This is a genomic window from Stenotrophomonas lactitubi (assembly GCF_002803515.1).
Classification (GTDB): Bacteria; Pseudomonadota; Gammaproteobacteria; order Xanthomonadales; family Xanthomonadaceae; genus Stenotrophomonas; species Stenotrophomonas lactitubi.
On the sequence record NZ_PHQX01000001.1, the window covers coordinates 226,783 to 283,632 of the forward strand.

Here is a 56,850-nt window from a genome sequence, read left to right on the forward strand (position 1 = left end):
GCATGCGAGTGCTGTCCGAAGGCTGGAACGCGCGCGGCAGGCGCAGCACACGTTCGCTGTAGTGCGGTTCCAGCGGGGGCGGCAGCGTGAAGTGGTCAGCGATCACGGCATCCAGCCACGGAGCACCGGAGGTGCCGGGGTAGGCCAGCCAGTTGAGCTGCAGCGGGGCAGGGCGCATCGCCAGTACTTCCGGTGTGCCACCGCCACCCCAGCCGCGCAGGTCGAACAGCAGGTCGATGCCCTGTGCACGGATGCGTGCGGCCGTATCGGCATGGCGCAACCCCGCCACGTCATGCAGCTGGGTAGCGGTCTGCAGGCGTTGGCGGATGCGGCTGCCATCCTCGGCGTTGAGCGCGAACAGATGCAGGTGCAGGGCCGGGTCCTGGCTCATGTGTTCCAGCAGTGCCACCGTCAGCAATCCGGTGGGATGAGCGCCGAAACCGTTGGACAGGAAGCCCACGCGAAGTGGACCTCGTTCGCGCAGCTTCACCGGGGGCAGTGGCCGCACCGACCCCGCCACGGCGGCCGCACGCGCACGCGCACAGGCTAACTGTTCGGCCGCGCTGGCGTCTTCGCTGAGGAACGCGAAGGGCTCAACCACGCCCTGGCCAGATGCAAGCGCGCCGCGCACCTGGGCGGCCAGCGCATCCACGTCCTGCCAATCGCACAGGCGACGCTGCCAGGCGAGGCGCTGTGCGGCGATATACGGCTCATCGGGCATCAGCGCATGCGCGCGGCGATAGGCTGCCGATGCACCTTCCGCATCGTTGGCATCTTCCAGCGCGTGCCCCAGCCACAACGCGATGCCCGGGTGCTCCGGTGCCAGCGCGGAGGCCTGGCCCAGCAGCGTGGCGGCATCGGCGTGCGCCCCTGCCATCCACGCTACCCGGCCCAGCCGGGCAAGTGCTTCAGGATGATTGGGCCGCAGCTGCAGCGCGCGTCGCGCGGCCTGCTCGCCGGCCGCAATGTCGCCGGCTTCCAGTTCCAGGTCGGCCAGCATCACCCAGGCAACGAAGTCGCCGGGCTGGCGCGCGATCGCCTGCTGCAGTTGCTGCCGCTGCTGCCAGGCCGACATGCGGGTCAGCCGGCCGAAAGCTGGGCCAGGGCATCGACCTGGTGCTCGTGGCTCAGTCGCTGCAGCAGCGGATCCAGGTCGCCGGCCAACACGTTGGGCAGGTCGTACAGGGTCAGCCCTTCCACGCGGTGGTCGGTGATGCGGCCCTGCGGGAAATTGTAGGTGCGGATGCGCTGGCTGCGGTCGCCGCTGCCGACCTGCAGGCGCCGAGATTCGGCCTGCGCCGCGTCATGGCGCTGGCGCTCGGCATCGAGCAGCTGTGCCTTCAGGCGTTTCATCGCCTTGTCCCGGTTGGCGTGCTGGCTGCGCTCGGTCTGGCATTCGACCACCACGCCGCTGGGCACGTGGGTGATGCGGATCGCCGATTCGGTCTTGTTGACGTGCTGGCCGCCGGCGCCGGAAGAACGGTAGGTGTCGACTCTCAGGTCAGCCGGGTTGATGACGATCTCATCGACTTCGTCGGCTTCCGGGATGATCGCCACGGTTGCCGCCGAGGTGTGGATGCGCCCCTGCGATTCGGTGGCCGGCACGCGCTGCACGCGGTGCGTGCCCGATTCGAATTTCAGGCGCGAGAACGCGCCACGGCCGACCACGCGTGCCACCACTTCCTTGTAGCCGCCATGTTCGCCGGGATTGTCCGATTCGATCTCGACCTTCCAGCCCTGTCGCTCGGCGTAGCGGGCATACATGCGGAACAGGTCGCCAGCGAAGATCGCCGCCTCGTCGCCACCGGTGCCAGCGCGTACTTCCAGGAACAGGTTGCCTTCATCGCGCGGGTCGCGCGGCACCAGCAGCAGCGCCAGTTCCTGCTCCAGTTCCTGCAGGCGGGCTTGCGCGGCGGCAATTTCCTCGTCGGCCAGCTCGCGCAGGTCCGGGTCCGCACGCATGCTTTCGGCCGCAGCCAGGTCGGCCTTGGCGCGTGCTTCATCGGCCAGTGCGGTGGCGATCGGTTCGAGCTGGGAAAACTCGCGCGACAGATCGCGGAAGCGCGCGTTGTTGGCGACCACCTCCGGTTCGGCGAGCAGACGTTCCAGTTCTTCGCGGCGCTCGGCCAGCGCTTCCAACTTACGGCGCAGGGTCGGCGTCATCGGTTCTCACAGGTGGGTGGCGGTAACCCGGCGTCGCCGGGAACAGGCGCTCGGCGGCGCGGGTCAGGTCGGCGTCGCCGCTGAGCGCGGCCGCACGCAGGGCGGCGGTCGGCGGGTGCAGCAGGCGGTTGGTCAATCCGTGGGCAAGCAGTTCCAGCACTTCGTCGGCCGGCTTGCCGTTGGCCAGCTGCTGGCGCGCGCGTTCCAGCAGTTCGGCACGGGTGGCCTCGCCGAAGGCGCGCAGCTGCCGCAGCGGTGCCTGGTGGGCACTGGCCTGCAGCGTTTCCACGAAGCGCGAGACCTGCAGGTCGATGATCGTCTCGGCCTCAGCGGCGGCCTCGCGGCGGCTGCGGCGGTTGTCTTCCACCGCGCGCTCGAGATCGTCCACGGTGTACAGGAACGCATCCTTGAGCGTGGCAACGTCGGCTTCGATGTCGCGCGGCACGGCCAGGTCGAACAGCAGCATCGGTTTGTGCCGGCGCGCACGCAGGGCGTTGGCCACTGCGGCACGGTGGATCACCGGCTCACGGGCGGCGGTGGCCGAGAACACCACGTCGGCCTCGGCCAGGTGGCGTTCCAGCTCGGTAAGCGGCAGCGCCACACCGCCATGGCGGCTGGCCAGTTCCTGCGCATGGGCGAGGGTGCGGTTGGCGATCAGCAGACGCCGCACCTTGCCTTCGCTGAGGTGGCGCGCGGCCAGTTCGATGGTCTCGCCGGCGCCGACCAGCAGCACGGTGGAATCATCGAGGCGGGCAAATGCGTTCTGTGCCAGGCGTACCGCTGCCGAGGCCACCGAGACCGGGTTGGCGCCGACCTGGGTATCGGTACGCGCGCGCTTGGCCACCGAGAACGTCTGCTGGAACAACCGGTCCAGGCGCTGGCCGAGCAGGCCGTGGTCGCGCGCGGTCGACCAGGCATCCTTCACCTGGCCGAGGATCTGCGGCTCGCCCAGCACCATCGAATCCAGCCCCGTCGCCACCCGGAACAGGTGGCGCACGGCATCGGCATCGGCGTGCTGGTACAGATAGCCCTGCAGGTCGCCGGCCTGGGCGTGCAGCCACTGGTCCAGTGCCTGCGCGGACTCGGCGACGGCATACAGCTCGGTGCGGTTGCAGGTGGACAGCAGTACCGCCTCGGCGATCTGCGGGGTATCGCGCAGCGAACCGAGCGCGCGCGGCAACGCGTCACCGGCGAAGGCTGCGCGTTCGCGCAGTTCCACCGGTGCGGTCTGGTGATTCAGTCCGAGCACCCACAGGGTCATTGTTCAGTTGCTTGCGATAAGCTGCTGGCCATTGGACGACATTTTAAGGCCCCGATGCCGACGATGCCCGCATTGATTCGCATCCCCAGTGTTCTGCTGCTGTCTCTGGCCTGTGCCCAGGCCCTGGCGGCGGTGCCCGCCAAGGCGCCCGCACGGCCCGCGGTGACTGAGGAACTGGCGCTGGAGCCGGTCTTGGCTGGTGAGTTCGCCCTGCAGGCGGGCAAGCTGGCCGAGGCCGCGCGCTGGTACCTGCAGGCCGCCCAGCAGACCGACGGCGACGCCGGCCTGGCCGAGCGGGCGACCCGCATCGCCATGCTGGCCAACGAAGATGATGCTGCGGCCAAGGGCCTGGCCCTGTGGCAGCAGCGTGCGCCACGCTCATTGGCGATGCGCAGCGCCGCCGGTGCGCTGGCGATGCGCCAGGGCGATGTGAAGACTGCGCGCGGCGAGCTTCAGGCCTTGTTGCAGGATCCGGGCGACGAGGGCTGGAAGTTTGCCCTGGGTGCCCTGATCGGCGGCGGCCGCGATCCGGCCGTGCCGGCGCAGGTGCTGGGCGAGCTGGTCGATGCCAACGCCATTCCCCAGAAGATCGAGGCCTGGCAGGAGTTTGGACGCCTGGCGTTGCGCATGGAGAAGCCCGAGCTGGCGCGGCGCATGATCGATGAGGTGGTCAAGCGCTTCCCCGAGGAGCCGCGCGTTGCCTTGCTGCGCGCCAGCCAGCTGCAGCAGGCCGGGCAGACCGACCAGGCGCTGTCGCTGCTGCGTGGGGTGGAACCGAAGACCCGTCAGGATCCGGAACTGCGCAATGCGGTGGCCATCGCCTATGACAGCCTCGGCCAGCCGGCAGCGGCCGAACGCGTGCTGGCGGTCGGTCCGCAGAATGTGCAGACGTGGGGCATGCGCGCTTCGCTGCTGGCCAAGCAGGGCGACAAGGCCGCGCTGTCCAATCTGTACAACGAACTGTCGCGGCAGGCGGCCAAGCCGGACCCGGCCCAGCGCCTGTTGCTGGGCAAGATCGCCGAGTACCTCAAGCGCTACCCGGAAGCGGTCAACTGGTACCACAGCGTGCCTGGCGGCAATGAACTGAATGAAGCGCGCCTGCGCGCGGCCAATGCACAGGGTCTGGCGGGCCGGCAGTCGCTGGCGCTGGATGAAGTGCATGCGATCCAGTCCGATGCCGGGGTGGATGACGATGTGCGGCGCGATGCGTATCTGCTGGAAGCCGAGCTGCGCCAGCGCGCCGACGACCTTCCCGGCGAGATCGATGCACTGGCCCGTGGCCTGGCGGCGTATCCGGACGAGAACGGCCTGTTGTATGCCCGTGCGCTGGCCTGGGAGCGTCGCGATGACATCGCCCGCGCCGAGGCCGATCTGCGCAAGATCCTGGTGACCGAGCCGGAGAACGTGCCGGCTCTGAACGCACTGGGATACACCCTGGCCGACCGTACCGGCCGCTACCAGGAAGCGCTCGAACTGATCGACCGCGCGCGCGTGGCCGAGCCGGACAACGCGGCCATCGTCGACAGCTATGGCTGGGTGCTGTATCGGCTGGGACGCAACGCCGACGCGCTGGTACAGCTGCGCCGCGCCTGGACGCTGGCCAAGGACCCGGAAATCGCCGCCCACGTGGGCGAGGTGCTGTGGGTACTGGGCAAGCACGATGAAGCCCGTCACTTCTTCGAGGAAGCGGCCCGGCTCGACCCTGAAAACCGCGCGCTGCTGCGCGCCCGCGAGAAATTCAATCCATGAGTGTTTGCACGATCCGGCCGTTGCTGCTGGTGGCCGTGACCCTGGCCCTGAGTGCCTGTACCACCGTTGGCCGGCAGAAGACGCCGGCACCGGCCGTGGTCAGCACCGTTTCCGCCGAAGCGGCCGCTACCGAGGTCGCGCGCGTGGAAGCGCTGCGATCGGCAGCGGACTGGAATTTCCAGGGCCGGGTGGCGGTCAGCAAGGGCAAGGACGGTGGCAGCGGCCGCATCGACTGGAAACAGGAAGGCCAGCGCTATGTCGTCGAACTGAGCGCGCCGGTGACCCGCCAGAGCTGGAAGTTGAGCGGTGATACCCACCATGAAGCCGGGCGCCTGGAGGGACTGGCCGGTGGTCCGCGGGAGGGTGAAGACGCGCAGGCGCTGCTGCTGGAGGCGACCGGCTGGGATATTCCGGTCAATCAGCTGCCGGACTGGGTACGCGGCCTGGTTGCCGGCGACAGCGCTGGGCCGGGAAAGATCGACCGTGATGCTGATGGCCGTCCGCGGCGCATGCAGCAGATGGGGTGGGTGATCCAGTATCTGGACTGGTACCCCGCCGAAGCCGGGCGTCCGGCCCTGCCGCGCAGGGTCGAAGCGGTCAATGGCGACGCCAAGGTGCGCCTGCTGGTCGACCAATGGGGCCAGGGCGCGCCATGAACGCGCGGGTGGATGACGCGGGCTGGTCCTGGTGGCCGGCCCCGGCCAAGCTGAACCTGTTCCTGCACATCACCGGCCGCCGTGCCGACGGCTACCACGAGCTGCAGACGGTGTTCCGCCTGCTCGACTGGGGCGACCGGATCGGCCTGCGCCTGCGTGAAGACGGTCAGGTGCGACGGCAGGGCGATGGCCTGGCCGGCGTCGCCGAAGCCGATGACCTGGCGGTTCGCGCAGCGCGGATGCTGAAAGAAGTGGCGAATGTCGAGAAAGGTGTCGACATCATCGTCGAAAAGCATGTTCCTGCGGGCGGCGGTTTCGGCGGCGGTTCGTCCGATGCGGCCACCGTACTGGTGGTTCTGAACCGGCTATGGGGCGCGGGGCTGGACGAAAATGCGCTGGCTGCGCTGGGGTTGCGCCTTGGCGCCGACGTGCCGGTGTTCGTGCGTGGCCACAACGCCTGGGCCGAAGGGGTGGGCGAGCGGCTGCAGCCGATCACCCTGCCGCAGGCCTGGTATGTGGTGGTCGAACCGGGCGTTCATGTGCCGACGCCCCTCCTGTTCGCTGATCCGGATTTGACGCGCGACAGTCCACAGGCGAAAATAGAGGACTTCGCTTCCGGCACGCTGGTCGGGAACGTGTTCGAACCGGTGCTGCGCCGCCGTGAGCCTGCCGTCGAGGTCGTGCTTGCTGCGTTGAGCGACATCGGCACGGCACGTCTGACCGGTTCGGGAAGTGGTTGTTTCGTCGAGTTCGATTCGCAGGCTGCCGCCGAGCAGGGACGAGCGAAGTTGTCGAAGGAGTTGCGGGCAAGGGTGGCTGCGGGCGTTGCACGTTCGCCACTGCTGGATGCACTCGAGCAACACTGATTCATCAATGCAGGGGCGTCGCCAAGAGGCCCAAGGCACCAGGTTTTGATCCTGGCATTCGGAGGTTCGAATCCTCCCGCCCCTGCCAATGCGGCTGCGTCCGCGCCTTCCAGCGCATCATCTGCGCGGGACGTGGGAACAGCCGCGGTGTTGTCAGCAGCAGGGGCCGCAGTGGTCCTTGCCGCTACCGGATCCCCGCCACTCGTCCCCGCCCGAGACAATCATGATGCAAGAGTCCCCGAACCTGCTGGTCTTTTCCGGCAACGCCAACAAACGTCTGGCGCAGAACATCTGCAAGGAACTGGGAGTCCGCCCGGGCAAGGCGCTGGTCTCGCACTTCTCCGATGGCGAAGTGCAGGTGGAAATCGAAGAGAACGTCCGCAAGCAGGACGTGTTCGTGATCCAGCCGACCTCGGCGCCGAGCGCGGAAAACCTGATGGAACTGCTGGTGCTGATCGACGCGCTCAAGCGCGCATCGGTGGCCAGCGTGACCGCGGTGGTGCCGTACTTCGGCTACTCGCGCCAGGATCGCCGCATGCGTTCCTCGCGCGTGCCGATCACCGCCAAGCTGGCGGCGAAGATGTTCAGCACCGCCGGCGCTGATCGTGTGCTGACCGTCGACCTGCACGCCGACCAGATCCAGGGTTTCTTCGATATTCCGGTCGACAACGTGTATGCCTCTCCGCTGCTGCTGGCCGACATCTGGCGCGCCTACGGCACCGAGAACCTGATCGTGGTGTCGCCGGACGTGGGCGGCGTGGTCCGTGCCCGCGCAGTGGCCAAGCGCCTGGATGACGCCGACCTGGCGATCATCGACAAGCGCCGTCCGCGCGCCAACGTCTCCACCGTGATGAACATCATCGGTGACGTCGAAGGCAAGACCTGCGTGATGGTCGATGACATCGTCGATACCGCCGGCACCCTGTGCGCCGCTGCCGCTGCCCTGAAGGCGCGCGGTGCGCTCAAGGTCGCCGCCTACTGCACCCACGCGGTGCTGTCGGGCCCGGCGGTGGACAACATCACCAATTCCCAGCTCGATGAGCTGGTGGTGACGGACACCATCCCGCTGAAGGACGCCGCGCGGGTGTGCAGCAAGATCCGCCAGCTGAGCGTGGCGGAAATGCTGGCCGAAACGATGCGCCGCATCGCCTTCGGCGAGTCGGTCAGCTCGCTGTACGTCGATTGATTTTTTCGTCCCCGCCGGCAACGGCAGGGACACACTGGGCACTTCTGGTCGCGGAAGTGCCTTCAACCGCCAAGCCGCAAGGCAAGGCAACAACCGAGTAGTCGAAAATGTCGAAGACCCATGAAATCAAGGTCACCAAGCGTGAACTGCAGCGTAAGGGTGCGAGCCGCCGCCTGCGTACCGCTGGTGTGATCCCGGCGATCGTGTACGGCGGCAACGCCGAACCGGTCGCCATCAGCCTGGACCACAACGAAATCTGGCTGGCCCAGCAGAACGAGTGGTTCTATGCCTCGATCCTGGACCTGAACCTGGACGGCCAGGTGCAGAAGGTGCTGCTGCGTGACATGCAGCGCCATCCGTTCAAGCAGCTGATCATGCACCTGGACTTCCTGCGCGTGAACGAGAACGAGAAGCTGACCGCTTCGGTTCCGCTGCACTTCATCAACGAAGACACCTCGCCGGCTGGTAAGGCTGCCGACGTCGTGGTCGCCCACGAACTGAAGGAAGTGGCCATCACCTGCCTGCCGAAGGACCTGCCGGAGTCGATCGAAGTCGACCTGGGCGAGCTGAAGGCTGGCGACGTTGTGTACCTGTCGGACATCAAGCTGCCGAAGGGCGTGGAAATCCCGGCGCTGGCGCTGGGCAAGGACCACGACGACGCGATCGTCACTGCCAAGCACGGCAAGCAGGATGCTGCCGACGCTGAAGAAGCAGCGGCCGAGTAATACCCCGCGGCGCCTGTCCCTCGGGGCAGGCGCCGTATCTGGATGGAACGATGGCAGGATTGCGACTGATCGTCGGTCTGGGCAACCCCGGATCGGAGCACGCCCGGACCCGGCACAATGCCGGGTTTCATTTCGTTGAGGCCCTGGCTGAAAAGGCCGGTGCGCGATGGAACGTGGACAGCAAGTTGTTTGGCGAGACCGCCAAGGTCGACATCGCTGGGCAGACGGTGTGGCTGCTCAAGCCCGCCACCTTCATGAACCTCAGCGGCAAGTCGGTCACCGCCGCGCAGCGGTTCTGGAAGATCGAGCCGGAGGAGACCCTGCTGGCCCATGACGAACTGGACCTGGCGCCCGGCGTGGCGCGGTTGAAGTTCGACGGTGGCCACGGCGGACAGAACGGCCTGCGTGACACCATCCGGTTGCTCGGCCATGGCAAGTTCCATCGCCTGCGCGTGGGCATCGGCCATCCCGGCCACAAGGACCGCGTGGTGGGCTGGGTGCTGGGACGCCCCTCCAAGGACGATGAAGTACTGATCTCGCGCGCCATCGACGATGCGATCGACGTGCTGCCGTTGGCAGTGCAGGGCGATTTCAGCGAAGCGATGAAGCGGCTGCACACCCCGAAGTAACCCGTTTTGGGTAGGTGCCAACCTTGGTTGGCACAGATGTTGATCGGCAACACCGAGATGGATTGGCCAAGCGGCGCGCGCGCTGTTTCACCAATCACTTTCACCCCAGAGAGCTGTCACCCATGGGTATCAAATGCGGCATCGTCGGCCTGCCCAACGTCGGCAAGTCGACCCTGTTCAACGCGCTGACCAAGGCGGGCATCGCCGCGGCGAACTTCCCGTTCTGCACCATCGAACCGAACGTCGGCATCGTGCCGGTGCCGGATCCGCGTCTGAACGAACTGGCAGCGATCATCAACCCGCAGAAGGTCATCCCGACTGCGGTCGAGTTCGTCGACATTGCCGGCCTGGTGGCCGGTGCCGCCAGCGGCGAAGGGCTGGGCAACAAGTTCCTCGCCCACATCCGCGAAGTGGATGCGATCACCCACGTGGTGCGCTGCTTCGAGAACGCTGACGTCATCCACGTCAACAACAAGGTCGACCCGATCTCGGACATCGACACCATCGATACCGAACTGGCCCTGGCCGACCTGGACAGCGTCGAGAAGGCACTGAACCGTGCCGAGCGTGCGGCCAAGGGCGGCGACAAGGATGCAGCGGCACGCAAGCCGGTGCTGGCCAAGCTGCAGGCCGCGCTGGCCGACGGCAAGGCCGGTCGTTCGGCAGGTCTGGACGAGGAAGAGAAGGCGCTGGTGCGCGATCTGTTCCTGCTGACCCTGAAGCCGGTGATGTACATCGCCAACGTGCTGGAAGACGGTTTCGAGAACAATCCGCACCTGGACGCCGTGCGCGCCCGTGCCGCCGAAGAAGGCGCACAGGTGGTGCCGGTGTCGGCGGCGATCGAAGAAGAGCTGTCGCAGCTGGACGACGAAGACCGCGATACGTTCCTGGCCGACCTCGGCCTGAGCGAGCCGGGCCTGAACCGCGTGATCAACGCGGCCTACAGCCTGCTCGGCCTGCAGACCTACTTCACCGCAGGCGTGAAGGAAGTCCGCGCGTGGACCGTGCGCAAGGGCGCCACCGCGCCGCAGGCTGCCGCAGTCATCCATACCGACTTCGAGAAGGGCTTCATCCGCGCCGAAACCATCGCGTATGACGACTTCATCAAGTACAAGGGTGAAGCTGGCGCCAAGGAAGCCGGTCGCCTGCGCCTGGAAGGCAAGGAATACCGCGTGCAGGAAGGTGACATCCTGCATTTCCGCTTCAACGTCTGATCGACGACGCAGCGCAGTGATTGCCAACAGGGCCCCGCAATGCGGGGTCTTGTTGTATCGGGCGCCTGTCGGAAGGCGCACACGCTGGCAGTGTCATTGCGCATCTGCGCTGCGGAAGCGCCAGCCCGGTGTTGCGGGTGGCGGTGGACATAAATTCACCACGCGTTGAAACGCTTGGCCTGCATGGCTCGCGGCGACTTGTCCACACCAAACCCCCACGGCTTTCCACGTGGCGTGTGGAAAACCAATGAGGCGCCTGGACAAAAAACAGCCACTCCTTGAAACGCTTGCGGCATAACGTTCAAGGTGGGTTGTCCACATCAAGTTCGCATCGCTTTCCACCTGCTGTGTGGAAAACACGCAGCTGCCTGCATCCTGGACGGCCTGGACAAAAAATCGCCAGCGTCGAAAACGCTTGTCGTGCGTGGCTTACGACCACTTGTCCACATCCAACCCCCATCGATTTCCACGCGCGGTGTGGAAAACAACGAGGGGTCCGACGAAGCATCGTCGGACCCCTCGATGGGCTCGCCAGCGGTGCGTCTTACCAGCGGTAGGAGACGCCCAGCTGACCGCTGGTATCGCGGAAGCCCATGCCGCCGGTCTGCCGGCTGATCTCGCCCCAGCCACGCCAGCCGCCCGACAGATTCACCTGCACGCCGGCCTTGGCTTCATAGATGTCACGCGGCAACTGCCGGCGCAGGCGTTCGCCGTCCACGGCGATGGCTGCGTCGTTGCCACCGGACCACCAGTTCACCGCGACGAACGGCTGTACCTGCCCCTGGCCCTGCGTCAGCGAACGCGTGTACAGGCGCAGGCCCACACGCGTGGTGGTGCTGTCCTTGTCGCGACCTTCGACCACCGTGCCATTGGTTTCGACCACGCGGTCGGCATCGTAGCGGCTGTGGATCACCTGCAGCTGTGGCTCCAGGTAGACACCGCGCTGCGCCGTGCGCCGCACCGGCAGCACATAGCCTGCCTCGGCCGAACCGGTCCAGCTGTGCGAGCGATAGTGCTCCTTCTGCAGCCCTTCGCCCTGCACGCTGTTGCGGAACCGCCCGTACTGCAGCCAGCCGTCCACATACGCACCGCTGTCCATCCGTGCGTCCTGCAACCAGGTGGCATACAGGCCCAGGCTGGTGCCCTTGACCACACCGTGCGCGCTGTAACCGGTCACCTGCGAACGGCTGTCGTTGCGTGCCCGACCCTGGCCAGCCATCACACCTGCCTGCAGCTGACCACCGGGATTGGCTTCGAAGCGGCGACCGACACCCAGCAGCACGCTGTTGAGCTGGCTGTCCACATCCACCTGGCGGCCGCGGCTGCCGGGCTGGCTGCTGCGCACCTGTGCCCATGCAATGGCGTCGCTGCCGCCGTCGGTTGCATCGGCAGGATCGCCACTGCGGTCGTACAGGCTGTGCCGGAACATGCCCAGCGCACTGCTCTGGTTGGCCATGTACACCGCCGGCTCCGGACGCTCCACACGCGGTGGGACCGGCGGCAGCGGCGGGTCGACCGGTGGGACCACCGGTGGATCGATCGGTGGATCGATCGGCGGAGCAGGCGGATCAATCGGCGGAGTCGGCGGATCAATCGGCGGCTCCGGCGGATCGGGCGGTTCCGGCGGATCGACCGGCGGTACGTATTCCGAGCGCAGGTACCAGTTGCCGTCGTCCGGGGTGGCGACGCCACCCTTGTACAGGAAGTAGTCGTAAGCGCCGGCCACCGCGCGTCCCTGCAGCGAGAACTGCGCATCGGACTGGCCAGCCACGCTGATCAGGCGGATGCCTTCGCTGGTCAGGGCGCCGGCGCCCCCCGCGTTGCGCACGCTGACAGAGGCCGTGCCACTGCTGTTGCCCTGGATCACCAGCTGATCACCCTGCGAGGCATCGTCGCCCAGCGCGCGGTTGAACAGCCAATGGCCATCGTTGCCGACATAGTCGCCGGTGACGGTCAGGGTCTTGAAGTCGTCGGTGGTGGGCGCGACGAAGGCGATGGTGCCGGCATGGTCCAGCGAGCCGACGCTGGAACTGCCACGTACGTTCCACTGGCTGCTGCCGTCCATCGCCAGCTGCGCGACCTGGTAGCCCGAGTCGTTGCGCAGCGCGCCGTTGAACACGGTGCCGTTGCGCAGCGTCATCTGCACGTTGGCGGTGGCGCTGTCGACCACCACATCGCCGGTCAGGCGGCTGTTGTCGGCAGTGAAAAGAATGTCCGCGGTGGCGACCGAGCTTCCATCGGTGAACACCGTGTCGCTCACCCGCAGCAGGCGGCCACCGTCGACGCTGCCCTGCTGGCGCGCGACGACGTCGGTGTTGTTGAGCGTCAGCTCATGGTTGCTGCCCTGCAGCCACAGCGCAGGACCGTCCTGGGTCTGCAGGCTGCTGTTGTTGAATACCAGACGGTCCCAGTACGGCCCGAACACCGTGATGTAGGAACGATAGGCACCCGAATTCGTCCCCTGTGCCTGGATGCCCAGGTTGTCGGCGGTGAGCTTGGCGGTGTTCATCTGCACGATGCCGAACGAGGAGGCACCCCGCGTGGTGATCGAGCCGCCGTCCAGCTGCGCATCGGCCGTGCTGCCGCCGAGGAAGACGCCGCCGCCACCGGTGCCGTAGGTGGTGATGTCCAGATCCTTGGCACGGATGCGCGAATAGGGCGTCGGTGGATTGCTGCCCGAGGCGCGCAGGCCGTAGACCCCATCGCCGTGGGTATCGATGCTGCCGCCGGTGATCGTGGCGGTACCGCCCCAGACGTCCACGCCATGACCGTAGCCGTTGTCGCCATAGGTGCTGATCGTGGTATCGGTGAGGTCGGCCAGCGAGTCCGCGCCGGACAGCCAGATGCCGGAATAACCATCACGCACGGTGAAGTGGGCGCCGTTCCTTGTGGTCAGCTTGGCCCAGCTGTTGACGTTGACGCCATAGCCGCCGATGGTCTCGAAACGGCCGCCGGTGATGTCGGCGGTGGAGTACACGCGGTTGCCACTGTTGCCGAGCAGATGGATGCTGCCGCCGTTGGTGCTGGCACTGCCTCCGACGATCTGCAGCGTGCCACCGTTGTTGATATCGAAGTAGCCGTTGACCACGTCCACGTCGCGCAGCGACAGCACGCTGCCGCTGCCGTTGGAGGAGACGCGCCCGCTGTAGCCACTGGTGGCTTCGGCGAAGGTCAGCGTCAGCGACTCCAGCGCCAACAGTGCGCCGCCCTCGGCGTACACCGCGCTGTTGGCGCCGTTGTTGATCTCCGTACCGGTCACGTGCAGTTCGCTGCCACGCCCATTGGAGTACAGAGCATGTCCGGCGCTGCTCACACTGCCGCCATTCAACCAGAGCTTGCCACCACCGGTGGCATTGACCGTGCCGTAGCCCGAACCGTTCCGGTAAGCATTGATGACCAGGTTGTTGGCCCGGATCACGCTACCCGCACCGCTGGCGTTCAGCGCATAGCCGACGGGGGTGCTGTCGCCGCCGACCTGCAGGATGCCGCCCTCGATCAGGACGCTGCCACCGGCGCTGGCAAGGATGCCGCTGCCGCCTCCGGTGCTCGCGATCCAGCTGCCATTGACGGTAATGGTGCTGCCGACACCATTGGCCTCCAGGGCGTAGCCGCCGGCACTGTGCGACAGCATGTCGTCGGCGCCCAACTGCAGGCTGCCGCCATCGGTAACCTTCAGCGGCCCCTGCAGTTCGGCCGCGTGCACGGGCAGGGCGGCCCACAGTGCGCTGGCCAGCAGGCTGGGAATCAAGGGGAGGCGCGAAGCGCGCGCGCAGGCAGACGCACGGCGGCGCCGTGGGGGAGAGGCGTTCATGCTGGTGTATTCCTGTGGCAGGGCGCAGCGCGGCTGCGCGATCTGGCGCGGCAGGGCCGCGTCGCTGTGGAAACCGGGTGTGATGGCCGCTGCAGGCGCCATCCGGTTTCGCTCCCGCCGGTAACGCGATGACGATGGGAGATCGTCACCATGGCGGGATGCATCCAGACTAGAAACCAGACCTGTCCGATGGAATCAGGCGTTTCCTAAAGCACTTCGTGCCCTGTGCATGGGCGGGGCACGGTTCAGCGATGTGGAGGCCTCAGCCGAACATCGACGACTGCAGGCAGTACTCGATCAGTGCCTGGTCGCTGTCCACGCCCAGTTTGCGCATCGCGTTGATTTTCTGCGTGCTGACCGTCTTCGCACTGCGCTGCAGCTGGCGGGCGATGTCGCCCACGCTCATGCCGCCGGTGAACAGACGGATGACTTCGAGTTCGCGCGGCGAGAGGCGCGCCAGCACCACCTCGGCATCGGCAGGTTCCGCGGCGGCGACCGGCAGCAGACCGGGAGGGCGGTAGACGCGGTCGGCCAGCACCGTGCGCAGCGCCTGCACCAGGCTGCCCAGGCCGTGGCTCTTGAGCACCACGCCGCTGGCACCGGCTGCATACATGGCCGCCACCAGCGAGGGGTTGGAGACCATCGTCAACACCAGCAGACGCACATCAGGGAAGCTGCGGCGCAGGAACGAGATCAGCTTGATGCCATCGCCGAAGCTGTCACCCCCGGGCATGCTGTAGTCGGTGATCACCGCATGGGGCAGGGTGCTCGTCATCAGCTCGACCAAGGTCGCCGGATCGGCGGCCTCGCCGACCACGTCCAGGTCCAGTTCGCCGGCCAGGACATCGCGGATGCCGGCAAGCACGATCGGGTGGTCGTCAGCGATGAGGATGCGGGTGGTCATGGTGGTGTCGGCTTGCTGGGGGATGAGGGGGCGGCGACGTGCACCAGGGGTTGCAGCAGCCGCCGCAGGCGCCGTTGGAAATGCGCGAGCGCCGTGGCGAGGGCAGGCAACGCGTCGCCGTCGCCGATCTGCTCTTCGATCTGCTGGCCGTGTGCCACCAGTGCCGGTGCGCCAACGATCACCAGTGCGCCGCGGATGCGATGCAGCACCTGTGCCACGCGTTCTGGTGCGGCATCGTCGATCGCCCGCCGCAGGCTGTCCAGGTCGGCCTGCATGGTCTGCACGAACAACGCCTGCATTTTCTCCGGAACCTGCAGTGGCGCATCGGCGTCGTCGTCGATGGGTTCGCTGTGCGGCCGGGCTGCAACCTGGGTCAGCAGGCGCTGCAGTGCTGCCAGGGTGATCGGCTTGACCAGCACCCCCTGCATCCCCGCCTCATGGCAGCGTTGCCGCTCCGCCGGGTCGGCGTTGGCGGTTGCGCCATGGATCGGCACCTCAACCCCACGCGCGCGCAATGCGCGGGCCAGACCGTAACCATCCAGTCCCGGCATGTTGAGGTCGGTCAACACCAGGGCGAAGGGACGCTGCGGCCAATAGTGCAGGGCTTCATTACCATCACTGGCGACCACGGCATGGCAACCGAGCTGCTCCAGCTGGCCACGCAGGATCGCCTGGTTGATCGGGTTGTCTTCGGCGACAAGTACCTGCAGCCCGAACCTGCGTGGCGCCGGCAGGCGTCCGTTGACCTCGGCGGGCAGTGCTTGCCCGGCCGCAGCCACCAGCGCGAGCACGATCGCATCCAGACGATGCACGCCGACCTGCCAATGCCCCTGCACCCGTTGCGGCTGCATTCCACCTTCGCGGCAGGCCACCACCTGCGGTCCACTCCACGTGGGCGTTCCCTCGTCCAGCACAAGGTCGAGCATCACTGTGCCAGGATCGGCAGGCTCCGGCGCATCATCGCGATGCACGCTGGCCTGTGCGCCGCGCTGCTGCAACCGCTCGCATATCGATTGTGCGAACTCGCGGACGCTGCCACGGACCTGCACCGGCAACGCTGCCGGCAATCGCGGTGAAGCCCCCTGCAGCGGATCGGGTGTTGCCTCGGGCAGTGGCAGCTCGACCGAGAAACTGCTGCCCAGCCCGCTTTCGCTGACCACCCGCAGGTGGCCCTCCATCATCGTGGTCAGATGTGCACAGATGGCCAGGCCCAATCCGGTACCCCGCATGGCATCGGTGCCCGGGTTGGCCTGGAAGAAGGGTTCGAACAGATGTGCCTGGTGCTCGCTGGCGATGCCGATGCCGGTATCGGCCACCTGCCAGCGCAGCCAGCAGCGATCATCGATGTGCTGTGCGCCCAGACGCACCACGACCCGGCCGCTGTCGGTGAATTTCAGTGCATTGCTGATCAGGTTGTTGAGGATCTGGCGGATGCGCGCGGCATCACCGTTGACCGTAGCCGGTACATCCGGATCGATGCAGGCGTAGAACTGCAGGCCCTTGTGTGCGGCGGCAGCGGCGTAGGAGTCCAGCGCGTCCTCGGTCAGCCGCACCGGATCGAACGCGCCGGGCTCCAGGCTCAGCTGGTCGGCCTCGGCCTTGCTGACATCCAGGATGTCGCTGATCAGCTGCATCAACGTCGATGACGAGCGCTGGATCGTGTCCAGGTAGTCCTGCTGGCGAGCATCCAGCGGGGTCAGGCCCAGCAGCTCCAGCGTGCCGAGCACGCCGTACAGCGGGGTGCGTATCTCATGGCTCATGGTGGCCAGGAACTGGCTCTTGGCGCGGTTGGCCTGGTCAGCCGCACGCCGTGCCTGCTGCAGCACCTGTTCGGCCTCGTGCTGGCTGCTGAGGTCGATGAACAGGCACAGCACGGCGGGTTCGCCGCGATAGCGCGCGGGCGTCGCGGTGATCAGCAGATGACGGCTGTCCGGCGTGGTGTAGGCCAGGCCGTCGCCCGCCACGGTACCGCCGGCGGCGAGCACGCTGCGCCGCCAAGGCCCGTGCCAGCCACCGTCGTCGTGGTCCTCCCCCAGCCAGTGACGCGCCAGCGCGTTGTCCAGCAGCACGCGGCCATCGGTACGGCGCAGCAGGCACAACCCGATCGGTGCGTTGTCGAGGATGGTGCGGCTGAAGGCTTCGCTTTCCAGCAATCGCGCATGGTTGCGGCGCAGTGGCTCGATCACCGAGCGCCGGTAGGCACGCAGGATCAGCACGCCGCCGGTGGCCAGCAGCAACGCCACCACCATGCTGCCCAGCAGGGGCCCACGCGGGTGCTGGAACACCTGTTGCCAGCCAACGTGATACACCGCCAGCCATCCCTGTTCGCTGCGCATGCGGAACAGCAGGCCGTCCAGACCCGCACGCCAGGACGTGCCGGCGCGGCTGGCATCGCTGGCATCACCCAGCAGCAGGCGGCCGTTGCCATCGAACAGCGACATCCGTTCGAACACCGGTGTACCCATCACCTGGCGGTAGTCATCAACGCGGCCGGGATCCAGCAGGCAGGCCACCGCGGCCAGCGACTCGTCCTCGCTTTCGCCCCACAGGCGGGCATCCTGCGGTGCGTGCGCGATGGCAAGCAGCCGGGTCTGTCCCTCGCGCCAGGCCACCGGTGTCCACACCACGTTGCCGCGCCGCAGCGCTGGCCGTTCGCGCAGGACCTGGTGGATGGCGGTCAGTGCCGGCTGCAGGTGATGCGGGCTGCTCTGGCCGGGATCACCACGCACTGTCTGGATCGGTGCAAGCAGGCCACGGCGGCCCTGGCCATCGACCAGCAGGCACTGCGGAGGCGGAAACCGGGAGGCCGCCCAGAAGGCGCCGTAGAAGCGCAGGAAGCGGTCGCCCAGTTCGGCCGTTGCCTGTGTCGAGGCGCCGCCGTCGGTACCGATGCGCGCGAAACTGGCGAACAACGGGCTCGGCTGTGCACCTGAGGCGGCCTCGTCCACGGGCTGCCCGCGATTGTCCACGTCATGCAGGCGCCATTGCCGCAGGAAGCGATCCTGTTCCTGCAGCGTGCCGTCCAGGCGACGGAAGTGATAGCGGATCTTGCTCTGTTCTTCGTTGAACAGCTGGCTGCCGGTCGAAAGCAGCAGGCCAGCCTGCAGCGTTGCCAGCACCACCACGCCAATCAGCAGCGCATGTACACGCAGGGAGCGGCGGGCGAGTCGACGTACGGGAGCGGCCTCGGCCGGCATGGGCAGGTCTCGGAGCAGTAGGCGGTCGATGGCGGCCCGAAGGGCGCAGGGCACGGCCGGTGCCGCCGCGCAGAGAGGATCGTCAATGACTCTTGATGGGATTGTGAAGCCTTTCAGCGTTGCCTGTCAGCGCGACGCGGCCCGGTTGCTGCCGGCAGCAGCATGGGGAACATCTTCGCCGAGCAGACGGGTGAAGTCGTCCGAGGGCAGCGCCTGCGAAATCAGGAAGCCTTGCACCTGGTTGCAGCCGAGCTGGCGCAGCGCGGCCAGATCGGCATCACTCTCCACGCCTTCGGCAACGATGGTCAGGCCGAGCTGGTTGGCCAGCGCGATCACGGTGGTCAAGGTCAGGTGCAGGGCGGGATCGCGCGCGCAACCGCTGACCAGCGCACGATCGATCTTGACCTCGGTGAAGGGTGTGTTGACCAGGTTGTGCACCGAGCTCAGCCCTTGGCCGAAGTCGTCCTGGGCCAGGCCGAAGCCTTTCATCCGCAACCGGCACGCGCCGGCATAAAAGTCGCTGACGTGGCGGGTGGTGCTGTTCTCCATCAGTTCGAAGCACAGATCAGCCGGATTGCCGCCCGCGGCCAGAGTCAGTGCCAGCAGCTCATCCGGAAGATCGGACTGCTCCAGCAGGTGCGGCGGCAGGTTGATCGATACCGGCACGCGGAATCCCTGGGAGCGCCAGCGCGCCTGAGCCTGGATGCTGGCCGTGAGCATCGCGCGCAGCAGTTCGCCCTCCAGGCCATGACGGCACAGCGCCGGCAGGAAGCTTCCAGGCGCCAGTGTCCCCAGCTGCGGGTGGCGCCAGCGCACCAGTGCCTCGGCGGCGACCACGCGCCCGGACTGCAGCGACTTCTTCGGCTGGAACCAGGCGGTCAGGCTGCCGTCGGCCAGCGCCTGCCGCAGCTGCGCCGCGTCCGGTTCGGGCGTCAGCGCAGCCGGGCTGGTGCGCACCGCTGGCCGGGTCTGCGCCAGTGCATCAAGCAGCGCATCGACATCGCTGGCGGCGACCGGCTTGGCCAACAGGCCGACCACCTCCAGGCCCAGTGATTCGGCCATCAACCGTGCCGAACTCATCATCCGCCGCGAGGCTGCGCTGACTACGGCAAGCCGCGGTGGGCGCGGTTGTGCGGCCAGTGCCTGGATGAACTGGATGCCATCCTGGCCGGGCATCAACAGATCGCTCACCACAAGGTCATAGGCCTGGCAGGCACACAGGGCGATTGCCGCATCCACGTCTTCGCAGGCGTCGACCTGCACACCGGCGCGCGCGCTGAACAGATTGACGAGGTAACCACGTTGGAACGGCTGGTCTTCCAGGATCAGGACACGGCGGGTCATGCAGGATCTCCTTGGCGAACGGCGGAAAGCGCCTGACGCAGGCGTGCGATGTCGATGGGTTTGCTCAGATAGCCCTGCATGCCGCTGGCCAGGCAGCGCTCGCGCTCCTCGGCGGTCGCGTTGGCGGTGGCGCCGATCACCGGCAGCAGATTGCCCTCCGCCCGCAGCCGGCGCGCCAGGGTGTGGCCGTCCATGCGCGGCATGTTGATGTCGGTGACCACCAGGTCGAAGCCATGGGTCTGGCACAGCTGCAACGCCTCGACACCATCCTGCGCAAGCTCCACCTCGCAGCCCAGGGCCTGCAGCTGTTCGGCCAGGATCACCCGGTTGATGGGATTGTCTTCCACGGCCAGCACCCGCAGTCCCAGCGGACCCGGTTGCACATCGCGCGCTGCGGTCGGCAGCGTTGCGCATTGCCGCTGCTGGCGTGCGACCGCCAGGGCGATCGAGGACATGCCGTGCAGGGTGACCAGCAGCGCGCCATCGGCGGTGGCTGCGGGTTGGTCGCCACCGTCGATCGAGGCCAGCACGCGCGGGCCCTGCCAGGCCAACGGTTGTTCCGCCTCGCCATCCATCAGGATTGCGCCGGCGTGGTCGAGCAGGACAGGGTCGCCCTGCAGAGGCTGCGCATTGGCACCCCAGCGGCGCAGCCAGCCACATGCACTGTCGACCAGCTCGCGATCGCGGCCGCGCACGTAGACCGGCGGCTCGGCCAGCAATGCGGGGCCATCCTCGGTCGCGGCCAGCACCGGCAAGGGCAGGCGTACGGTGAAACTGCTGCCCAGTCCCGGTTCGCTGACCACGCGCAGTTCGCCACTCATCAACCGCACCAGGCGGTCGCTGATCGACAGGCCCAGCCCGGTGCCCTGCGCGCTGGCGGCGCCACGGACCTGGCGGAAGGGCTCGAACAGGCGCGCCTGTTCCTCGGTGGCGATGCCCACGCCGGTATCGGTGACCTGCCAGGCCAGTACGCTCGACTCGCCTTCGCGCTGCACCAGTCGCACGCGCAGCACTACCCGGCCATGCTCGGTGAACTTGATGGCGTTGCTGAGCAGGTTGCCCAGCACCTGGCGGATCCGGTCGGCATCGCCGAGCACCCGTGTCGGCAACCGTGGGTCGGTGCAGACCAGTACCTGCAGGCCCTTGCGCGTCGCCGCCGCGGCGAAGCTGCGCAGCACGCTCTCGGTCAGCTCGCGCGGCGAAAACGATGTCGGCTCCAGGCTCAGCTGGCCCGACTCGATCTTGGACACATCCAGCACATCGCTGATCAGTTGCAGCAGCACCGATGAGGAACTCTCGATGGTGCGCAGGTACTGCGACTGGCGTGCATCCAGCGGCGTGCGGCCGAGCAGCTCCAGCGTTCCAAGCACCCCGTACAGCGGGGTGCGGATTTCATGGCTCATGGTCGCCAGGAACGCGCTCTTGGCCTGGTTGGCGGCGTCGGCTGCCTGCCGTGCCGACGACAGCGCCGCCTGTGCCTGCCGATGGCGTGAGATGTCATGGAACACGCACAGCAGTACATCGTCATCCTGGTAGCGGCAGGCGGCATGCAGTACCTGCAGCTGGCGACCGTCGCGCGCGGTGAACTCCAGCCCGCGACCGCGTTCGCCGGCATGTCCGCGCCACGGTGCCTGCCAATCGCTGTCGGTGCCATCCTCGCCCAGCCAGTCACGCAGCAGCTGGTTGGACAGCAGCAGTTGGCGGTCGCTGCGACGCAGGACACAGATGCCGACCGGCGCCAGGTCGATCACCGTCGAACTGAAATCCAGGCTTTCCAGCAGCCGCCGGTGCTGCAGCAGCGCCGGTTGGATCAACTGGCGGTCGACGCGATGCCGCAGCAGACGCAGGGCGACGCCGGCCAGCAGAAGCAACGCACTGCTGATCAGCAACGAGGTCGCCATGTCACCGAGCAGCAGGCGCGGAGGCAGGTGATAGACCAGCCGCCAGCCGTCATTGCCTACCCCCTTCACCAGGGCCACGCCGCGCGGCAGGCCCGTGCTCCAGAGCACGCCGAAACTGTCGTCCTGGCGCTGCTGCAGTGCTTTCCAGCCTGCGCTGTCCAGGCGTGGAGCCAGGCTCGACAGGGCGGGCTGCCCGTCGCGGTCCAGCAGGGCGTAGCCGCCGATACCCTGGCCATCGATCATGTCCGAAGCGGCCGCACTGTCCAGCAGCAGCATCAGCCACTGGCTCGGCTGCGCTCCGGTCTGTACCGGTTGTGCCAGGGCGACGCCGGCATCGCCCGCGCGCAGCCAGTACACCGGATCGGTACCGGCAAGCGTGCCACTGCGCTGCCGCAGCACCTGCAACGTGGGCAGGCCGGCGATGTCCACGTCGGCCTGGCCGCCCGCCAGCCAATGCGTTCCCTGCGCATCGACCAGCAGCAGATGGGTCTGCAGGGTCTGCAGCGTGTGCTCTGCGCGCGGTGACAGCAGCAGGCGCTGGCCGGGCTTGCCGCCCGGCCCGTCCAAGGGCAGCTGGCGTACGCCCTCGCTGGACGGCACCGACGGATCGCCCACCACCACCGAATCGCCCAGATAGCGCAGCAGGGCCTCGCGCTGGTCGAAGTAGATCTGTGCCTTGTACGCGGCGGCATTCATGTCGCGGCGGTGGCTGGAGATATCTTCGGTCAACGCCGTCAGCAGATAGAAGCCGGTGGCGGCCGCCAGGCACAGGAACACGCACACCGTCAGCCAGCGCAGCAGCACCGAAGCGGTGGTCGGCGGCGCGACCAGGGGCAGGGAAGGGCGAGGGAATCGGAACATGCACCGATCCTAGGGAGGACGGTCACCCGCCCGGAATCAGCCATGTCCTAAAAAGCGGCCTGCTTCCCGTGCAGGAGACTACCGGCGGGGAACCGTTCAGGCTGGCGCTGGCGATCAAAAAAAAGACCCCCGCCGAAGCGGGGGTCTGTATCGTGCAGCCAGCAGGGGCGCCCTTACAGCGCGCTGCCGCCGAACTTGTGCGTGTACTGCAGGTTGATGGTGCGGCCGACGCTGTCGAACCAGGACACGTCGTAGTACGGGTACGCCGTATAGGTCTTGTCCTTCGGCGGCATCTTGTTGAACACATTGACCACCGACAGCGACAACCGCGAGTGATCGTCGAAGCGGTACTGCAGCGAGGCGTTGTAGCGGTAGGTTGCCTTGATCCACGGGCTGTCGCCGCTTTCCTCGTCGAACACCTGGTCGTAGCTGTCCGAGGTTGGCAGCTTGCCCAGGCGCGAGCCGTACACGGTGGCCGACCACGCATCCTTCTCCCAGGTCACGCTGACACTGGTCTTGGTGCGGGGAATATCAAAGCCACTGTTGATCGCGAACTGGTCTTCGGTCACATCACCGGCATAGCGCTGGAAGTCATGCTTCTTCACCCAGGTGTGGGTGCCATTGAAGATGAAGTCGCCGATGCCGGTCTGCAGGCGGTAGCGCAGGCCGACGTCGACGCCGGAGGTGGACTCGCGCGCAACGTTGATCGGGTTCACATGCACGCCATACAGGCGGCCATCGGCAGTGCGGGTGATGCGGGCCAGGGCGTCCACGCAGGTCGGCGAACCGATGTCGGCGCTGCCCAGCCGGCAGTTCGCTTCGCTGGCCAGGATCGTGCGCACGTCCATGTCCTGCACCTGGTCGCGCATGTCGATGTTGAACCAGTCGGCCGACAGGTCCAGGCCGGCGGCCGGCGACCACACGAAGCCAGCGCTCCAGGAGGTGCTGGTTTCCGGGTCCAGCTCGCGGTTGCCACTGCGGCTGCGGATCACGTTGCGCTCGTAATCGGCGCAATCATCGGCGGCATCGGCGCGGCAGTTGTACAGATCTTCCGCGCTGGTCTCGTCGTTGCCCGGGCCGGCGAACACGTAGTGCAGGTCCGGTGCGCGGAACGCGGTGCCGTACGAGCCGCGCACCAGCAGCGTGTCGATCGGACGCCATTCCAGGCCGCCGCTCCAGGTTGCCTTGCCGATGGTGTGGCCCGAATAGCGGTACTGGTCGTAACGGCCGGCCACGCTCAGGTTGACCGTTTCATGCAGCGGCATGCGCAGCTCGGCGGCGGTCGCCCAGCGGTTGCGCGACCCCTTGCCGTCCGAATCCTTCCAGCTGTAGTAGTAATAGCCCGTCGCCAGCGGATCGGGATTGAGCGCATAGGCCTGCTGGCCCACTTCCACCGTCGCGGCAAAGCCGGCATCGCCACCGGGCAGGGTGAACAGCGAACCATTGGTCAGCGTCAGCGCCGCCGTCTCGGTGCGCGACTTCGGCGTATAGGTGGTGCGTGCGGCGATCGAATCGTACTCGGCACGGGTCAGCGGCCGGTACAGGCGCGACGGATCGGCGTTGTAGATCGGGAAGCCGTCATCGTCCTCGCCCAGCTGCGGGCCCAGGAAGAGGTCGTTGGCCTTGGACGCGATGATCTGCGCCCAGCTGATCCGCGACTGGTATTGCGAATGGCTCAGTGACGCTTCGTAGTCCCAGCTGCCGGTCAGGTTGCCCTTGAAGCCGGTGGTCACGCTGAAGGTCTTCTGCGTGCTGCGCACCATTGCATTGTCCAGCCCACCCATTTCCTCGGGCGAGAACTGGCGCTGCCAGAACTCGATCTCGCCGGTCGCTTCATTGTTGAAGTAACCCGACTCGTCGCCGTCGGCGGCCATGCGGCCCCACTTGGTGACATCGCGCATCAGCGACATCGTGTGGTAGCCCAGCTGCACGTCGGCGAACCACTGCTGGCCGTTGTCGAAGTCGTAGCTGAGCGAGGCATAGCCGTTGGCACCGCGACGCTTGCTGAGGATCGTGCCGTAGCCAATCGCGCTGTCGCTGCCGCAGTAGTAGCCGTAGCGCGGGCGGAACGCGCGGTAGGTGCTGCCCTGGTTCTGCGCCGACAGTGCATCACAGGTCGCTGCGCCCGGGTCCAGGTAGTCATCGTTGTAGTCGGTGCGCAGGTAGGAACGACGGGCGATGCGCGCGCCTTCGGTCGGGCCGTCCTGGGTCGAGTCCTGGATGTCGCGGTCGTAGGCCCACAGCGGCGTCTGCGACTGCAGTTCGACGCTGTACACCGCGTTGAAGTTGCCGCTGCTGAAGCCGCTGGCCAGGCTCATGTCGAACGACTCGCCACCGCCTTCGGTGGTGGTGCCCATGCGCATGTCGATGGTGGTGCCATCGGCCTTCTTCTTCAGGATGAAATTGACCACGCCGGCGATCGCATCCGAACCGTAGATCGCCGACGCGCTGCCGGTCAGCACTTCAATGCGGTCGATCATGCCCAGCGGAATGTTGGACACATCGGTGAAGTTGCTGCGGCCCTTGAACGGCATCGGGAAGTCGGCGATGCGACGGCCGTTGACCAGCACCAGGGTGTGGTTCGGCCCCAGCCCACGCAGGTCGACCTGCTGCGCACCCGGCGAGAAGTCGGCGCCACCGGAGGACTGCTGGCTCTGCGTCTCACCGCCGTTCTGGGTCATCGCGCGCAGCACGTCCGGCACGGTGGTGAAGCCGCTGGAGCGGATCTGCTCTGCGTTGATGACAGTGATCGGCGCCGGTCCTTCCACCTGGGCGCGCGGGATGCGTGAGCCGGTCACCTGCACCACATCCAGCTGTTGTACCGAAGAGGAAGCGGGAGTCTGCGCCGCCGCCGAAGCAGCAACGCCCATCAACGCCAGCTGGATCGACCACGCCATCGCCTGTCTACGCATGAGAAATTCTCGGAAGTAATGCCGGCCCGCAGAGGAGGGGCCCTGTCCCCCATTCACATTTCAGGAATGGGCGCGCGCATTTAACGCCTTTTTTATGTCCTTGACTACTGGGGATATGTCTGGCAAAGAGTGAAAACGGTTGCAAGTCGTTTTTGTTCAGGGAGATCAAGATGCGACGCCTTCGCTACGGGCTGCGTGGCCCGCTCCTCGCCTTGGTGCTGTCGGCGCTCTGCTGGACATCGCCTGTGGCGGCACAGGAACTGATGGACCCCGGCTTCGCCTATTACGAAGTGGGTGATCTGGATGCGCCGCGGCCCGGTCCGCGAGCCCCTGCGATTATGCTGATGGGGGGCGGCGAATGGGTGCCTGAAGCCTTCCAGTGGTGGCTGCGCCAGGCCGGCAATGGCCGTGTGCTGATCCTGCGCGCCTCCGGCACCGATGAGCTGCAGGACCGTCTGTACCGGGAGATTGGCGGTACTACCGCAGTGCAGACCCTGGTGTTCGACAACCGCCGCGGTGCCGACGACCCGGCTGTGCTGCGGGTCGTGGCTGCGGCCGATGCGATCTTCATCGCCGGCGGTGATCAGTCCCGCTACATCCGCTTCTGGAAGGGCACCGCGCTCAATCGCGCGCTGAATGCCCACGTGCGCGCCGGCAAGCCGATTGCCGGTACCAGCGCCGGGCTGGCCATCCTCGGCGGCTACGCCTATGGCGCGCTGGATGGCGGCAGCATCGATTCGGCCAGCGCCATGGCCGACCCGATGGGCGAGGCCGTGACCCTGGACCGCGGCTTCCTGCAGTTGCCCTACCTGCAGCGGGTGGTCACCGACACCCACTTCGACAAGCGCGACCGTCTCGGCCGCCTGATCGTGTTCGTGGCCCGCGCCGCGCATGACAGTGGTGACCCGGACATGGTCGGCATCGGCGTCGACGAAGATACGGCCCTGTGCGTGGAGCCTGATGGCCAGGCCCAGGTCTACAGCGCCGACGGCGAAGGCAAGGTCTGGGTGGTCAGCCCCGGACGCGATGCCGACCGGCTGGTGGAAGGTGAACCCCTGCGCTTCCACGCGGTGCCGGTCACCGTGGTTGCCAGCGGCAGTCGCATGCGCCTGGACGACCTGCAGGCCGAGGCGGCCTACGAGGCCTTGGCTGACATCAGCGACGGCGAGATTGAAGTCATCCGCCAATGATCCGGTAGCGCCGGGCCATGCCCGGCGGATGCCGCGGCGCTGTGCCTTCCACCGGGCATGGCCCGGCGCTACCGTGCAATCCAATCCCTTTCCTGCTGGAGATCTGCTTCCATGAAACTGCGCCTGGCGCTGTCCGCGCTGTTGTCCCTGCCACTGCTGGCCCAGGCCGCACCCGCGGCATCACCGCTGCTGGTCATCCACGGCGGTGCCGGCGTGGAGCGCAAGGATCTCTCTGCGGCGGAAGAACAGGCCGCGCGCGCTGCGCTGAAGGCGGCATTGCTGAAGGGCCATGCCGAACTTGCAGCCGGGCGTCCAGCATTGGCGGCGGTCACTGCTGCGATCACCGTGCTCGAGGATGATCCGACCTTCAACGCGGGCAAGGGCGCTGTGTTCACCCATGAGGGCCGCAATGAACTGGACGCGGCGGTCATGGATGGCGCCACCCAGGCAGCCGGCGCAGTGGCCGGCGTGCAGCGCGTGCGCAACCCGATCCTCCTCGCGCAGACGGTGATGCAGAAGTCCAGGCACGTGATGATGGTGGGGCAGGGCGCCGAAGCCTTTGCCACCGAACAGGGCGTGACCCTGGTCGACCCCGCCTACTTCCGCACCGACAAGCGATGGCAGCAGCTGCAGCGTGCATTGAAGGAAGAGGCGAGCGGGCAAGCGCATGCCGACCTGGAAACCGCAAAGCACTTCGGCACGGTCGGTGCGGTCGCCCTGGATGCACAGGGGCATCTTGCTGCAGGCACTTCCACCGGCGGCATGACCAACAAGCGCTACGGACGTGTCGGTGATTCCCCGATCATCGGTGCCGGCACCTGGGCTGATGCGCGTTGTGCGGTGTCGGGTACGGGTTGGGGCGAGTACTACATCCGCACCGCGGCAGCCCATGAGATCTGCGCGCGCATGCGTTACCTCGCTCAATCGCCGGAACAGGCGGGCAAGGGCGTGATCAACGACGCGATTCCGCAGATGGGCGGCGACGGCGGGGCGATCGTGCTCTCCGCAGACGGAAAAGCTGCAACGCCGTTCAACACCCAGGGCATGTATCGGGGCTGGATCGGGGCCGATGGCGTTGCCCATGTGGCCATCTTTGCCGACGAGACAATCGCACTGCCCTGAGCAGACCCTTGCGTATCAAGGGGTTTGCGACGCGCGTGAAAAAAAGTGAAAAAAAGCGTTGACAGACCCCCGCTTCATCTCCAGAATTGCGGGCTCACCACCACACACCGCAACGCTTCGGCGGCACGGGACGGGGTGGTAAAAGGAGGGATACCCAAGCGGCCAACGGGGGCAGACTGTAAATCTGCTGGCTTACGCCTTCGGTGGTTCGAATCCACCTCCCTCCACCAGCTTCACGTTGTGGCACATTCCCGGTGCGGGAGTAGTTCAATGGTAGAACCTCAGCCTTCCAAGCTGATGGTGCGGGTTCGATCCCCGTCTCCCGCTCCATTGAGTGAACTTTGAATATTATCGAGTTCATGCCATAATGCAAAACTCGCTCACATAGCTCAGTCGGTAGAGCACTTCCTTGGTAAGGAAGAGGTCGAAGGTTCGATTCCTTTTGTGAGCACCATCTTCAGCACCACACCAGACGAATTCGAGATAAGCAGCCATGGCCAAGGGTAAGTTCGAGCGCACCAAGCCGCACGTCAACGTCGGCACCATCGGTCACGTCGACCACGGCAAGACCACGCTGACCGCCGCACTGACCAAGATCGGTGCAGAGCGCTTCGGTGGCGAGTTCAAGGATTACTCCGCGATCGACGCCGCGCCGGAAGAAAAGGCACGTGGCATCACGATCTCGACCGCGCACGTCGAATACGAATCCGTCAATCGTCATTACGCACACGTCGATTGCCCGGGCCATGCTGACTACGTCAAGAACATGATCACCGGCGCTGCCCAGATGGACGGCGCGATCCTGGTGTGCTCGGCCGCTGACGGCCCGATGCCGCAGACCCGCGAGCACATCCTGCTGTCGCGTCAGGTCGGCGTGCCGTACATCGTCGTGTTCCTGAACAAGGCCGACATGGTTGACGATGCCGAGCTGCTGGAACTGGTCGAAATGGAAGTCCGCGAGCTGCTGAGCAAGTACGACTTCCCGGGCGACGACACCCCGATCATCTCGGGTTCGGCCCGTCTGGCGCTGGAAGGCGACCAGAGCGACATCGGCGTGCCGGCCGTCATCAAGCTGGTCGAGGCGCTGGACACCTGGATTCCGACCCCGGAGCGTGACGTCGACAAGGCATTCCTGATGCCGGTCGAAGACGTGTTCTCGATCTCGGGCCGCGGCACCGTGGTGACCGGTCGTATCGAGCGCGGCGTGATCAAGGTCGGCGAAGAAATCGAAATCGTCGGCATCCGTCCGGTGCAGAAGACCACCGTGACCGGCGTGGAAATGTTCCGCAAGTTGCTGGACCAGGGTCAGGCAGGCGACAACGCCGGTCTGCTGCTGCGCGGCACCAAGCGTGACGACGTCGAGCGTGGCCAGGTTCTGGCCAAGCCGGGTTCGATCAAGCCGCACACCAAGTTCGACGCCGAAGTCTACGTCCTGTCGAAGGACGAAGGCGGCCGTCACACCCCGTTCTTCAAGGGCTACCGTCCGCAGTTCTACTTCCGTACCACCGACATCACCGGTGCGGTCGAGCTGCCGGAAGGCGTCGAGATGGTGATGCCGGGCGACAACATCAAGATGGTTGTCACCCTGATCAACCCGGTCGCCATGGACGCCGGCCTGCGCTTCGCAATCCGCGAAGGTGGCCGTACCGTCGGTGCTGGCGTGGTTGCCAACATCCTCGAGTAAGCCTGCATGCCGGCGGTCGCATAGCGCTGCCGGTCTGGCGAGTGGCGGGCCGGGAACCTCGGTCCGCCTTCGCCGTCTAAGGGAAGGCAAGTTTTCTACGTACGCCAGTAGCTCAATTGGCAGAGCAGCGGTCTCCAAAACCGCAGGTTGGGGGTTCGAGTCCCTCCTGGCGTGCCATCTGCCCACCTTACCCAGCGGCCCTGCCGCTAAAGCAGACACAGCCTGATGAATAGCAAGATCGAACATTCCAAGGACACCTCCGCGCAAGGCGGGGATATCGTCAAGTACGTCCTCGCATCGTTGCTGGTGCTGGCAGGTCTGTTCGTCTGGTTCTGGTTCTCCGCCGACTCCGGTCGCGCTGCCCAGCTGGGCACGTGGGCGGGTCAGCTGCGTGCGTTGGCGGTCGTGGTCGGCCTGGTTGGCGGTATCGGCGTGTTCATGCTGACCGGCAAGGGGCGCGACACCCGCGAATTCCTCTCCGAGTCGCGTTTCGAACTGCGTAAAGTGGTTTGGCCGACCCGTCAGGAAGCCATTCGCATGACCTGGGTGGTGATTGTCGTCGTCCTGATCCTCAGCTTGCTGCTGGGTGGGTTCGACTTCTTCATCCAGAAACTGACTCAGTGGTTCCTGAGCCGCTAAGGAGAAATGCATGAAGCGTTGGTACGTCGTTCACGCCTATTCGGGCTTCGAGAAGTCGGTGGCGCAGGCTCTGCGCGATCGCATCGTCCGTGACGGCATGGAAGAGCGCTTCGGCGACGTCCTGGTTCCGACCGAGGAAGTGATCGAAATGCGCGCCGGCCAGAAGCGCCGTTCCGAGCGCAAGTTCTTCCCGGGTTACGTGCTGGTCCAGATCGAGACCCACGAAGAAGCGGGTATTCCGCGCATCGACAACGAAAGCTGGCACCTGGTCAAGGAAACCCCGCGCGTCATGGGCTTCATCGGCGGAACCGCCGATCGTCCGCTGCCGATCGCAGATTCCGAGGCCGAAGCGATCCTGAACCGTGTCCAGGAAGGCGTCGAGAAGCCGCGTCCGAAGGTGCTGTTCGAGCCGGGCCAGATGGTCCGCGTCACCGAGGGTCCGTTCAACGACTTCAACGGTGTCGTCGAAGAAGTCAACTACGAGAAGAGCCGTCTGCGCGTCTCGGTGCTGATCTTCGGTCGCGCCACCCCGGTCGAGCTCGAGTTCGGTCAGGTCGAAAAGGCCGTCTGATCTGTATTCACATGCCGCTTCAGGCATGTGAAGAAAAAACCTGATATGCTGCGCGGCTCCCGTTGGGAAGCTGGCGGGACGAGGCCACCGAAAGGTGGCCTTCGGCATGATTTCAAAACGCGATGCCGGGACGCGTGATTCCCGGTCCGATGGGGAGCCTGTTGTCGCAAGGCGCTAGCACCCGGAGAGTACTCACATGGCAAAGAAAGTTGTCGGTTATATCAAGCTGCAGGTGAAGGCCGGTCAGGCCAACCCCTCGCCGCCGGTCGGTCCTGCGCTGGGTCAGCGCGGCCTGAACATCATGGAATTCTGCAAGGCCTTCAATGCCGCCACGCAGAAGCTCGAGCCGGGTCTGCCGGTTCCGGTGATCATCACGGCCTATTCGGACCGTACGTTCACCTTCATCACCAAGAGCACTCCGGCCACCACGCTGCTGAAGAAGGCCGCTGGCATCTCGTCGGGCTCCAAGCGCCCGAACACCGAGAAGGTCGGCAAGGTCACCCGTAAGCAGCTGGAAGAGATCGCCAAGGCGAAGGAACCGGATCTGACTGCCGCCGACCTGGACGCCGCCGTGCGTACCATCGCTGGCTCTGCCCGTTCCATGGGCCTCGTGGTGGAGGGTTAATCAGATGGCACAGAACAAGCGCGAAAAGGCCATCAAGGCCGCCGTTGTCCCGGGTAAGGCGTATGCCTTCGAGGACGCAATCAACATCCTGAAGACCGCCACCAAGGCCAAGTTCGTCGAGTCGATCGACGTTGCTGTGCGCCTGGGCGTCGACGCGAAGAAGTCCGACCAGCAGGTCCGTGGCTCCACCGTGCTGCCGGCTGGTACCGGCAAGTCGGTCCGCGTCGCTGTCTTCGCTCCGGCCGGTGCCAAGGCTGATGAAGCCCTGGCCGCTGGTGCCGAAGCCGTCGGTATGGACGACCTGGCCGAGAAGATGCAGGCCGGCGATCTGAACTACGACGTCGTGATCGCGACCCCGGACGCAATGCGCGTCGTCGGTAAGCTGGGTACCGTGCTGGGCCCGCGCGGCCTGATGCCGAACCCGAAGGTCGGCACCGTCTCCCCGAACCCGGGTGAGGCTGTGAAGAATGCCAAGTCGGGTCAGGTGCGTTACCGCACCGACAAGGCCGGCATCATCCACTGCACCATCGGCAAGGCCGACTTCGCCGAAGACGCGCTGAAGTCGAACCTGACCGCGCTGCTGCTGGACCTGATCAAGGCCAAGCCGGCCACCTCGAAGGGCCTGTACCTGCAGAAGGTGTCGGTCAGCTCGACGATGGGCCCGGGCGTCACCGTCGACCAGTCGTCGCTGAGCCTGAAGTAATCGTTTCAAGCGATCGCGGGTCCCTCGGGTCCCGCGGTCGTGACATTTGAAGGCATCGCCGGCAACCCATCGCCGGTGGTAGCCGTCAAAGACCGCAGGTGCGGTCGTGGTATGCCGGCGACGGGCACGGAAGCTCGATTTGGCAGGGAGTCGCCGCCGGAGCAGCCACGAACGCTTAATCGATTCCCCGGAATCACCCTGCGTAGATGGTGCCCTTCTGGAGTTTTTCTGGTTCACGCACGTCTGGGGTTACCCAGGTTGGCCCACTCCAGGTCTAGAACGGCCCACCCCCCGGAACATCATTCCGATGTTCCCGGCGTCCAGGACGGATGCCGCACAGGACCGCACACGGCAGGAGCCGTAAGCGGAGTTCAATCGGAGGAGTGCAATGGCTCTCAATCTGTCCCAGAAGCAAGAAGTAGTCGCGGAGCTGGCAGACATCGCCGCCAAGGCCCACTCCTTGATCGCAGCCGAATACGCTGGCACCACGGTCGCTCAGATGACCGCGATGCGTAAGCAGGCTCGTGAAACCGGCGTTTTCTTGAAAGTTGTCAAGAACACCCTGGCGTCGCGTGCTGTTGAAGGCACCGAGTTCGCATGTGCACAGGACAAGCTCGTTGGTCCGCTGCTGTACGCGTTCTCGCTTGAGGAGCCCGGCGCTGCCGGTCGCCTGATCAAGGATGCCGCCAAGGGCAACGACAAGCTGCAGGCCAAGGTCGTCGCCATCGGCGGCGAAGTGTTCCCGGCAAGCCATGTCGACGTGTTGGCCTCGCTGCCGACCCGCGACCAGGCCCTGGCAATGCTGGCACGCGTCCTGACCGAGCCGGTCACGATGTTCGCCCGCGCCATCAAGGCAATCGGCGACAAGCAGAATGGTGGCGACGTCGCCGCCGACGCTGCTGAACCGGCCGCCGAGACCGCCTGAGTTTCGACTAATCGTGGTTCCTGACGGAACCTCAATCCAGAAAAACATCCAAAGGTAATTATCATGTCCCTTACCAACGAACAGATCGTCGACGCCATCGCCGAGAAGTCCCTGATGGAAGTGATGGAGCTGGTCAAGGCCATCGAAGAGAAGTTCGGCGTCTCCGCCGCTGCTCCGGTCGCCGCTGCTGTGGCTGGCCCGGCTGCCGTCGTTGAAGAGCAGACCGAATTCGTCGTCACCCTGAAGACCGCTGGCGACAAGAAGGTCGAAGTCATCAAGGCCGTCCGCGCCATCACCGGCCTGGGCCTGAAGGAAGCGAAGGACCTGGCCGAAGCCGGCGGCGTCCTGAAGGACAACGCTTCGAAGGACGAAGCCGAGAAGATGAAGAAGGACCTGGAAGCTGCTGGCGCGACTGTCGAAGTCAAGTAAGCACTTCCATTGCGTCGCCATCGAAATCCGGCGATGCAGCCAAGGCTGGGGGCGTAAGTCCCCGGCCTTTGGTCGTTGTTGTAGGGCCAGCCAATCGTGGCGCGGTTCTACGGAAATACGGTGAAAAAGCCCAACACGGGCTGCGGTCAAACCCTGGTCGGCCAGCGCAAAGCGCGGCGGCGGGGGAGTGGATGCAGACGAGTTGGCAGTTGGAAGTAGCGGGAGAAGGCGTGCTGGTGCCGGCAATACCAGCGACTTCCAACTGACAATTTCAAGTTCCCTTCGGGTCGTGGGCGCACGACTCGCACAACAAGGTGGAAGACCTCATGACGTCCTATTCGTTCACCGAAAAAAAGCGTATCCGCAAGGATTTCGGCAAGCAGCGTTCGATTCTCGAAGTGCCGTTCCTGCTCGCCATCCAGGTGGATTCCTACCGTGAATTCCTGCAGGAAAACGTCGATCCGGCCAAGCGCACGGACCACGGCCTGCACGCTGCACTGAAGTCGGTCTTCCCGATCGCCAGCTACAGCGGCAATGCTGCTCTGGAATACGTCGGCTACAAGCTGGGCGATCCGGTCTTCGACGAGCGTGAGTGCCGTCAGCGTGGCATGAGCTACGGTGCGCCGCTGCGCGTGACCGTGCGCCTGGTGATCTACGACCGCGAGTCGTCGACCAAGGCCATCAAGTACGTGAAGGAGCAGGAGGTCTACCTCGGCGAAATCCCGCTGATGACCGACAACGGCACCTTCATCGTCAACGGCACCGAGCGCGTCATCGTCTCGCAGCTGCACCGCTCGCCGGGCGTGTTCTTCGACCACGACCGTGGCAAGACCCACAGCTCGGGCAAGCTGCTGTACAGCGCCCGCATCATTCCTTACCGCGGCTCCTGGCTGGACTTCGAGTTCGACCCGAAGGACGCGCTGTTCACCCGTATCGACCGTCGCCGCAAGCTGCCGGTGTCGATCCTGCTGCGTGCGCTTGGCTACAGCAACGAAGAGATGCTGGCCGAGTTCTTCGAGATCAACACCTTCCACATCAACCCGGATGAAGGCGTCCAGCTGGAGCTGGTGCCGGAGCGCCTGCGCGGCGAAACCCTGGGCTTCGACCTCGCCGATGGCGACAAGGTCATCGTGGAAGCCGGCAAGCGCATCACCGCGCGCCACATCAAGCAGCTGGAAGCCTCGGGCATCGCCGCCCTGGCCGTGCCGGACGACTACATCGTCGGCCGCATCCTGTCGCACGACGTGGTCGATGCCTCGACCGGTGAACTGCTGGCCCAGGCCAACGACGAAATCACCGACGAGCAGCTGCAGAACTTCCGCAAGGCCGGCGTCGATGCAGTGGGCACCCTGTGGGTGAACGACCTGGATCGTGGCCCGTACCTGTCCAACACCCTGCGCATCGATCCGACCAAGACCCAGCTGGAAGCCCTGGTCGAGATCTACCGCATGATGCGTCCGGGCGAGCCGCCGACCAAGGATGCTGCGCAGAACCTGTTCCACAACCTGTTCTTCACCTTCGAGCGCTACGACCTGTCTGCAGTCGGCCGCATGAAGTTCAACCGTCGCGTGGGCCGCAAGGAAACCACCGGCGAAGCCGTGCTGTACGACCGCAAGTACTACGGCGAGCGCAACGACGAAGAGTCCAAGCGCCTGGTTGCCGCCCACGGCGACAGCTCGGACATCCTGGAAGTGATCAAGGTCCTGACCGAGATCCGCAACGGTCGTGGCGTGGTCGATGACATCGATCACCTGGGCAACCGTCGCGTGCGTTCGGTCGGTGAAATGGCCGAGAACGTGTTCCGCGTGGGCCTGGTCCGCGTCGAGCGCGCGGTCAAGGAACGCCTGTCGATGGCAGAGTCGGAAGGCCTGACCCCGCAGGAGCTGATCAACGCCAAGCCGGTGGCTGCGGCGATCAAGGAATTCTTCGGCTCCTCGCAGCTGTCGCAGTTCATGGATCAGAACAACCCGCTGTCGGAAGTGACCCACAAGCGTCGCGTCTCGGCCCTGGGCCCGGGCGGCCTGACCCGTGAGCGCGCCGGCTTCGAAGTGCGCGACGTGCACCCGACCCATTACGGCCGCGTCTGCACCATCGAAACGCCGGAAGGCCCGAACATCGGCCTGATCAACTCGCTGGCCGTGTACGCACGCACCAACCAGTACGGTTTCCTCGAGACCCCGTACCGCAAGGTCGTGGACGGCAAGGTCTTCGACGAAGTCGAGTTCCTGTCGGCCATCGAAGAAAACGAGTACGTCATCGCCCAGGCCAACGCCCTGACCGATGCCAACAGCGTGCTGACCGAGCAGTTCGTTCCCTGCCGTTACCAGGGCGAATCGCTGCTGAAGCCGCCGGCGGAAGTCCACTTCATGGACGTCTCGCCGATGCAGACCGTGTCGATCGCGGCTGCGCTGGTTCCGTTCCTGGAGCACGATGACGCCAACCGCGCACTGATGGGCGCGAACATGCAGCGTCAGGCTGTGCCGACTCTGCGTGCGCAGAAGCCGCTGGTCGGTACCGGCATCGAGCGCGCCGTGGCGCGTGACTCGGGCGTGACCGTGAATGCCCGTCGTGGTGGCGAGATCGTGCAGATCGATGCCGCCCGCATCGTGGTCAAGGTCAACGAAGTGGAAATCACCGACGCGACCGATGCCGGCGTCGACATCTACAACCTGATCAAGTACACCCGCTCCAACCAGAACACCTGCATCAACCAGCGTCCGCTGGTGGAAGTGGGCGACGTGGTGGCGCGTGGCGACGTGCTGGCTGACGGTCCGTCCACCGACATCGGTGAACTGGCCCTGGGCCAGAACATGCTGATCGCCTTCATGCCGTGGAACGGCTACAACTTCGAAGACTCCATCCTGCTCTCCGAGCGCGTGGTGGAAGAGGATCGCTACACCACGATCCACATCGAAGAGCTGACCTGCGTTGCGCGTGACACCAAGCTGGGGCCGGAGGAAATCTCCGCCGACATCCCGAACGTTTCCGAGCAGGCGCTGAACCGTCTGGACGAGAGCGGCGTGGTGTACATCGGTGCCGAAGTCCGCGCTGGTGACATCATGGTCGGCAAGGTCACCCCGAAGGGCGAAAGCCAGCTGACCCCGGAAGAGAAGCTGCTGCGCGCGATCTTCGGCGAGAAGGCTTCGGACGTGAAGGACAGCTCGCTGCGCGTGCCGCCGGGCATGGACGGCACCGTCATCGACGTGCAGGTCTTCACCCGCGATGGCATCGAGAAGGACAAGCGCGCTCGTCAGATCGAAGAATCTGAAATCAAGCGCGTCAAGAAGGACTTCGACGACCAGTTCCGCATCCTGGAAGCAGCCATCTACATGCGTCTGCGTTCGCAGATCGTGGGCAAGGTGGTCAACGGTGGCGCTGGCCTGAAGAAGGGCGACGTCATCTCCGACGCCTACCTGGATGGCCTGAAGAAGGCCGACTGGTTCGTGCTGCGCATGAAGGACGAGGACGCTGCCGAAGCCATCGAACGCGCACAGAAGCAGATCCAGGCGCACGAGAAGGAATTCGAGCGTCGCTTCGCCGACAAGCGCGGCAAGATCACCGCCGGCGACGACCTGGCTCCGGGCGTGCTGAAGATGGTCAAGGTGTTCCTGGCCGTGAAGCGCCGCATCCAGCCGGGCGACAAGATGGCAGGCCGCCACGGCAACAAGGGTGTGGTGTCCAACGTGGTGCCGGTCGAGGACATGCCGTACATGGCCTCGGGCGAAACCGTGGACATCGTGCTGAACCCGCTGGGCGTGCCGTCGCGTATGAACATCGGGCAGATCCTGGAAGTGCACCTGGGCTGGGCTGCCAAGGGTCTGGGTCGCAAGATCCAGGCGATGCTGGAAGCCCAGGCGGCGGTCGCCGACCTGCGCAAGTTCCTGGACGACATCTACAACCACGATGACACCAACGTGGCCAACCGTGTCGACCTGTCGCAGTTCAGCGACGAGGAACTGCTGCGCCTGGCCCGCAACCTGTTCGACGGCGTGCCGATGGCCACCCCGGTGTTCGACGGCGCCACCGAAGCGGAAATCAAGCGCATGCTGGAACTGGCCGACCTGCCGAGCAGTGGCCAGACCCAGCTGTATGACGGCCGCACCGGTGAAGCCTTCGATCGCCACACCACCGTGGGCTACATGCACTACCTGAAGCTGAACCACCTGGTCGACGACAAGATGCACGCCCGTTCGACCGGTCCGTACTCGCTCGTCACCCAGCAGCCGCTGGGCGGCAAGGCGCAGTTCGGCGGCCAGCGCTTCGGTGAAATGGAAGTCTGGGCGCTGGAAGCCTACGGCGCGGCCTACACCCTGCAGGAAATGCTGACGGTGAAGTCCGATGACGTGCAGGGCCGCAACCAGATGTACAAGAACATCGTCGACGGTGAGCACGAGATGGTCGCTGGCATGCCGGAATCCTTCAACGTGCTTGTGAAGGAAATCCGCTCGCTGGCCATCAACATGGAACTGGAAGACAACTGATCCATGCCGGCGCGGCGGTCAACGCCGCCGCGCCGCTGGCAGTCAACTGAAAGCCCATCGACACAGCATTCCTCCTTCTGGAGAACACCATGAAAGACCTGCTCAACCTCTTCAACCAGCAGCGCCAGACGCTGGACTTCGACGCGATCAAGATCGCGCTGGCTTCGCCGGACCTGATCCGTTCGTGGTCCTTCGGCGAAGTGAAGAAGCCGGAAACCATCAACTACCGTACCTTCAAGCCGGAACGTGACGGCCTGTTCTGCGCCGCCATCTTCGGACCGGTCAAGGACTACGAGTGCCTGTGCGGCAAGTACAAGCGCATGAAGCACCGCGGCGTGGTCTGCGAGAAGTGCGGCACCGAAGTGACCCTGGCCAAGGTGCGTCGTGAGCGCATGGGCCACATCGACCTGGCTTCGCCGGTCGCGCACATCTGGTTCCTGAAGTCGCTGCCGTCGCGCATCGGCCTGATGCTGGACATGACCCTGCGCGATATCGAGCGCGTGCTGTACTTCGAAGCCTACGTGGTGACCGAGCCGGGCCTGACCGCCCTGGAGCGCCGCCAGCTGCTGACCGAAGAACAGTACCTGCAGGCCCGCCAGGAGCACGGTGACGACTTCGATGCCGCCATGGGCGCCGAGGCCGTGTACGAACTGCTGCGCACCATCGACCTGCAGTCGGAAATGACCCGCCTGCGCGAAGAGATCGCCAGCACCGGTTCGGAAACCAAGCTCAAGCGACTGACCAAGCGCATCAAGCTGATCGAAGCCTTCCTGGAATCGGGCAACCGTCCGGAGTGGATGGTCATGACCGTCCTGCCGGTGCTGCCGCCGGACCTGCGTCCGCTGGTTCCGCTGGATGGTGGCCGCTTCGCGACCTCCGATCTGAACGACCTGTACCGCCGCGTCATCAACCGCAACAACCGCCTGCGCCGCCTGCTCGAACTGAGCGCGCCGGACATCATCGTGCGCAATGAAAAGCGCATGCTGCAGGAATCGGTCGATGCGCTGCTGGACAACGGCCGTCGCGGCCGTGCCATCACCGGCACCAACAAGCGCCCGCTGAAGTCGCTGGCCGACATGATCAAGGGCAAGCAGGGTCGCTTCCGTCAGAACCTGCTCGGCAAGCGCGTCGACTACTCGGGCCGTTCGGTCATCGTGGTCGGTCCGTACCTGCGCCTGCACCAGTGCGGCCTGCCGAAGAAGATGGCGCTCGAACTGTTCAAGCCGTTCGTGTTCGCCAAGCTGCAGCGTCGTGGCCTGGCCACCACCATCAAGGCCGCCAAGAAGCTGGTCGAGCGCGAAGAAGCCGAAGTCTGGGACATCCTGGAAGAGGTCATCCGCGAGCATCCGGTGATGCTGAACCGTGCGCCGACCCTGCACCGTCTGGGCATCCAGGCCTTCGAGCCGGTCCTGATCGAAGGCAAGGCCATCCAGCTGCACCCGCTGGTCTGCACCGCGTTCAACGCCGACTTCGACGGTGACCAGATGGCCGTCCACGTGCCGCTCTCGCTGGAAGCCCAGCTGGAAGCGCGTGCGCTGATGATGTCGACCAACAACATCCTGTCGCCGGCCAACGGCGAGCCGATCATCGTGCCGTCGCAGGACGTCGTGCTGGGTCTGTACTACATGACCCGCTCGCTGGAAAACAAGAAGGGCGAGGGCATGGCCTTCGCCAACATCGCCGAAGTCAAGCGCGCCTACGACAACCGCGTGGTGGAACTGCACGCGCGCGTCAAGGTCCGCATCACCGAGGTGGTGACCGACGAGGAAGGCAACAAGCAGAGCAAGACCTCGATCGTGGATACCACCATCGGTCGCGCCCTGCTGGCTGAAATCCTGCCGGAAGGCCTGCCGTTCGCGCTGGCCAACACCGAGCTGACCAAGAAGAACATCAGCCGCCTGATCAACTCCAGCTACCGTCAGCTGGGTCTGAAGGACACGGTCGTGTTCGCCGACAAGCTGATGTACACCGGCTTCGCCTACGCGACCCGTGCCGGCGTCTCGATCGGCATCGACGACATGCTGATCCCGGACGAGAAGAAGGGCATCCTCACCGAGGCCGAAGCCGAAGTGCTGGAAATCCAGGAGCAGTACCAGTCGGGCCTGGTCACCGCCGGCGAGCGCTACAACAAGGTGGTCGACATCTGGTCGCGCACCAATGAGCGCATCGCCAAGGCGATGATGGACACCATCGGTACCGAGAAGGTCATCAATGCCAAGGGCGAGACCATCGACCAGAAGTCGATGAACTCCCTGTACATCATGGCCGACTCCGGTGCGCGAGGCAGCCAGGCGCAGATCCGTCAGCTGGCCGGCATGCGTGGCCTGATGGCCCGTCCCGATGGCTCGATCATCGAGACGCCCATCAAGGCGAACTTCCGCGAAGGCCTGAACGTGCAGGAGTACTTCAACTCCACCCACGGTGCCCGTAAGGGTCTGGCCGATACCGCGCTGAAGACCGCGAACTCGGGTTACCTGACCCGTCGTCTGGTCGACGTGGCGCAGGACGTGGTGATCACCGAGGTGGACTGCGGTACCTCCGAAGGCCTGATCATGACCCCGATCGTTGAAGGCGGCGACGTGGTCGAGCCGTTGAAGGATCGCGTGCTGGGTCGCGTGGTTGCCGAGGACGTGTTCCTGCCGGGCAACGACGAAGATCCGATCGTCACCCGCAACACCCTGCTGGACGAAGCATGGGTCGCCAAGCTTGAAGAGGCCAGCGTGCAGACCATCAAGGTCCGCTCGACGATCTCCTGCGAATCGGCCTTCGGCGTCTGCGGTCGCTGCTACGGCCGCGATCTGGCCCGTGGCCACCTGGTCAACATCGGTGAAGCAGTCGGCGTCATCGCCGCCCAGTCCATCGGTGAGCCGGGTACCCAGCTGACGATGCGTACGTTCCACATCGGTGGTGCGGCATCGCGAGCTGCTGCGGTCGACAACATCACCGTCAAGACCACCGGCTCGGTCAAGTTCAGCAACCTCAAGTCGGTTTCCCATGCCAACGGCTCGCTGGTCGCGGTGTCGCGCTCGGGCGAAATGTCGGTGCTCGATGCGCACGGCCGTGAGCGTGAGCGTTACAAGCTGCCGTACGGCGCAACCATCACCTCCAAGGACGGTGATGCGGTCAAGGCTGGCCAGACCGTGGCCAACTGGGATCCGCATAACCACCCGATCGTTTCGGAAGTGGCTGGTTTCATCCGCTTCATCGACTTCGTCGACGGCATCACCGTCATCGAGAAGACCGATGAGCTGACCGGCCTGGCGTCGCGCGAAATCACCGACCCGAAGCGCCGCGGCGCCCAGGCGAAGGATCTGCGCCCGATCGTCCGCATCGTCGATGGCAAGGGCAACGACCTGTCTATTCCGGGCACCGACCTGCCGGCGCAGTACCTGCTGCCGCCGCGCTCCATCGTCAACCTGCAGGACGGCGCTGCCGTCGGCGTGGGTGACGTGGTTGCCAAGATCCCGCAGGAAGCGTCCAAGACCCGCGACATCACCGGTGGTCTGCCGCGCGTGGCCGATCTGTTCGAAGCGCGCAAGCCGAAGGATCCGGCGGTGCTGGCCGAGCGTTCGGGCATCATCAGCTTCGGCAAGGACACCAAGGGCAAGCAGCGCCTGATCATCAAGGACACCGATGGTTCGGAACACGAAGAGCTGATTCCGAAGTACCGTCAGGTCATCGTGTTCGAAGGTGAGCACGTGACCAAGGGCGAAACCATCGTCGACGGCGAGCCGAGCCCGCAGGACATCCTGCGTCTGCTGGGCGTCGAGCCGCTGGCCGCCTACCTGGTCAAGGAAATCCAGGACGTGTACCGCCTGCAGGGCGTGAAGATCAACGACAAGCACATCGAGGTGATCACCCGCCAGATGCTGCGCAAGGTCGAGATCACCGATCAGGGCAGCAGCAAGTTCCTGAACGGCGAACAGGTCGAGCGCCAGCGCGTCATCGAGGAAAATGCACGCCTGACCACCCGCAACGAGCTGATCGCTCGTTTCGATCCGGTCCTGCTGGGCATCACCAAGGCCTCGCTGGCAACCGAGTCGTTCATCTCGGCCGCTTCCTTCCAGGAAACCACCCGTGTGCTGACCGAGGCTGCCGTCCGCGGCACCAAGGACAACCTGCGCGGCCTGAAGGAAAACGTGATCGTCGGCCGTCTGATCCCGGCCGGTACCGGTCTGTCCTACCACGCCAACCGCCGCCGCAACGCGAGCGGGCTGACCGATTCGGAAATGCAGACCCTGTCGGGCACCCCGGTAGCTGCACCGGCCGTCGTGGCCGTGGCTGCGCCGGAAGTGGTGGTGGAATCGACCGACGCCGAGCAGGCCGAGGATTGATCGGCGGGTCCGGCTCCGGCCGGACCTCGATCGGGCAGGGGACGGCCATCGGCCGGTCCCTGCCGGACAAGCATCACGCAGGACCGGTTCCGGCCGGAACTGCACTCGAGGGCACAGGCCGCTGGTCTGTTCGCCTTCGATGAGGTAGGATGCCGCCCGGCCCAGCGATGGGTCGGACGACAACCTGAACGGGGGGCATGGAGAAGGCTCCCCTGTAACGGCCCAGGATCAGGGCTGGCTTGGCGTGTGCGCATTTGACCGCGTTTTCGCCAGGTTGCTACAATCGTCTGTCTCAGCAGGCCGGTTTTTCGCCTGCTCGCACATATCCGCATTCATGGCCGGTTTTTTTCGGCCTCTCTCAGAAGAACATACTGATGGCGACGATCAATCAGCTTGTCCGCAAGCCGCGGCAGGCAACCACTTATAAGAGCGCCTCGCCGGCTCTCGAAAAGTGCCCCCAGCGCCGTGGCGTCTGCACGCGCGTTTACACCACTACTCCGAAGAAGCCGAACTCGGCGCTTCGCAAGGTTGCCAAGGTTCGCCTGACCAACCAGGAAGAAGTGATTTCCTACATCGGCGGTGAAGGTCACAACCTGCAGGAACACTCCGTGGTCCTGATCCGTGGCGGTCGCGTCAAGGATCTGCCGGGTGTGCGTTACCACACCGTTCGTGGTTCGCTCGACGCCTCCGGCGTTGCCAAGCGTCGCCAGGGCCGTTCCAAGTACGGCGCCAAGCGTCCGAAGAGCTAAGGGAAAGCACACATGTCTCGTAAAGGTAATACGCCGCAGCGCGCAGTCCTGCCGGATCCGAAGCACGGAAGCGAAACCATCGCCCGTTTCATCAACATGGTGATGCTGAGCGGCAAGAAGTCGGTCGCTGAAAAGATCGTCTATGGCGCCATGGACGTGATCGGTGAGAAGAACCCGAATTCCGTCGAGCTGGTTCAGAAGGCTCTGGAAAACGTGGCTCCGTCGGTCGAAGTCAAGTCCCGCCGTGTCGGTGGTGCCACCTATCAGGTGCCGGTCGAAGTGCGCGCCTCGCGCAAGATGGCCCTGGCCATGCGTTGGCTGATCGACTCCGCGCGCAAGCGTGGTGAGAACACCATGCCGAAGAAGCTGGCCGCTGAACTGATCGACGCTGCGGAAAACCGTGGCGGCGCCATCAAGAAGCGCGAAGAAACCCACCGCATGGCCGAAGCCAACAAGGCATTCGCCCACTACCGCTGGTGAGTTTGACGGCCTTGTAAAACAGGCAGGGCAGCACCATTTCGGTGCTGCCTCGCGGCCCCAGAAGGGCTGCGCCAATCCGAAGGCCGCCGAAAGGCGGCGTTCGGCCATCCGAAATCCAAGAAATCTGAGAGGCTCCCCGTGGCCCGTTCCACTCCCATCGAGCGTTACCGCAATTTCGGCATCATGGCTCACATCGATGCCGGCAAGACCACCACGTCCGAGCGCATCCTGTTCTACACCGGCAAGAGCCACAAGATCGGTGAAGTGCATGACGGCGCCGCCACCATGGACTGGATGGAGCAGGAGCAGGAGCGTGGCATCACGATCCAGTCCGCTGCGACCACCGCGTTCTGGAAGGGCATGGACAAGTCCCTGCCGGAGCACCGCTTCAACATCATCGACACCCCCGGGCACGTCGACTTCACCATCGAAGTGGAGCGCTCGCTGCGCGTGCTCGACGGTGCCGTCTTCGTGCTGTGTGCCGTCGGTGGCGTGCAGCCGCAGTCGGAAACCGTGTGGCGCCAGGCCAACCGTTACAAGGTGCCGCGCATCGCGTTCGTCAACAAGATGGACCGCACCGGCGCCAACTTCACCAAGGTTGTCGGCCAGCTGAAGGCGAAGCTGGGCGCCAAGGCCGTTCCGATGCAGCTGCCGATCGGCGCTGAGGAAGGCTTCAAGGGCGTCGTCGATCTGCTGAAGATGAAGGCCATCCATTGGGATGAAGCCTCGCAGGGCATGAAGTTCGAGTACAGCGATGTGCCGGCCGACCTGCTGGCTGAAGCGACCGAAGCCCGTACCTTCATGATCGAAGCGGCTGCCGAAGCCAGCGAAGAGCTGATGGACAAGTACCTGGGCGGCGATGAGCTGACCGAGGCCGAGATCATCGAAGCCCTGCGCGTGCGCACCCTGGCCACCGACATCGTGCCGATGTACTGCGGCTCGGCGTTCAAGAACAAGGGCGTGCAGGCCATGCTGGACGGCGTGATCCAGCTGCTGCCGTCGCCGATCGACGTGCCGGACGTGACCGGTACCGACGTTGACGATGAAACCAAGGAAATGAGCCGCAAGTCTGACGACAAGGCTCCCTTCTCGGCCCTGGCCTTCAAGATCATCACCGATCCGTTCGTCGGCGCGCTGACCTTCTTCCGTGTCTACTCGGGCACGTTGAATGCAGGCGACCAGCTGCTGAACTCGGTGAAGGGCAAGAAGGAGCGCATCGGCCGTATCCTGCAGATGCACTCCAACAACCGCGAAGAAATCAAGGAAGTTCTGGCCGGCGACATCGCCGCTGCCGTGGGCCTGAAGGACACCACCACGGGTGACACCCTGTGCTCCATGGATCAGCCGATCATCCTCGAGCGCATGGTGTTCCCGGAGCCGGTCATCTCGATGGCCGTCGAGCCGAAGACCAAGTCCGACCAGGAAAAGATGGGTCTGGCACTGGGTCGTCTGGCGCAGGAAGATCCGTCGTTCCGCGTCAAGACCGACGAAGAATCCGGCCAGACCATCATCTCGGGCATGGGCGAGCTGCACCTGGACATCATCGTTGACCGCATGAAGCGCGAGTTCAACGTTGAAGCCAACGTCGGCAAGCCGCAGGTGGCGTACCGCGAAACGATCACCCTGTCGGACGTGAAGTCGGACTACAAGCACGCCAAGCAGTCCGGTGGTAAGGGTCAGTACGGTCACGTCGTGATCGAGCTGTCGCCGATCACCGATGCCGATCGTGCAGATCCGAAGATCGCCCCGGGCATCAAGGACGACTTCCTGTTCATCAACGACATCACCGGTGGCGTGATTCCGAAGGAATTCATCCCGTCGATCGAAAAGGGCCTGCGCGAAACCATCACCAGCGGTCCGCTGGCTGGCTTCCCGGTCGTGGACGTCAAGGTGAAGCTGGTGTTCGGCTCGTACCACGACGTCGACTCCTCGGAAATGGCGTTCAAGCTCGCTTCCTCGATGGCCTTCAAGGAAGGCTTCCGCAAGGCCAAGCCGGTCCTGCTGGAGCCGATCATGAAGGTCGAGATCGTGACCCCGGAGGATTACCAGGGTGACGTGATGGGCGACGTCAGCCGTCGTCGCGGCGTTCTGCAGGGTTCTGATACCACCGGTGACGGTTCGGCCAGCATCATCAACGCGATGATCCCGCTGGGCGAAATGTTTGGCTACGCGACCTCGCTGCGTTCGCAGACCCAGGGCCGCGCCACCTTCACGATGGAATTTGACCACTACGAGCCGGCGCCGAACAACATCGCCGACGAAGTCATGAAGAAGGCCTGAGCGTAACGCTCAGGTCCTCCAAACCACTTACGAACTAAAAGGTAGAAAGAAATGGCAAAGGGTAAGTTCGAGCGCACCAAGCCGCACGTCAACGTCGGCACCATCGGTCACGTCGATCACGGCAAGACCACGCTGACCGCCGCACTGACCAAGATCGGTGCCGAGCGCTTCGGTGGCGAGTTCAAGGATTACTCCGCGATCGACGCCGCGCCGGAAGAAAAGGCACGTGGCATCACGATCTCGACCGCGCACGTCGAATACGAATCCACCGTTCGTCACTACGCCCACGTCGATTGCCCGGGCCATGCTGACTACGTCAAGAACATGATCACCGGTGCTGCCCAGATGGACGGCGCGATCCTGGTGTGCTCGGCCGCTGACGGCCCGATGCCGCAGACCCGCGAGCACATCCTGCTGTCGCGTCAGGTCGGCGTGCCGTACATCGTCGTGTTCCTGAACAAGGCCGACATGGTTGACGATGCCGAGCTGCTGGAACTGGTTGAAATGGAAGTCCGCGAGCTGCTGAGCAAGTACGACTTCCCGGGCGACGACACCCCGATCATCTCGGGTTCGGCCCGCCTGGCGCTGGAAGGCGACCAGAGCGACATCGGCGTGCCGGCCGTCATCAAGCTGGTCGAGGCGCTGGACACCTGGATCCCGACCCCGGAGCGTGACGTCGACAAGGCATTCCTGATGCCGGTCGAAGACGTGTTCTCGATCTCGGGCCGTGGCACCGTGGTCACCGGTCGTATCGAGCGCGGCGTGATCAAGGTCGGCGAAGAAATCGAAATCGTCGGCATCCGTCCGGTGCAGAAGACCACCGTGACCGGCGTGGAAATGTTCCGCAAGCTGCTGGACCAGGGTCAGGCAGGCGACAACGCCGGTCTGCTGCTGCGCGGCACCAAGCGTGACGACGTCGAGCGTGGCCAGGTTCTGGCCAAGCCGGGTTCGATCAAGCCGCACACCAAGTTCGACGCCGAAGTCTACGTGCTGTCGAAGGACGAAGGCGGCCGTCACACCCCGTTCTTCAAGGGCTACCGTCCGCAGTTCTACTTCCGTACCACCGACATCACCGGTGCGGTCGAGCTGCCGGAAGGCGTCGAGATGGTGATGCCGGGCGACAACATCAAGATGGTTGTCACCCTGATCAACCCGGTCGCCATGGACGCCGGCCTGCGCTTCGCGATCCGCGAAGGTGGCCGTACCGTCGGTGCTGGCGTGGTTGCCACCATCCTCGAGTAATCTGTTAGACTCTGCGCCCCGATGTTGCCTGGGTAGGGCATCGGGGCGTATCAAACGGGAAAGTAGGCACAGGATGTGCCTTGTGTTCCCCGGACCAGGAAGGGTCAATGCCATTCAGGCGGCGTCAACAGGAGACTGTTGACAGCTGCCTTGCGTGCCATTATGCTTCTCCGTCTGGGCAGGCCGGTTTCACGGGTCTGCCTATGCTTTTGGGGTCTACGGATTGACCTTGTCGGCCTGCGGGAATGCGGGCCGTCTGTATTCAGGGATTTCATGGGGCAAAGCAACCCAGAGGCTTTGTCTGTCGCTCTTTTATCGAAGGAACCTACCGCCATGGCGGACCAAAAGATCCGGATCCGGCTGAAAGCGTTCGATCATCGTCTGATCGACCGTTCGGCCAGCGAGATCGTTGAGACGGCGAAGCGGACCGGCGCGCAAGTGCGTGGCCCGATCCCGCTGCCGACCAAGATCGAGCGTTACACCATCCTCGTCTCCCCGCACGTCGACAAGGACGCGCGTGACCAGTACGAGACCCGCACGCACAAGCGCGTGCTCGATATCGTTGACCCGAATGACAAGACCGTGGACGCGCTGATGAAGCTCGAACTGGCTGCCGGCGTCGACGTTCAGATCAAGCTGACCTGAGGACTACGACCATGACGAAGAAATATTCGTTGGGCTTCGTGGGCCGCAAGGCTGGCATGAGCCGCGTGTTCACCGAAGATGGCCGTTCCATCCCGGTGACCCTGATCGAAGCAACCCCCAACCGCATCGCGCAGATCAAGACCGTCGAAGCTGACGGCTACAGCGCCGTGCAGGTGACCGTCGGCGCGCGTCGCGCTGCCCTGGTCAACAAGCCGGAAGCCGGCCACTTCGCCAAGGCGAAGGTGGAAGCGGGTCGTGGCCTGTGGGAATTCCGCGTTGAAGACGCCCAGCTCGGCGATTTCGCCGTTGGTGGCGAAGTCAAGGCGGACATCTTTGAAGTCGGCCAGATCGTCGACGTCCAGGGTGTCACCAAGGGTAAGGGCTTCCAGGGCACCATCAAGCGCTACAACTTCCGCATGGGTGACGCTACCCACGGCAACTCGCTGTCGCATCGCGCGCCGGGTTCGCTGGGTCAGCGCCAGACGCCCGGCCGCGTGTTCCCGGGCAAGAAGATGTCCGGTCACATGGGCTCGGTGCAGCAGAGCACCCAGAACCTGGAAGTTGTCAAGGTCGACGTCGAACGCGGTCTGATCGCGGTTCGCGGCGCCGTTCCGGGCGCGGCGGGTGGCGACGTGATCGTCCGTCCGGCGAGCAAGGCATAAGGAGAGATGACGATGGAACTCGTTATCACGGGTAGCAATAACAAGGTCTCGGTCTCCGACGCCGTGTTCGGTCGCGATTTCAGCGAAGATCTGGTTCACCAGGTTGTCGTTGCTTACCGCAACGCCGGTCGCGCCGGCACCAAGGCGCAGAAGACTCGCTCCGAAGTGGCAGGTACCACCAAGAAGTCGAAGAAGCAGAAGGGCGGCGGCGCGCGTCATGGCGCACTGACGGCTCCGATCTTCGTCGGCGGCGGTGTCACCTTCGCGGCAAAGCCGCGCAGCTTCGAGCAGAAGGTCAATCGTAAGCAGTACCGTGCCGCCATGTGCGCGATCCTGTCCGAGCTGAACCGTCAGGGCCGTCTGACCATCGTGGAGTCCTTCGATGTCGAAGCGACCAACACGAAGGCTCTGATCGCCAAGCTGGCCGGCCTGGAAGTGGGCAAGCGCCCGCTGATCGTCACTGAAGAAGCCTCCGAGCACCTGTACCTGTCGGCGCGCAACATTCCCTACGTGGAAGTGCGTGACGTCCAGGGCCTGGATCCGGTGTCGCTGGTCGGTGCCGACACGGTCGTCATCACCGCTGACGCGGTCAAGAAGGTCGAGGAGTGGCTGGCATGAACAGCAACGAAAAAATCTTCAGCGTGCTGCTCGCCCCGCGTGTCTCCGAAAAGACCGCGCGCCTGCAGGAACTCTCCAATCAGTACGTCTTCGAAATTTCGAACGAAGCCACCAAGGCCGATGTAAAGGCCGCGGTTGAGCAGCTGTTCGACGTCAAGGTCGAAGCAGTCAACGTGGTCAACGTCAAGGGCAAGAACAAGTCCTTCCGTAACCGTGCTGGCCGCCGCGGCGATTGGCGCAAGGCGTACGTTCGCCTGGCCGACGGCCAGTCGATCGATGTAACGGCCAAGGCCTGAGGTACATCCCATGCCATTGATGAAATTCAAGCCCACTTCTCCCGGCCGCCGTTCGGCCGTGCGCGTGGTTACTCCCGACCTGTACAAGGGCGCTCCGCATGCCCCGCTGGTCGAGTCGCAGAGCCGTTCGGGTGGTCGCAACCACCACGGCCGCATCACCGTGCGTCACGTCGGTGGTGGCCACAAGCAGCACTACCGCCTGATTGACTTCAAGCGCAACAAGCTGGGCATCCCGGCGCGCGTGGAACGCATCGAATACGATCCGAACCGCACCGCCCACATCGCTCTGCTGTGCTACGTCGACGGCGAGCGCCGCTACATCATCGCCCCGAAGGGTCTGAAGGCTGGTGATCAGGTGATCGCTGGTTCGGATGCTCCGATCAAGGCGGGCAACACCCTGCCGCTGCGCAACATCCCGGTCGGTACCACCATCCACTGCATCGAGCTGAAGCCGGGCAAGGGCGCTCAGATCGCCCGCGCTGCAGGTGCTGCCGTGCAGCTGGTTGCTCGTGAAGGCATCTACGCCACCCTGCGCCTGCGCTCGGGTGAAATGCGCAAGGTTCCGGTTGAGTGCTGCGCAACCATCGGCGAAGTCGGCAACGACGAGCACAGCCTGGAAAAGCTGGGCAAGGCCGGTGCCAAGCGCTGGCGCGGCGTCCGCCCGACCGTTCGTGGTGCTGCCATGAACCCGGTTGACCACCCGCACGGTGGTGGTGAGGCGAAGGCCGGCCAGGGTAACCCGCATCCGGTCACCCCGTGGGGTGTTCCGACCAAGGGTTACAAGACGCGCCATAACAAGCGCACTCAGCAGTTCATCGTCCGCGATCGTAGGGGCTAATCGACCATGGCACGTTCACTCAAGAAGGGCCCGTTTGTCGATCACCACCTGGTTGCTAAGGTGGCTGCCGCTGCGGGTAGCAAGCGTCCGATCAAGACCTGGTCGCGTCGTTCGATGATCCTGCCTGACATGGTAGGCGTCACCATTGCCGTGCATAACGGCAAGAACCACATCCCGGTTCTCGTCAACGAGAACATGGTCGGCCACAAGCTCGGCGAATTTGCCATCACCCGGACCTTCAAGGGTCACGGTGGTGACAAGAAGTCGGGCAAGTAAGGAGAGATGACAATGGAAGCGAAAGCCATCCTGCGCACCGCGCGCATCTCCCCGCAGAAGGCACGTCTGGTCGCTGACCAGGTGCGCGGTCTGCCGGCCGAGCGTGCCGTCAACCTGCTGAAGTTCTCGGACAAGAAGGCTGCCCACCTGATCAAGAAGGTGGTGGAGTCGGCTATTGCAAATGCCGAGAACAACCAGGGCGCCGACGTCGACGAGCTGAAGGTTCAGACCATCATGGTAGATGAAGGTCCGACCCTGAAGCGTTTCATGGCGCGGGCGAAAGGCCGCGGTACCCGCATCCTCAAGCGCACCAGCCACATCACTGTGGTTGTTGGCGCCGCCAAGTAAGCGGATAAGGAAAAGACCATGGGTCATAAAGTTCATCCGATTGGTATCCGCCTCGGCATTTCCAAGGACTGGAACTCCAAGTGGTACGCCAACAAGGCCGAGTTCGCTGGTTACCTGGCAGCCGACCTGAAAGTGCGCGAAATGCTGCGCAAGAAGCTGGCTCAGGCCGGCATCAGCAAGATCCTGATCGAGCGTCCGGCAAAGACCGCTCGCGTGACGATCCACACCGCCCGTCCGGGCGTGGTGATCGGCAAGCGCGGTGAGGACATCGAGAAGCTGCGCAAGGAAGTGAGCGAGATGATGGGCGTCCCGGCGCACATCAACGTCACCGAAGTGCGCAAGCCCGAGCTGGACGCACAGCTGGTTGCCGAATCGATCGCGCAGCAGCTGGAGCGTCGCATCATGTTCCGCCGTGCAATGAAGCGCTCGGTCGGCAACGCGATGCGCCTGGGTGCCCTGGGCATCAAGGTCAACGTCGGTGGCCGCCTCAACGGTGCAGAAATCGCCCGTTCGGAGTGGTACCGCGAAGGCCGCGTGCCGCTGCACACGCTGCGTGCCGACATCGACTATGGCTTCGCTGAAGCCAAGACGACCTACGGCATCATCGGCATCAAGGTCTGGATCTACAAGGGCGAGGTCTTCGATTTCTCCCAGGTTGGCCAGGAAAAGCAGGACGACACCCCGTCGCGCAACGATCGTCATGATCGCGGCGACCGCGGTGACCGTCAGCGCCCGGCTCGTGAAGCGAGGTAACGACAATGTTGCAACCCAAGCGAACCAAGTACCGCAAGGTGCACAAGGGCCGTAACGAAGGCCTCAGCTGGAGCGCAAACGCTGTCAGCTTTGGCGAGTACGGCCTGAAGGCAACCGCCCACGGTCAGCTGACCGCGCGTCAGATCGAAGCGGCTCGCCGCTCGATCAGCCGCTACGTGAAGCGCGGCGGCAAGATGTGGATCCGAGTGTTCCCCGACAAGCCCATCACCAAGAAGCCCATCGAAGTTCGAATGGGTTCGGGTAAGGGCAACGTGGAATACTGGGTGGCCCAGATCCAGCCCGGCCGCATGATCTATGAAATCGAGGGTGTTACCGAGGAAGTGGCACGCGAGGCGTTCCGCCTGGCCGCTGCCAAGCTCTCGGTCACCACCACTTTCGTGACCCGGACGGTGCGCTGATGGATATCAAAACTCTCCGTGAAAAGTCGGCTGACGACCTCAAGGCCCACCTGATCGACCTGCGTAAGGAACAGTTCTCTGTCCGTATGCAGCAGGTCACCGGCCAGCTGCCGAAGACACACGACATCCGCCGGGTGCGTCGCGAAATTGCTCGCGTCAAGACCCTGCTCGGCAGCACGAAGTAAGGATGGCCGCTATGAGCGACAATACTGAAAACAAAGCGCTGCGCACGGTCGAAGGCCGTGTCGTCAGCAACAAGATGGACAAGACGGTTACCGTCCTGGTCGAGCGTCAGGTCAAGCACGCACTGTACGGCAAGTACATCAAGCGCTCGACGAAACTGCACGCCCACGATGCCGACAACGCCTGCAAGGAAGGCGATGTCGTCCGCGTGACCGAGATTGCTCCGATGTCCAAGACCAAGAACTGGCGCGTGGTGGAAGTCATCACGCGTGCGGCTGAATAAGGAGTCTGAATCATGATCCAGATGCAGAGCTACCTTGACGTCGCCGACAATTCTGGTGCCAAGCGAGTGATGTGCTTCAAGGTGCTGGGTGGTTCCAAGCGCCGTTACGCCGGCATCGGCGACATCATCAAGGTCACCGTGAAGGATGCGATTCCGCGCGGCAAGGTCAAGAAGGGTGAAGTGTATGACGCTGTCGTGGTGCGTACCCGCAAGGGTGTGCGTCGCGCCGACGGCTCGCTGATCCGCTTCGACGGCAACGCTGCCGTTCTGCTTAACAACAAGCAGGAGCCGATCGGGACCCGTATCTTCGGGCCGGTGACTCGTGAACTTCGTTCGGAGAAGTTCATGAAGATCGTCTCGCTCGCTCCCGAAGTGCTGTGAGCGACAGGAGATAATCATGGCTAACCGTATCAAGAAGGGCGACCAGGTTGTCGTCAACGCTGGCAAGGACAAGGGTAAGCAGGGCGAAGTCGTCCGCGTCGATGGCGACCGTCTGGTCGTTGCCAACGTGAACATCGTCAAGCGCCACACCAAGCCGAACCCGCAGGCAGGTGTTGCCGGCGGCGTGGTCGAGCGTGAAGCGTCGATCCATATCTCCAACGTGAATGTGCTGAACCCGGCTTCGGGCAAGGGCGAGCGCGTTGGCTTCAAGGTGCTGGAGGATGGACGCAAACTGCGTGTGTTCCGCTCCAGCGGTGAGGCGCTCGACGCCTGAGGAATGAGAAGATGACTTCCCGTCTCGAAAAGTTTTACAAGGAAGAAGTGGTTCCGGCGCTGATGAAGCAGTTCGGTTACACCAATTCCATGCAGGTGCCGAAGCTGGTCAAAGTCACCCTGAACATGGGTGTCGGCGAAGCGGCCACCAACAAGAAGATCCTGGAAAACGCCGTTGGCGACATGACCAAGATCTCGGGCCAGAAGCCGATCGTCACCAAGTCGCGTATCTCGGTGGCATCGTTCAAGATCCGTGATGGTTGGCCGATCGGCTGCAAGACCACGCTGCGTCGCCACAAGATGTACGAGTTCCTGGACCGCCTGATCAACATCTCGCTGCCGCGCGTGCGCGACTTCCGTGGTGTTTCCGGTCGTTCCTTCGACGGTCGCGGCAACTTCAACATGGGTGTGAAGGAACAGATCATCTTCCCGGAAATCGACTTCGACGCTGTCGACGCGATCCGCGGTATGGATATCGCCATCACCACCACTGCGAAGACCGACGCGGAAGCGAAGGCGCTGCTGGCAGCGTTCAAGTTCCCGTTCCGTAACTGATTCGTCGAGGAAACCGAAATGGCAAAGACCTCCATGGTCAACCGCGACATCAAGCGGAAGAAGCTGGCTGAAAAGTTCGCTGTCAAGCGTGCTGCTCTGAAGAAGATCGTGTCCTCCCCGGACGCGAGCTACGAAGAGAAGATCGAGGCCTCCACCAAGTTGTCGAAGCTGCCGCGCGATTCGTCGCCGAGCCGCCACCGCAACCGTTGCGAACTGTCTGGCCGCCCGCGTGGCGTGTACAGCAAGTTCGGCCTGGGTCGCAACAAGCTGCGCGAAGCCACCATGCGTGGCGACGTTCCGGGCCTGCGCAAGGCCAGCTGGTAATTCCAGCCGGTCCTGCCAGCGAGGGCGCCTTCGGGAGCCCTCGCAGCCGGGGAGGGGGAGTGTTCAGCTTTCCCTCTGCAAAAAACCGAAGAGCCCGACGCAAGTCGGGCTCTTTTGGCGTATACTCCCGCGTCTTGCTCTGCGCAACGCGTAGGGGGAGGGGGCCTGGCCCGTTTCCAGGAGACAACAGATTTTCGCGAAAGCGGATATCGGTGCACTCAAAGGTACTCATATGAGCATGACTGATCCCATCGCCGACCTGCTGGTCCGCATCAAGAATGCGGCAGCGGTTGGCAAGCAGACGGTGAAAGCCCCGTCGTCCAAGATCAAGGTTGCGATCGCCCAGGTCCTGAAGGACGAGGGTTACATCGCCGACCTGCGCGTGACCGCGCTCGAGAACAACAAGTCCGAGCTGGAAATCGTGCTGAAGTATTTCGAAGGCAAGCCGGTCATCGCGACCCTGAAGCGCTTCTCGCGTTCGGGCCTGCGCCAGTACCGCGGCAAGAGCGAACTGCCGAAGGTCATGAACGGCCTGGGCATTTCCATCATTTCCACTTCCAAGGGCATCATGACTGATGCGCAGGCGCGCCAGTTGGGCGTCGGCGGCGAAGTCCTGTGCTTCGTGGCCTAAGGCGAAAGGAGTAGACCATGTCCCGTGTAGCCAAGAAGCCGATCGACCTGGGTAAGGTTGAACTGAACGTCCAGAACGACAACGTCATCGCCAAGGGCCCGAAGGGCACCCTGTCGCTGGCCAAGCCGGCTGGTATCAACATCAATGTCGAAAACGGCGTTGCCACCCTGAGCACCGACAACGTGGACCTGATCCCGCTGACCGGTACCGTCCGCGCCATCCTGTCCAACATGGTCAAGGGTGTTTCCGAAGGCTTCGAGCGCAAGCTTGAGCTGGTCGGCGTGGGTTACCGTGCTGCGATGCAGGGCAAGGACCTCAGCCTGTCGCTGGGCTACTCGCACCCGATCGTGTTCGTGGCGCCGGAAGGCATCACCATCACCACCCCGACCCAGACTGAAATCCTGGTGCAGGGCGCTGACAAGCAGGCCGTCGGTGAAGCTGCCGCCAAGATCCGTGCGTTCCGCAAGCCGGAACCGTACAAGGGCAAGGGCGTGAAGTACTCCGACGAAGTCATCATCCGTAAGGAAGCCAAGAAGGCGTAAGCGCGAGTCCCTCGCAAGAGCCCGCACATCCATGTGCGGACTTTCCAGGGAAAAGCCCAACCTTCAGCTTTCAAGGAAAAAACATCATGAACAAGAACATCGCCCGCCTGCGTCGCGCCAAGTCGACCCGTGCCCACATCCGTGTGCTCGGTGTTGCCCGCCTGTCGGTGCTGCGCACCGGCCAGCACCTGTACGCACAGGTCTTCACCGCTGACGGCTCGAAGGTGCTGGCTGCTGCCAACACCACCCAGGCCGACATCAAGGAAGGCCTGAAGAACGGCAAGAACGCCGATGCCGCCGCCAAGGTTGGCCGCATCGTCGCTGAGCGCGCCAAGGCCGCCGGCGTCGAGAAGGTTGCCTTCGATCGTTCGGGTTACCGTTACCACGGCCGCATCAAGGCCCTGGCTGACGCTGCCCGCGAAGCCGGCCTGCAGTTCTAAGGGATCAGGGCAGGGGACTTCGGTCCCCATGCCCGCCTGCTCGCCAGCCTGAGTGAGGCTGGGCGGCGCCGCTCTTCTGCAGCGGCCCACCGCAACAACGCACCACTCCACAACCATAAGCGGCCTCGAGCCGTACATAACCCAACAACCAAGGAATAAACATGGCAGAAGAACGTCAGCAGCGGGGTCGCGATCGCGACCGTAACCGCGAAGAGAAAGTCGACGACGGCATGATCGAAAAGCTGGTCGCGGTCAACCGCGTCAGCAAGACCGTCAAGGGTGGCCGTCAGTTCACCTTCACCGCCCTGACTGTTGTCGGCGACGGCGAAGGCAAGGTCGGTTTCGGTTATGGCAAGGCCCGCGAAGTGCCGGTCGCCATCCAGAAGTCGATGGAGCAGGCTCGCAAGAACCAGGTCACCGTCGATCTGAACAACGGCACCCTGTGGCACACCATCAAGGATGGTCACGGCGCAGCGCGCGTGTTCATGCAGCCGGCTTCCGAAGGTACCGGCGTCATTGCCGGTGGTGCCATGCGCGCCGTGCTGGAAGCAGTGGGCGTGAAGAACGTGCTGGCCAAGGCCACCGGTTCGCGCAACCCGATCAACCTGGTGCGTGCCACCGTGAAGGGCCTGACTGCAGCGCAGTCGCCGGCTCGTATCGCGGCCAAGCGCGGCAAGAAGGTGGAGGATCTCAACCATGGCTAATGAAACCACCAAGACCGTCAAGGTCCGTCTGGTTCGCGGCCTGCGTGGTGCCCAGGCGCGTCATCGCCTGTCGGTGCGTGCGCTGGGTCTGGGCAAGCTGAACGATGTGCGTGAACTGAAGGACAGCCCGCAGGTTCGCGGCCTGATCAACAAGGTCCACTACCTCGTCAAGGTTGAGGAATAATCCAATGACCATGCATCTGAATGAATTGAGCCCGGCACCGGGCGCCCGCAAGGAACGTACCCGCGTCGGTCGCGGTATCGGTTCCGGCCTGGGCAAGACCTGCGGCCGCGGCCACAAGGGTTCGTTCGCCCGTAAGGGTGGCGGCAAGATCAAGGCTGGCTTCGAAGGCGGCCAGACCCCCATGCAGCGTCGTCTGCCGAAGATCGGCTTCCGTTCGCCGATCGCCAAGGACACCGCTGAAGTGCTGCTGTACCAGCTGGACAAGCTGCCGGCCGGCGAGATCGACTTCGCTGTCCTGCGTGCTGCCAAGCTGGTTCCGAGCACTGCCAAGAAGGCCAAGGTCGTCGTCAAGGGCGAAGTGACCAAGGCGTTCACCCTGAAGGGTGTTGCTGCCACGGCTGGTGCCAAGGCTGCGATCGAAGCTGCCGGCGGCAGCGTAACGGAGTAAGAGAATCATGGCGCAAGCTGGCATCGGTAACCTCGCGGGCGGAATGGGCAAGTTCACTGAACTTCGCCAACGTTTGCTGTTCGTCGTCGGGGCTTTGATCGTCTATCGCATCGGCTGCTACGTGCCGGTGCCGGGCGTCAATCCCGATGCCATG

The 56,850-nt window shown here is 64.6% G+C and carries 53 protein-coding genes and 5 tRNA genes (2 of these 58 cut by a window edge); 49 read left to right on the forward strand and 9 right to left on the reverse strand.

Annotated elements, in window-relative coordinates; translation table 11 throughout:
- The 3 genes in view from CR156_RS01005 to hemA are tightly spaced (at most 5 nt apart) and all read right to left on the reverse strand, a layout consistent with a single transcriptional unit that may run on beyond the window.
- Positions 1-1,075: the 5' portion of an O-linked N-acetylglucosamine transferase, SPINDLY family protein gene (locus CR156_RS01005; RefSeq protein ID WP_100551631.1), read on the reverse strand. It extends 632 nt beyond the left edge of the window; only the first 1,075 of its 1,707 coding nucleotides appear in the window; it begins with the start codon at positions 1,073-1,075; its stop codon lies beyond the left edge, outside the window.
- A 5-nt stretch (positions 1,076-1,080) separates the two neighbouring features.
- On the reverse strand, positions 1,081-2,163 hold the full coding sequence (gene prfA, locus CR156_RS01010; protein ID WP_089238955.1) for a peptide chain release factor 1: 1,083 nt from the start codon (positions 2,161-2,163) through the stop codon (positions 1,081-1,083).
- Positions 2,141-3,424, reverse strand: coding sequence for a glutamyl-tRNA reductase (gene hemA / locus CR156_RS01015; protein WP_100463152.1), 1,284 nt, complete (start codon positions 3,422-3,424; stop codon positions 2,141-2,143). Before hemA ends, prfA begins: the two co-directional genes overlap by 23 nt.
- 63 nt (positions 3,425-3,487) lie before the next feature.
- Between hemA and CR156_RS01020 the strand changes: the two genes are divergently transcribed.
- The 8 genes from CR156_RS01020 to ychF all read left to right on the forward strand — a co-directional run bounded on the left by CR156_RS01020 (position 3,488) and on the right by ychF (position 10,449).
- On the forward strand, positions 3,488-5,173 hold the full coding sequence (locus CR156_RS01020) for a tetratricopeptide repeat protein (RefSeq protein ID WP_207764185.1): 1,686 nt from the start codon (positions 3,488-3,490) through the stop codon (positions 5,171-5,173).
- Positions 5,170-5,829: a lipoprotein insertase outer membrane protein LolB gene (lolB, locus tag CR156_RS01025; RefSeq protein WP_100551633.1), complete on the forward strand. Its 660-nt coding sequence runs from the start codon at positions 5,170-5,172 to the stop codon at positions 5,827-5,829. Before CR156_RS01020 ends, lolB begins: the two co-directional genes overlap by 4 nt.
- Positions 5,826-6,695, forward strand: coding sequence for a 4-(cytidine 5'-diphospho)-2-C-methyl-D-erythritol kinase (ispE, locus tag CR156_RS01030; RefSeq protein ID WP_100554050.1), 870 nt, complete (start codon positions 5,826-5,828; stop codon positions 6,693-6,695). The genes lolB and ispE overlap by 4 nt, the downstream gene beginning before the upstream one ends.
- Positions 6,696-6,706: 11 nt before the next feature.
- A tRNA-Gln gene (locus CR156_RS01035) sits at positions 6,707-6,783 on the forward strand.
- 138 nt (positions 6,784-6,921) lie between these two features.
- On the forward strand, positions 6,922-7,881 hold the full coding sequence (locus CR156_RS01040) for a ribose-phosphate diphosphokinase (protein WP_025879147.1): 960 nt from the start codon (positions 6,922-6,924) through the stop codon (positions 7,879-7,881).
- Between the two features lie 107 nt (positions 7,882-7,988).
- On the forward strand, positions 7,989-8,606 hold the full coding sequence (locus tag CR156_RS01045; RefSeq protein ID WP_100551634.1) for a 50S ribosomal protein L25/general stress protein Ctc: 618 nt from the start codon (positions 7,989-7,991) through the stop codon (positions 8,604-8,606).
- Positions 8,607-8,656: 50 nt separating this feature from the next.
- The gene (gene pth, locus CR156_RS01050) at positions 8,657-9,235 is read left to right on the forward strand and encodes an aminoacyl-tRNA hydrolase (protein WP_089238967.1); all 579 of its coding nucleotides are present in this window, start codon (positions 8,657-8,659) and stop codon (positions 9,233-9,235) included.
- 122 nt (positions 9,236-9,357) lie between these two features.
- Positions 9,358-10,449, forward strand: coding sequence for a redox-regulated ATPase YchF (gene ychF / locus CR156_RS01055; RefSeq protein WP_089238969.1), 1,092 nt, complete (start codon positions 9,358-9,360; stop codon positions 10,447-10,449).
- A 544-nt stretch (positions 10,450-10,993) separates the two neighbouring features.
- Here ychF and CR156_RS01060 read toward each other — a convergent pair.
- The 6 genes from CR156_RS01060 to CR156_RS01085 form a co-directional block, all read right to left on the reverse strand.
- On the reverse strand, positions 10,994-14,260 hold the full coding sequence (locus tag CR156_RS01060) for an autotransporter family protein (protein WP_100554051.1): 3,267 nt from the start codon (positions 14,258-14,260) through the stop codon (positions 10,994-10,996).
- A 262-nt stretch (positions 14,261-14,522) separates the two neighbouring features.
- Positions 14,523-15,164 (reverse strand): response regulator transcription factor, encoded by a 642-nt coding sequence (locus CR156_RS01065; RefSeq protein ID WP_099819128.1) that lies wholly within the window; start codon positions 15,162-15,164, stop codon positions 14,523-14,525.
- A complete protein-coding gene (locus tag CR156_RS01070; protein ID WP_100551635.1) occupies positions 15,161-18,361 on the reverse strand; it encodes a hybrid sensor histidine kinase/response regulator in 3,201 nt (1,066 codons plus the stop codon). The genes CR156_RS01065 and CR156_RS01070 overlap by 4 nt, the downstream gene beginning before the upstream one ends.
- 126 nt (positions 18,362-18,487) lie before the next feature.
- Positions 18,488-19,705 (reverse strand): EAL domain-containing response regulator, encoded by a 1,218-nt coding sequence (locus tag CR156_RS01075; protein ID WP_100551636.1) that lies wholly within the window; start codon positions 19,703-19,705, stop codon positions 18,488-18,490.
- Positions 19,702-22,467, reverse strand: a complete 2,766-nt coding sequence (locus tag CR156_RS01080; protein WP_100551637.1) for a response regulator — start codon at positions 22,465-22,467, stop codon at positions 19,702-19,704. The genes CR156_RS01075 and CR156_RS01080 overlap by 4 nt, the downstream gene beginning before the upstream one ends.
- Positions 22,468-22,640: 173 nt before the next feature.
- Positions 22,641-25,379, reverse strand: coding sequence for a TonB-dependent receptor plug domain-containing protein (locus CR156_RS01085; protein WP_100551638.1), 2,739 nt, complete (start codon positions 25,377-25,379; stop codon positions 22,641-22,643).
- Between the two features lie 170 nt (positions 25,380-25,549).
- Between CR156_RS01085 and CR156_RS01090 the strand changes: the two genes are divergently transcribed.
- From CR156_RS01090 to secY, 41 genes are all read left to right on the forward strand, one after another.
- Positions 25,550-26,569: a cyanophycinase gene (locus CR156_RS01090; protein ID WP_100551639.1), complete on the forward strand. Its 1,020-nt coding sequence runs from the start codon at positions 25,550-25,552 to the stop codon at positions 26,567-26,569.
- 111 nt (positions 26,570-26,680) lie between these two features.
- Entirely contained in the window at positions 26,681-27,691 is a 1,011-nt protein-coding gene (locus tag CR156_RS01095; RefSeq protein ID WP_100551640.1) for an isoaspartyl peptidase/L-asparaginase family protein, read from the forward strand.
- A 144-nt stretch (positions 27,692-27,835) separates the two neighbouring features.
- Positions 27,836-27,921, forward strand: a tRNA-Tyr gene (locus CR156_RS01100).
- Between the two features lie 26 nt (positions 27,922-27,947).
- Positions 27,948-28,021 (forward strand) — tRNA-Gly (locus CR156_RS01105).
- A 48-nt stretch (positions 28,022-28,069) separates the two neighbouring features.
- Positions 28,070-28,145: transfer RNA gene (locus CR156_RS01110), tRNA-Thr, on the forward strand.
- Between the two features lie 39 nt (positions 28,146-28,184).
- The gene (gene tuf, locus CR156_RS01115) at positions 28,185-29,375 is read left to right on the forward strand and encodes an elongation factor Tu (RefSeq protein WP_100551641.1); all 1,191 of its coding nucleotides are present in this window, start codon (positions 28,185-28,187) and stop codon (positions 29,373-29,375) included.
- A 101-nt stretch (positions 29,376-29,476) separates the two neighbouring features.
- A tRNA-Trp gene (locus tag CR156_RS01120) sits at positions 29,477-29,552 on the forward strand.
- A 48-nt stretch (positions 29,553-29,600) separates the two neighbouring features.
- Positions 29,601-30,014, forward strand: coding sequence for a preprotein translocase subunit SecE (gene secE, locus CR156_RS01125; RefSeq protein ID WP_089238987.1), 414 nt, complete (start codon positions 29,601-29,603; stop codon positions 30,012-30,014).
- A 10-nt stretch (positions 30,015-30,024) separates the two neighbouring features.
- Positions 30,025-30,585 (forward strand): transcription termination/antitermination protein NusG, encoded by a 561-nt coding sequence (gene nusG, locus CR156_RS01130; protein ID WP_025879350.1) that lies wholly within the window; start codon positions 30,025-30,027, stop codon positions 30,583-30,585.
- 196 nt (positions 30,586-30,781) lie between these two features.
- Positions 30,782-31,210, forward strand: coding sequence for a 50S ribosomal protein L11 (gene rplK, locus CR156_RS01135; RefSeq protein ID WP_004145248.1), 429 nt, complete (start codon positions 30,782-30,784; stop codon positions 31,208-31,210).
- Positions 31,211-31,214: 4 nt separating this feature from the next.
- Positions 31,215-31,913: a 50S ribosomal protein L1 gene (gene rplA / locus CR156_RS01140; protein WP_089238989.1), complete on the forward strand. Its 699-nt coding sequence runs from the start codon at positions 31,215-31,217 to the stop codon at positions 31,911-31,913.
- Positions 31,914-32,301: 388 nt separating this feature from the next.
- The gene (rplJ, locus tag CR156_RS01150) at positions 32,302-32,838 is read left to right on the forward strand and encodes a 50S ribosomal protein L10 (protein ID WP_089238991.1); all 537 of its coding nucleotides are present in this window, start codon (positions 32,302-32,304) and stop codon (positions 32,836-32,838) included.
- Between the two features lie 63 nt (positions 32,839-32,901).
- A complete protein-coding gene (gene rplL / locus CR156_RS01155; protein WP_025879347.1) occupies positions 32,902-33,267 on the forward strand; it encodes a 50S ribosomal protein L7/L12 in 366 nt (121 codons plus the stop codon).
- A gap of 326 nt (positions 33,268-33,593) precedes the next feature.
- Positions 33,594-37,748 (forward strand): DNA-directed RNA polymerase subunit beta, encoded by a 4,155-nt coding sequence (rpoB, locus tag CR156_RS01160; RefSeq protein WP_100551642.1) that lies wholly within the window; start codon positions 33,594-33,596, stop codon positions 37,746-37,748.
- A gap of 89 nt (positions 37,749-37,837) precedes the next feature.
- Positions 37,838-42,082, forward strand: a complete 4,245-nt coding sequence (gene rpoC, locus CR156_RS01165) for a DNA-directed RNA polymerase subunit beta' (RefSeq protein WP_100551643.1) — start codon at positions 37,838-37,840, stop codon at positions 42,080-42,082.
- A gap of 374 nt (positions 42,083-42,456) precedes the next feature.
- Positions 42,457-42,831, forward strand: a complete 375-nt coding sequence (gene rpsL / locus CR156_RS01170; protein ID WP_025879344.1) for a 30S ribosomal protein S12 — start codon at positions 42,457-42,459, stop codon at positions 42,829-42,831.
- Positions 42,832-42,843: 12 nt separating this feature from the next.
- Positions 42,844-43,311 (forward strand): 30S ribosomal protein S7, encoded by a 468-nt coding sequence (gene rpsG / locus CR156_RS01175; RefSeq protein WP_089238997.1) that lies wholly within the window; start codon positions 42,844-42,846, stop codon positions 43,309-43,311.
- Positions 43,312-43,449: 138 nt separating this feature from the next.
- Entirely contained in the window at positions 43,450-45,591 is a 2,142-nt protein-coding gene (fusA, locus tag CR156_RS01180) for an elongation factor G (RefSeq protein ID WP_100551644.1), read from the forward strand.
- 51 nt (positions 45,592-45,642) lie between these two features.
- The gene (gene tuf, locus CR156_RS01185) at positions 45,643-46,833 is read left to right on the forward strand and encodes an elongation factor Tu (RefSeq protein WP_089238985.1); all 1,191 of its coding nucleotides are present in this window, start codon (positions 45,643-45,645) and stop codon (positions 46,831-46,833) included.
- A 333-nt stretch (positions 46,834-47,166) separates the two neighbouring features.
- Positions 47,167-47,478: a 30S ribosomal protein S10 gene (rpsJ, locus tag CR156_RS01190; RefSeq protein WP_010341589.1), complete on the forward strand. Its 312-nt coding sequence runs from the start codon at positions 47,167-47,169 to the stop codon at positions 47,476-47,478.
- 11 nt (positions 47,479-47,489) lie between these two features.
- Positions 47,490-48,140, forward strand: coding sequence for a 50S ribosomal protein L3 (gene rplC / locus CR156_RS01195; RefSeq protein WP_049470484.1), 651 nt, complete (start codon positions 47,490-47,492; stop codon positions 48,138-48,140).
- Between the two features lie 12 nt (positions 48,141-48,152).
- The gene (gene rplD / locus CR156_RS01200) at positions 48,153-48,758 is read left to right on the forward strand and encodes a 50S ribosomal protein L4 (RefSeq protein WP_025879302.1); all 606 of its coding nucleotides are present in this window, start codon (positions 48,153-48,155) and stop codon (positions 48,756-48,758) included.
- Positions 48,755-49,054, forward strand: coding sequence for a 50S ribosomal protein L23 (gene rplW / locus CR156_RS01205; protein WP_025879303.1), 300 nt, complete (start codon positions 48,755-48,757; stop codon positions 49,052-49,054). The genes rplD and rplW overlap by 4 nt, the downstream gene beginning before the upstream one ends.
- Before the next feature lie 10 nt (positions 49,055-49,064).
- On the forward strand, positions 49,065-49,892 hold the full coding sequence (gene rplB, locus CR156_RS01210; protein WP_099819139.1) for a 50S ribosomal protein L2: 828 nt from the start codon (positions 49,065-49,067) through the stop codon (positions 49,890-49,892).
- Positions 49,893-49,898: 6 nt separating this feature from the next.
- Positions 49,899-50,168 carry a 30S ribosomal protein S19 gene (gene rpsS / locus CR156_RS01215; protein ID WP_004145340.1) on the forward strand — a complete coding sequence of 90 codons (270 nt, stop codon included), beginning with the start codon at positions 49,899-49,901 and terminating at the stop codon, positions 50,166-50,168.
- Between the two features lie 12 nt (positions 50,169-50,180).
- Positions 50,181-50,516: a 50S ribosomal protein L22 gene (gene rplV, locus CR156_RS01220; protein ID WP_004145348.1), complete on the forward strand. Its 336-nt coding sequence runs from the start codon at positions 50,181-50,183 to the stop codon at positions 50,514-50,516.
- 18 nt (positions 50,517-50,534) lie between these two features.
- Positions 50,535-51,269, forward strand: a complete 735-nt coding sequence (gene rpsC / locus CR156_RS01225; protein WP_004145350.1) for a 30S ribosomal protein S3 — start codon at positions 50,535-50,537, stop codon at positions 51,267-51,269.
- Between the two features lie 5 nt (positions 51,270-51,274).
- Complete coding sequence (gene rplP / locus CR156_RS01230; protein WP_025879305.1) at positions 51,275-51,688, forward strand: 50S ribosomal protein L16; 414 nt, start codon at positions 51,275-51,277, stop codon at positions 51,686-51,688.
- A complete protein-coding gene (rpmC, locus tag CR156_RS01235) occupies positions 51,688-51,873 on the forward strand; it encodes a 50S ribosomal protein L29 (protein ID WP_025879306.1) in 186 nt (61 codons plus the stop codon). The genes rplP and rpmC overlap by 1 nt, the downstream gene beginning before the upstream one ends.
- A gap of 11 nt (positions 51,874-51,884) precedes the next feature.
- Positions 51,885-52,154, forward strand: a complete 270-nt coding sequence (rpsQ, locus tag CR156_RS01240) for a 30S ribosomal protein S17 (protein WP_004145355.1) — start codon at positions 51,885-51,887, stop codon at positions 52,152-52,154.
- Between the two features lie 12 nt (positions 52,155-52,166).
- Positions 52,167-52,535, forward strand: a complete 369-nt coding sequence (gene rplN / locus CR156_RS01245; protein ID WP_025879307.1) for a 50S ribosomal protein L14 — start codon at positions 52,167-52,169, stop codon at positions 52,533-52,535.
- 16 nt (positions 52,536-52,551) lie between these two features.
- Positions 52,552-52,869 carry a 50S ribosomal protein L24 gene (gene rplX / locus CR156_RS01250; RefSeq protein ID WP_025879308.1) on the forward strand — a complete coding sequence of 106 codons (318 nt, stop codon included), beginning with the start codon at positions 52,552-52,554 and terminating at the stop codon, positions 52,867-52,869.
- 11 nt (positions 52,870-52,880) lie between these two features.
- Complete coding sequence (gene rplE, locus CR156_RS01255; RefSeq protein WP_025879309.1) at positions 52,881-53,423, forward strand: 50S ribosomal protein L5; 543 nt, start codon at positions 52,881-52,883, stop codon at positions 53,421-53,423.
- An 18-nt stretch (positions 53,424-53,441) separates the two neighbouring features.
- Complete coding sequence (gene rpsN / locus CR156_RS01260) at positions 53,442-53,747, forward strand: 30S ribosomal protein S14 (protein ID WP_089239001.1); 306 nt, start codon at positions 53,442-53,444, stop codon at positions 53,745-53,747.
- Between the two features lie 232 nt (positions 53,748-53,979).
- Positions 53,980-54,378, forward strand: a complete 399-nt coding sequence (gene rpsH, locus CR156_RS01265; RefSeq protein WP_025879311.1) for a 30S ribosomal protein S8 — start codon at positions 53,980-53,982, stop codon at positions 54,376-54,378.
- Positions 54,379-54,395: 17 nt separating this feature from the next.
- Positions 54,396-54,920, forward strand: coding sequence for a 50S ribosomal protein L6 (gene rplF, locus CR156_RS01270; RefSeq protein ID WP_089239003.1), 525 nt, complete (start codon positions 54,396-54,398; stop codon positions 54,918-54,920).
- A gap of 86 nt (positions 54,921-55,006) precedes the next feature.
- On the forward strand, positions 55,007-55,360 hold the full coding sequence (gene rplR, locus CR156_RS01275) for a 50S ribosomal protein L18 (RefSeq protein ID WP_025879313.1): 354 nt from the start codon (positions 55,007-55,009) through the stop codon (positions 55,358-55,360).
- A 161-nt stretch (positions 55,361-55,521) separates the two neighbouring features.
- Positions 55,522-56,064, forward strand: a complete 543-nt coding sequence (rpsE, locus tag CR156_RS01280; protein ID WP_025879314.1) for a 30S ribosomal protein S5 — start codon at positions 55,522-55,524, stop codon at positions 56,062-56,064.
- On the forward strand, positions 56,057-56,248 hold the full coding sequence (gene rpmD / locus CR156_RS01285; RefSeq protein ID WP_089239005.1) for a 50S ribosomal protein L30: 192 nt from the start codon (positions 56,057-56,059) through the stop codon (positions 56,246-56,248). The genes rpsE and rpmD overlap by 8 nt, the downstream gene beginning before the upstream one ends.
- Before the next feature lie 4 nt (positions 56,249-56,252).
- Positions 56,253-56,696 (forward strand): 50S ribosomal protein L15, encoded by a 444-nt coding sequence (rplO, locus tag CR156_RS01290; protein WP_025879316.1) that lies wholly within the window; start codon positions 56,253-56,255, stop codon positions 56,694-56,696.
- A gap of 7 nt (positions 56,697-56,703) precedes the next feature.
- Positions 56,704-56,850 carry the start of a preprotein translocase subunit SecY gene (gene secY / locus CR156_RS01295; RefSeq protein WP_025879317.1) on the forward strand. It continues 1,221 nt past the right edge of the window, so only the first 147 of its 1,368 coding nucleotides appear in the window; the start codon lies at positions 56,704-56,706; its stop codon lies off the right edge, out of view.

Bases quoted from the DNA above. Each gene is read 5' to 3' on its own strand.
- lolB (WP_100551633.1), top strand. From the start codon at position 5,170: ATGAGTGTTTGCACGATCCGGCCGTTGCTGCTGGTGGCCGTGACCCTG.
- rplP (WP_025879305.1), top strand. From the start codon at position 51,275: ATGTTGCAACCCAAGCGAACCAAGTACCGCAAGGTGCACAAGGGCCGT.
- rpsC (WP_004145350.1), top strand. From the start codon at position 50,535: ATGGGTCATAAAGTTCATCCGATTGGTATCCGCCTCGGCATTTCCAAG.
- CR156_RS01095 (WP_100551640.1), top strand. From the start codon at position 26,681: ATGAAACTGCGCCTGGCGCTGTCCGCGCTGTTGTCCCTGCCACTGCTG.
- rplA (WP_089238989.1), top strand. From the start codon at position 31,215: ATGGCACAGAACAAGCGCGAAAAGGCCATCAAGGCCGCCGTTGTCCCG.
- rpsG (WP_089238997.1), top strand. From the start codon at position 42,844: ATGTCTCGTAAAGGTAATACGCCGCAGCGCGCAGTCCTGCCGGATCCG.
- rplL (WP_025879347.1), top strand. From the start codon at position 32,902: ATGTCCCTTACCAACGAACAGATCGTCGACGCCATCGCCGAGAAGTCC.
- rplC (WP_049470484.1), top strand. From the start codon at position 47,490: ATGACGAAGAAATATTCGTTGGGCTTCGTGGGCCGCAAGGCTGGCATG.
- CR156_RS01075 (WP_100551636.1), bottom strand. From the start codon at position 19,705: ATGACCCGCCGTGTCCTGATCCTGGAAGACCAGCCGTTCCAACGTGGT.
- ispE (WP_100554050.1), top strand. From the start codon at position 5,826: ATGAACGCGCGGGTGGATGACGCGGGCTGGTCCTGGTGGCCGGCCCCG.
- CR156_RS01020 (WP_207764185.1), top strand. From the start codon at position 3,488: ATGCCCGCATTGATTCGCATCCCCAGTGTTCTGCTGCTGTCTCTGGCC.
- hemA (WP_100463152.1), bottom strand. From the start codon at position 3,424: ATGACCCTGTGGGTGCTCGGACTGAATCACCAGACCGCACCGGTGGAA.
- rpsJ (WP_010341589.1), top strand. From the start codon at position 47,167: ATGGCGGACCAAAAGATCCGGATCCGGCTGAAAGCGTTCGATCATCGT.
- rplV (WP_004145348.1), top strand. From the start codon at position 50,181: ATGGAAGCGAAAGCCATCCTGCGCACCGCGCGCATCTCCCCGCAGAAG.
- rplN (WP_025879307.1), top strand. From the start codon at position 52,167: ATGATCCAGATGCAGAGCTACCTTGACGTCGCCGACAATTCTGGTGCC.
- tuf (WP_100551641.1), top strand. From the start codon at position 28,185: ATGGCCAAGGGTAAGTTCGAGCGCACCAAGCCGCACGTCAACGTCGGC.
- CR156_RS01065 (WP_099819128.1), bottom strand. From the start codon at position 15,164: ATGACCACCCGCATCCTCATCGCTGACGACCACCCGATCGTGCTTGCC.
- rpsL (WP_025879344.1), top strand. From the start codon at position 42,457: ATGGCGACGATCAATCAGCTTGTCCGCAAGCCGCGGCAGGCAACCACT.
- rpoC (WP_100551643.1), top strand. From the start codon at position 37,838: ATGAAAGACCTGCTCAACCTCTTCAACCAGCAGCGCCAGACGCTGGAC.
- secE (WP_089238987.1), top strand. From the start codon at position 29,601: ATGAATAGCAAGATCGAACATTCCAAGGACACCTCCGCGCAAGGCGGG.
- ychF (WP_089238969.1), top strand. From the start codon at position 9,358: ATGGGTATCAAATGCGGCATCGTCGGCCTGCCCAACGTCGGCAAGTCG.
- nusG (WP_025879350.1), top strand. From the start codon at position 30,025: ATGAAGCGTTGGTACGTCGTTCACGCCTATTCGGGCTTCGAGAAGTCG.
- CR156_RS01045 (WP_100551634.1), top strand. From the start codon at position 7,989: ATGTCGAAGACCCATGAAATCAAGGTCACCAAGCGTGAACTGCAGCGT.
- rplB (WP_099819139.1), top strand. From the start codon at position 49,065: ATGCCATTGATGAAATTCAAGCCCACTTCTCCCGGCCGCCGTTCGGCC.
- rpsN (WP_089239001.1), top strand. From the start codon at position 53,442: ATGGCAAAGACCTCCATGGTCAACCGCGACATCAAGCGGAAGAAGCTG.
- CR156_RS01085 (WP_100551638.1), bottom strand. From the start codon at position 25,379: ATGCGTAGACAGGCGATGGCGTGGTCGATCCAGCTGGCGTTGATGGGC.
- CR156_RS01070 (WP_100551635.1), bottom strand. From the start codon at position 18,361: ATGCCGGCCGAGGCCGCTCCCGTACGTCGACTCGCCCGCCGCTCCCTG.
- rplO (WP_025879316.1), top strand. From the start codon at position 56,253: ATGACCATGCATCTGAATGAATTGAGCCCGGCACCGGGCGCCCGCAAG.
- pth (WP_089238967.1), top strand. From the start codon at position 8,657: ATGGCAGGATTGCGACTGATCGTCGGTCTGGGCAACCCCGGATCGGAG.
- CR156_RS01090 (WP_100551639.1), top strand. From the start codon at position 25,550: ATGCGACGCCTTCGCTACGGGCTGCGTGGCCCGCTCCTCGCCTTGGTG.
- rplX (WP_025879308.1), top strand. From the start codon at position 52,552: ATGGCTAACCGTATCAAGAAGGGCGACCAGGTTGTCGTCAACGCTGGC.
- rpmC (WP_025879306.1), top strand. From the start codon at position 51,688: ATGGATATCAAAACTCTCCGTGAAAAGTCGGCTGACGACCTCAAGGCC.
- rpoB (WP_100551642.1), top strand. From the start codon at position 33,594: ATGACGTCCTATTCGTTCACCGAAAAAAAGCGTATCCGCAAGGATTTC.
- rpsQ (WP_004145355.1), top strand. From the start codon at position 51,885: ATGAGCGACAATACTGAAAACAAAGCGCTGCGCACGGTCGAAGGCCGT.
- prfA (WP_089238955.1), bottom strand. From the start codon at position 2,163: ATGACGCCGACCCTGCGCCGTAAGTTGGAAGCGCTGGCCGAGCGCCGC.
- rpsH (WP_025879311.1), top strand. From the start codon at position 53,980: ATGAGCATGACTGATCCCATCGCCGACCTGCTGGTCCGCATCAAGAAT.
- rplE (WP_025879309.1), top strand. From the start codon at position 52,881: ATGACTTCCCGTCTCGAAAAGTTTTACAAGGAAGAAGTGGTTCCGGCG.
- rplK (WP_004145248.1), top strand. From the start codon at position 30,782: ATGGCAAAGAAAGTTGTCGGTTATATCAAGCTGCAGGTGAAGGCCGGT.
- rplW (WP_025879303.1), top strand. From the start codon at position 48,755: ATGAACAGCAACGAAAAAATCTTCAGCGTGCTGCTCGCCCCGCGTGTC.
- rpmD (WP_089239005.1), top strand. From the start codon at position 56,057: ATGGCTAATGAAACCACCAAGACCGTCAAGGTCCGTCTGGTTCGCGGC.
- rplR (WP_025879313.1), top strand. From the start codon at position 55,007: ATGAACAAGAACATCGCCCGCCTGCGTCGCGCCAAGTCGACCCGTGCC.
- rplF (WP_089239003.1), top strand. From the start codon at position 54,396: ATGTCCCGTGTAGCCAAGAAGCCGATCGACCTGGGTAAGGTTGAACTG.
- rplD (WP_025879302.1), top strand. From the start codon at position 48,153: ATGGAACTCGTTATCACGGGTAGCAATAACAAGGTCTCGGTCTCCGAC.
- tuf (WP_089238985.1), top strand. From the start codon at position 45,643: ATGGCAAAGGGTAAGTTCGAGCGCACCAAGCCGCACGTCAACGTCGGC.
- CR156_RS01040 (WP_025879147.1), top strand. From the start codon at position 6,922: ATGCAAGAGTCCCCGAACCTGCTGGTCTTTTCCGGCAACGCCAACAAA.
- rpsS (WP_004145340.1), top strand. From the start codon at position 49,899: ATGGCACGTTCACTCAAGAAGGGCCCGTTTGTCGATCACCACCTGGTT.
- CR156_RS01080 (WP_100551637.1), bottom strand. From the start codon at position 22,467: ATGTTCCGATTCCCTCGCCCTTCCCTGCCCCTGGTCGCGCCGCCGACC.
- CR156_RS01060 (WP_100554051.1), bottom strand. From the start codon at position 14,260: ATGAACGCCTCTCCCCCACGGCGCCGCCGTGCGTCTGCCTGCGCGCGC.
- rpsE (WP_025879314.1), top strand. From the start codon at position 55,522: ATGGCAGAAGAACGTCAGCAGCGGGGTCGCGATCGCGACCGTAACCGC.
- rplJ (WP_089238991.1), top strand. From the start codon at position 32,302: ATGGCTCTCAATCTGTCCCAGAAGCAAGAAGTAGTCGCGGAGCTGGCA.